Source organism: Hymenobacter cellulosivorans, assembly GCF_022919135.1.
GTDB classification, from domain to species: domain Bacteria; phylum Bacteroidota; class Bacteroidia; order Cytophagales; family Hymenobacteraceae; genus Hymenobacter; species Hymenobacter cellulosivorans.
In genome coordinates this window covers 5,922,744-5,979,383 of the sequence record NZ_CP095049.1, presented here as the reverse complement: position 1 = coordinate 5,979,383, position 56,640 = coordinate 5,922,744, and the positions used below count along the sequence as shown (strand labels likewise).

55 protein-coding genes and 1 tRNA gene (2 of these 56 running past the window's edge) are annotated in these 56,640 nt (G+C 57.8%); 33 read left to right on the top strand and 23 right to left on the bottom strand.

Annotated elements, in window-relative coordinates:
• The 8 genes from MUN80_RS25370 to MUN80_RS25335 form a co-directional block, all read right to left on the bottom strand.
• Nucleotides 1-123 carry the start of a hypothetical protein gene (locus tag MUN80_RS25370; protein ID WP_244717754.1) on the bottom strand. Its footprint begins 438 nt before the window's first position, so 123 of the gene's 561 nt are visible here — the first part of the coding sequence; it begins with the start codon at nt 121-123; its stop codon lies off the left edge, out of view.
• Nucleotides 124-318: 195 nt separating this feature from the next.
• The gene (locus MUN80_RS25365; protein ID WP_244717751.1) at nt 319-966 is read right to left on the bottom strand and encodes a hypothetical protein; all 648 of its coding nucleotides are present in this window, start codon (nt 964-966) and stop codon (nt 319-321) included.
• A gap of 184 nt (nt 967-1,150) precedes the next feature.
• Nucleotides 1,151-2,647 carry a P-loop NTPase fold protein gene (locus MUN80_RS25360; RefSeq protein WP_244717748.1) on the bottom strand — a complete coding sequence of 499 codons (1,497 nt, stop codon included), beginning with the start codon at nt 2,645-2,647 and terminating at the stop codon, nt 1,151-1,153.
• A gap of 38 nt (nt 2,648-2,685) precedes the next feature.
• Nucleotides 2,686-3,429, bottom strand: a complete 744-nt coding sequence (locus tag MUN80_RS25355) for an SH3 domain-containing protein (RefSeq protein WP_244717745.1) — start codon at nt 3,427-3,429, stop codon at nt 2,686-2,688.
• A gap of 68 nt (nt 3,430-3,497) precedes the next feature.
• Entirely contained in the window at nt 3,498-3,818 is a 321-nt protein-coding gene (locus tag MUN80_RS25350) for a hypothetical protein (protein WP_244717742.1), read from the bottom strand.
• A gap of 169 nt (nt 3,819-3,987) precedes the next feature.
• Nucleotides 3,988-7,461: a hypothetical protein gene (locus MUN80_RS25345; RefSeq protein WP_244717739.1), complete on the bottom strand. Its 3,474-nt coding sequence runs from the start codon at nt 7,459-7,461 to the stop codon at nt 3,988-3,990.
• A 38-nt stretch (nt 7,462-7,499) separates the two neighbouring features.
• Nucleotides 7,500-8,819, bottom strand: a complete 1,320-nt coding sequence (locus MUN80_RS25340; RefSeq protein ID WP_244717736.1) for a DNA/RNA non-specific endonuclease — start codon at nt 8,817-8,819, stop codon at nt 7,500-7,502.
• Between the two features lie 281 nt (nt 8,820-9,100).
• Nucleotides 9,101-9,268: a hypothetical protein gene (locus tag MUN80_RS25335; protein ID WP_244717734.1), complete on the bottom strand. Its 168-nt coding sequence runs from the start codon at nt 9,266-9,268 to the stop codon at nt 9,101-9,103.
• A 123-nt stretch (nt 9,269-9,391) separates the two neighbouring features.
• On the opposite strand from MUN80_RS25335, the gene MUN80_RS25330 reads away from it, so the two are divergent.
• The 13 genes from MUN80_RS25330 to MUN80_RS25270 all read left to right on the top strand — a co-directional run bounded on the left by MUN80_RS25330 (nt 9,392) and on the right by MUN80_RS25270 (nt 20,819).
• Nucleotides 9,392-10,699: a Clp protease ClpP gene (locus MUN80_RS25330; protein WP_244717732.1), complete on the top strand. Its 1,308-nt coding sequence runs from the start codon at nt 9,392-9,394 to the stop codon at nt 10,697-10,699.
• 67 nt (nt 10,700-10,766) lie between these two features.
• On the top strand, nt 10,767-11,867 hold the full coding sequence (locus MUN80_RS25325) for a hypothetical protein (protein WP_244717729.1): 1,101 nt from the start codon (nt 10,767-10,769) through the stop codon (nt 11,865-11,867).
• A gap of 78 nt (nt 11,868-11,945) precedes the next feature.
• Nucleotides 11,946-12,533: a hypothetical protein gene (locus tag MUN80_RS25320; protein ID WP_244717726.1), complete on the top strand. Its 588-nt coding sequence runs from the start codon at nt 11,946-11,948 to the stop codon at nt 12,531-12,533.
• A 3-nt stretch (nt 12,534-12,536) separates the two neighbouring features.
• Nucleotides 12,537-13,091 (top strand): hypothetical protein, encoded by a 555-nt coding sequence (locus MUN80_RS25315; protein WP_244717724.1) that lies wholly within the window; start codon nt 12,537-12,539, stop codon nt 13,089-13,091.
• A gap of 79 nt (nt 13,092-13,170) precedes the next feature.
• Nucleotides 13,171-14,619, top strand: coding sequence for a hypothetical protein (locus MUN80_RS25310; RefSeq protein WP_244717721.1), 1,449 nt, complete (start codon nt 13,171-13,173; stop codon nt 14,617-14,619).
• Nucleotides 14,616-15,176, top strand: coding sequence for a DUF6712 family protein (locus tag MUN80_RS25305; protein ID WP_244717718.1), 561 nt, complete (start codon nt 14,616-14,618; stop codon nt 15,174-15,176). Before MUN80_RS25310 ends, MUN80_RS25305 begins: the two co-directional genes overlap by 4 nt.
• Nucleotides 15,177-15,185: 9 nt before the next feature.
• Nucleotides 15,186-16,202 (top strand): hypothetical protein, encoded by a 1,017-nt coding sequence (locus MUN80_RS25300; RefSeq protein ID WP_244717715.1) that lies wholly within the window; start codon nt 15,186-15,188, stop codon nt 16,200-16,202.
• Between the two features lie 11 nt (nt 16,203-16,213).
• Nucleotides 16,214-18,313, top strand: a complete 2,100-nt coding sequence (locus tag MUN80_RS25295) for an SGNH/GDSL hydrolase family protein (protein WP_244717712.1) — start codon at nt 16,214-16,216, stop codon at nt 18,311-18,313.
• A 70-nt stretch (nt 18,314-18,383) separates the two neighbouring features.
• Nucleotides 18,384-19,001, top strand: a complete 618-nt coding sequence (locus MUN80_RS25290; protein ID WP_244717709.1) for a hypothetical protein — start codon at nt 18,384-18,386, stop codon at nt 18,999-19,001.
• Nucleotides 19,002-19,013: 12 nt separating this feature from the next.
• Entirely contained in the window at nt 19,014-19,571 is a 558-nt protein-coding gene (locus MUN80_RS25285) for a glycoside hydrolase family 19 protein (RefSeq protein ID WP_244717706.1), read from the top strand.
• A gap of 42 nt (nt 19,572-19,613) precedes the next feature.
• Entirely contained in the window at nt 19,614-19,802 is a 189-nt protein-coding gene (locus tag MUN80_RS25280) for a hypothetical protein (RefSeq protein ID WP_244717704.1), read from the top strand.
• A 2-nt stretch (nt 19,803-19,804) separates the two neighbouring features.
• Nucleotides 19,805-20,263 (top strand): hypothetical protein, encoded by a 459-nt coding sequence (locus tag MUN80_RS25275; RefSeq protein WP_244717701.1) that lies wholly within the window; start codon nt 19,805-19,807, stop codon nt 20,261-20,263.
• Nucleotides 20,264-20,267: 4 nt separating this feature from the next.
• Nucleotides 20,268-20,819: a hypothetical protein gene (locus MUN80_RS25270; RefSeq protein WP_244717698.1), complete on the top strand. Its 552-nt coding sequence runs from the start codon at nt 20,268-20,270 to the stop codon at nt 20,817-20,819.
• Nucleotides 20,820-20,930: 111 nt separating this feature from the next.
• Here the strand turns inward: MUN80_RS25270 and MUN80_RS25265 are convergent, their stop codons facing one another.
• Nucleotides 20,931-21,875, bottom strand: a complete 945-nt coding sequence (locus MUN80_RS25265; protein WP_244717695.1) for a hypothetical protein — start codon at nt 21,873-21,875, stop codon at nt 20,931-20,933.
• 153 nt (nt 21,876-22,028) lie between these two features.
• On the opposite strand from MUN80_RS25265, the gene MUN80_RS25260 reads away from it, so the two are divergent.
• Complete coding sequence (locus MUN80_RS25260) at nt 22,029-22,283, top strand: hypothetical protein (RefSeq protein WP_244717693.1); 255 nt, start codon at nt 22,029-22,031, stop codon at nt 22,281-22,283.
• A 29-nt stretch (nt 22,284-22,312) separates the two neighbouring features.
• Here the strand turns inward: MUN80_RS25260 and MUN80_RS25255 are convergent, their stop codons facing one another.
• Nucleotides 22,313-22,621, bottom strand: coding sequence for a hypothetical protein (locus MUN80_RS25255; RefSeq protein WP_244717690.1), 309 nt, complete (start codon nt 22,619-22,621; stop codon nt 22,313-22,315).
• A 579-nt stretch (nt 22,622-23,200) separates the two neighbouring features.
• Nucleotides 23,201-23,620: a BLUF domain-containing protein gene (locus MUN80_RS25250; RefSeq protein WP_244717687.1), complete on the bottom strand. Its 420-nt coding sequence runs from the start codon at nt 23,618-23,620 to the stop codon at nt 23,201-23,203.
• Nucleotides 23,621-24,014: 394 nt separating this feature from the next.
• Here MUN80_RS25250 and MUN80_RS25245 point away from each other — a divergent pair, with 394 nt between their 5' ends.
• The 3 genes from MUN80_RS25245 to MUN80_RS25235 all read left to right on the top strand — a co-directional run bounded on the left by MUN80_RS25245 (nt 24,015) and on the right by MUN80_RS25235 (nt 26,104).
• Nucleotides 24,015-24,230: a hypothetical protein gene (locus tag MUN80_RS25245; protein ID WP_244717685.1), complete on the top strand. Its 216-nt coding sequence runs from the start codon at nt 24,015-24,017 to the stop codon at nt 24,228-24,230.
• A 109-nt stretch (nt 24,231-24,339) separates the two neighbouring features.
• Nucleotides 24,340-24,807, top strand: a complete 468-nt coding sequence (gene umuD / locus MUN80_RS25240; RefSeq protein WP_244717682.1) for a translesion error-prone DNA polymerase V autoproteolytic subunit — start codon at nt 24,340-24,342, stop codon at nt 24,805-24,807.
• Complete coding sequence (locus MUN80_RS25235) at nt 24,791-26,104, top strand: Y-family DNA polymerase (protein WP_244717679.1); 1,314 nt, start codon at nt 24,791-24,793, stop codon at nt 26,102-26,104. The genes umuD and MUN80_RS25235 overlap by 17 nt, the downstream gene beginning before the upstream one ends.
• Nucleotides 26,105-26,222: 118 nt before the next feature.
• On the opposite strand, the gene MUN80_RS25230 is transcribed toward MUN80_RS25235, so the two are convergent.
• Together MUN80_RS25230 and MUN80_RS25225 are read right to left on the bottom strand one after the other, a co-directional pair.
• Nucleotides 26,223-26,296, bottom strand: a tRNA-Arg gene (locus MUN80_RS25230).
• A gap of 125 nt (nt 26,297-26,421) precedes the next feature.
• Nucleotides 26,422-27,129 (bottom strand): TVP38/TMEM64 family protein, encoded by a 708-nt coding sequence (locus MUN80_RS25225; protein ID WP_244717676.1) that lies wholly within the window; start codon nt 27,127-27,129, stop codon nt 26,422-26,424.
• Between the two features lie 215 nt (nt 27,130-27,344).
• Between MUN80_RS25225 and MUN80_RS25220 the strand changes: the two genes are divergently transcribed.
• The 3 genes from MUN80_RS25220 (at nt 27,345) to MUN80_RS25210 (ending at nt 30,429) form a co-directional block, all read left to right on the top strand.
• Entirely contained in the window at nt 27,345-28,484 is a 1,140-nt protein-coding gene (locus MUN80_RS25220; RefSeq protein ID WP_244717674.1) for a cystathionine gamma-synthase, read from the top strand.
• 192 nt (nt 28,485-28,676) lie between these two features.
• Complete coding sequence (locus MUN80_RS25215; RefSeq protein ID WP_244717671.1) at nt 28,677-29,369, top strand: SGNH/GDSL hydrolase family protein; 693 nt, start codon at nt 28,677-28,679, stop codon at nt 29,367-29,369.
• A 76-nt stretch (nt 29,370-29,445) separates the two neighbouring features.
• Nucleotides 29,446-30,429, top strand: coding sequence for an MBL fold metallo-hydrolase (locus MUN80_RS25210; protein ID WP_244717668.1), 984 nt, complete (start codon nt 29,446-29,448; stop codon nt 30,427-30,429).
• A gap of 149 nt (nt 30,430-30,578) precedes the next feature.
• Here the strand turns inward: MUN80_RS25210 and MUN80_RS25205 are convergent, their stop codons facing one another.
• Together MUN80_RS25205 and MUN80_RS25200 are read right to left on the bottom strand one after the other, a co-directional pair.
• Complete coding sequence (locus tag MUN80_RS25205; protein WP_244717665.1) at nt 30,579-32,132, bottom strand: putative Ig domain-containing protein; 1,554 nt, start codon at nt 32,130-32,132, stop codon at nt 30,579-30,581.
• A gap of 130 nt (nt 32,133-32,262) precedes the next feature.
• Entirely contained in the window at nt 32,263-33,279 is a 1,017-nt protein-coding gene (locus MUN80_RS25200) for an OmpA/MotB family protein (protein ID WP_244717663.1), read from the bottom strand.
• Between the two features lie 418 nt (nt 33,280-33,697).
• Here MUN80_RS25200 and accD point away from each other — a divergent pair, with 418 nt between their 5' ends.
• The 6 genes from accD (at nt 33,698) to MUN80_RS25170 (ending at nt 39,271) form a co-directional block, all read left to right on the top strand.
• On the top strand, nt 33,698-34,582 hold the full coding sequence (gene accD, locus MUN80_RS25195; RefSeq protein ID WP_244724964.1) for an acetyl-CoA carboxylase, carboxyltransferase subunit beta: 885 nt from the start codon (nt 33,698-33,700) through the stop codon (nt 34,580-34,582).
• A 223-nt stretch (nt 34,583-34,805) separates the two neighbouring features.
• A complete protein-coding gene (locus MUN80_RS25190) occupies nt 34,806-35,546 on the top strand; it encodes a YiaD family glycine zipper/OmpA-like lipoprotein (RefSeq protein WP_244717660.1) in 741 nt (246 codons plus the stop codon).
• A 461-nt stretch (nt 35,547-36,007) separates the two neighbouring features.
• The gene (locus tag MUN80_RS25185) at nt 36,008-36,718 is read left to right on the top strand and encodes a YiaD family glycine zipper/OmpA-like lipoprotein (RefSeq protein WP_244717657.1); all 711 of its coding nucleotides are present in this window, start codon (nt 36,008-36,010) and stop codon (nt 36,716-36,718) included.
• 143 nt (nt 36,719-36,861) lie between these two features.
• Nucleotides 36,862-37,620, top strand: a complete 759-nt coding sequence (locus tag MUN80_RS25180) for an endonuclease III domain-containing protein (protein ID WP_244717654.1) — start codon at nt 36,862-36,864, stop codon at nt 37,618-37,620.
• 66 nt (nt 37,621-37,686) lie between these two features.
• On the top strand, nt 37,687-38,670 hold the full coding sequence (locus tag MUN80_RS25175; protein ID WP_244717652.1) for a radical SAM protein: 984 nt from the start codon (nt 37,687-37,689) through the stop codon (nt 38,668-38,670).
• An 82-nt stretch (nt 38,671-38,752) separates the two neighbouring features.
• Entirely contained in the window at nt 38,753-39,271 is a 519-nt protein-coding gene (locus tag MUN80_RS25170) for a gamma carbonic anhydrase family protein (protein WP_244717649.1), read from the top strand.
• Between the two features lie 232 nt (nt 39,272-39,503).
• Here MUN80_RS25170 and MUN80_RS25165 read toward each other — a convergent pair whose 3' ends face one another.
• On the bottom strand, nt 39,504-40,835 hold the full coding sequence (locus tag MUN80_RS25165; protein WP_244717646.1) for a hemolysin family protein: 1,332 nt from the start codon (nt 40,833-40,835) through the stop codon (nt 39,504-39,506).
• A 226-nt stretch (nt 40,836-41,061) separates the two neighbouring features.
• Between MUN80_RS25165 and MUN80_RS25160 the strand changes: the two genes are divergently transcribed.
• From MUN80_RS25160 to MUN80_RS25145, 4 genes are all read left to right on the top strand, one after another.
• A complete protein-coding gene (locus MUN80_RS25160; RefSeq protein WP_244717643.1) occupies nt 41,062-43,275 on the top strand; it encodes a protein-disulfide reductase DsbD family protein in 2,214 nt (737 codons plus the stop codon).
• A gap of 688 nt (nt 43,276-43,963) precedes the next feature.
• Nucleotides 43,964-44,428, top strand: coding sequence for an Lrp/AsnC ligand binding domain-containing protein (locus MUN80_RS25155; RefSeq protein ID WP_100337573.1), 465 nt, complete (start codon nt 43,964-43,966; stop codon nt 44,426-44,428).
• A gap of 259 nt (nt 44,429-44,687) precedes the next feature.
• On the top strand, nt 44,688-45,311 hold the full coding sequence (locus MUN80_RS25150) for a toxin-antitoxin system YwqK family antitoxin (RefSeq protein WP_244717639.1): 624 nt from the start codon (nt 44,688-44,690) through the stop codon (nt 45,309-45,311).
• On the top strand, nt 45,311-45,646 hold the full coding sequence (locus MUN80_RS25145) for an energy transducer TonB (protein WP_244717636.1): 336 nt from the start codon (nt 45,311-45,313) through the stop codon (nt 45,644-45,646). The genes MUN80_RS25150 and MUN80_RS25145 overlap by 1 nt, the downstream gene beginning before the upstream one ends.
• 83 nt (nt 45,647-45,729) lie before the next feature.
• On the opposite strand, the gene trxA is transcribed toward MUN80_RS25145, so the two are convergent.
• The 4 genes from trxA to MUN80_RS25125 all read right to left on the bottom strand — a co-directional run bounded on the left by trxA (nt 45,730) and on the right by MUN80_RS25125 (nt 48,251).
• Nucleotides 45,730-46,059 carry a thioredoxin gene (trxA, locus tag MUN80_RS25140; RefSeq protein WP_100337575.1) on the bottom strand — a complete coding sequence of 110 codons (330 nt, stop codon included), beginning with the start codon at nt 46,057-46,059 and terminating at the stop codon, nt 45,730-45,732.
• Nucleotides 46,060-46,254: 195 nt separating this feature from the next.
• Nucleotides 46,255-46,641: a hypothetical protein gene (locus MUN80_RS25135; RefSeq protein WP_244717633.1), complete on the bottom strand. Its 387-nt coding sequence runs from the start codon at nt 46,639-46,641 to the stop codon at nt 46,255-46,257.
• 65 nt (nt 46,642-46,706) lie between these two features.
• Nucleotides 46,707-47,624: a TIGR01777 family oxidoreductase gene (locus tag MUN80_RS25130; protein WP_244717630.1), complete on the bottom strand. Its 918-nt coding sequence runs from the start codon at nt 47,622-47,624 to the stop codon at nt 46,707-46,709.
• A 105-nt stretch (nt 47,625-47,729) separates the two neighbouring features.
• Nucleotides 47,730-48,251, bottom strand: coding sequence for a GbsR/MarR family transcriptional regulator (locus MUN80_RS25125; protein ID WP_244717628.1), 522 nt, complete (start codon nt 48,249-48,251; stop codon nt 47,730-47,732).
• 319 nt (nt 48,252-48,570) lie between these two features.
• Between MUN80_RS25125 and MUN80_RS25120 the strand changes: the two genes are divergently transcribed.
• Nucleotides 48,571-49,044, top strand: coding sequence for a YsnF/AvaK domain-containing protein (locus MUN80_RS25120; protein ID WP_244717625.1), 474 nt, complete (start codon nt 48,571-48,573; stop codon nt 49,042-49,044).
• 47 nt (nt 49,045-49,091) lie between these two features.
• Nucleotides 49,092-49,970, top strand: coding sequence for a YsnF/AvaK domain-containing protein (locus tag MUN80_RS25115; RefSeq protein ID WP_244717622.1), 879 nt, complete (start codon nt 49,092-49,094; stop codon nt 49,968-49,970).
• Nucleotides 49,971-50,045: 75 nt separating this feature from the next.
• Here the strand turns inward: MUN80_RS25115 and dnaE are convergent, their stop codons facing one another.
• On the bottom strand, nt 50,046-53,762 hold the full coding sequence (gene dnaE / locus MUN80_RS25110; protein ID WP_244717620.1) for a DNA polymerase III subunit alpha: 3,717 nt from the start codon (nt 53,760-53,762) through the stop codon (nt 50,046-50,048).
• Between the two features lie 212 nt (nt 53,763-53,974).
• The gene (locus MUN80_RS25105) at nt 53,975-54,424 is read right to left on the bottom strand and encodes a hypothetical protein (RefSeq protein WP_244717617.1); all 450 of its coding nucleotides are present in this window, start codon (nt 54,422-54,424) and stop codon (nt 53,975-53,977) included.
• Between the two features lie 363 nt (nt 54,425-54,787).
• Here MUN80_RS25105 and MUN80_RS25100 point away from each other — a divergent pair, with 363 nt between their 5' ends.
• Nucleotides 54,788-55,900 carry a fatty acid desaturase family protein gene (locus MUN80_RS25100; protein WP_311136258.1) on the top strand — a complete coding sequence of 371 codons (1,113 nt, stop codon included), beginning with the start codon at nt 54,788-54,790 and terminating at the stop codon, nt 55,898-55,900.
• An 80-nt stretch (nt 55,901-55,980) separates the two neighbouring features.
• Here the strand turns inward: MUN80_RS25100 and MUN80_RS25095 are convergent, their stop codons facing one another.
• A protein-coding gene (locus MUN80_RS25095) for a LysM peptidoglycan-binding domain-containing protein (protein WP_244717614.1) crosses the window boundary here: on the bottom strand, nt 55,981-56,640 show its 3' portion. The gene runs 204 nt beyond the window's last position; the window shows 660 of its 864 coding nt (coding positions 205-864); its start codon lies off the right edge, out of view; its stop codon occupies nt 55,981-55,983.

Here is a 56,640-nt window from a genome sequence, read left to right as displayed (position 1 = left end):
GTAGCTCAACACATCGAAGTCTACCACATCAAGGTGATAGACACAGGATTGGTTTTGCACCCGGGTACGGTCAAACAGGTTGCGGCACGGGTCGTGTCGATGTAGCAGTAGGGGTTCTTCCATGAGTGGTAAGAGCAAGCTAGGCAGAGGAATACCAAGCTACAAAAAAAGCCCCTCACTAAGGAGGAGCTTATTAGATTTGCTCCCAGCCGGGGGCAAAAGGTGTGCACCCCGGCGAGGGCCAGGAACCCGCTACCAGTTGCTCAAAAGCCTCAGCCTAGATGTTGAGGCTTTTTGTGTTGAGCGTTTACAGCCTGCTCATATAGTCGTTTCCACCAGGACTACATAGAAAGGCTTGTAGCCGCCAAAGGCTCCAAAAAATGATCTGAAGCTTCCTTCGTACTGAAGCTTCCGGCGAAATTGACGAAGAGTTTCAACACACTCGCTCCATGGTCGAGGGGTGGCGCTCTGTATAACGCGCGTAAATAAGTCTTGGTCAGAAACAACTGAAGATCCTGTTCGCGTACTGGTTATGATAGACAAGCTTTTTACAGAAATACAATGAGTTATATCGTCGGGCGACTCCGCTAAATCAATATCAAACCACAGGCAAGGGGCTTTATCAGAAAGATCAAATAATGAGGATACAATTGGAGCTCCAGCAAAAACAGGAACACCTAGTTCGGCTCCTACAGTAGCTGCCTCAATCAGACTAGCATTTATTTTTACATATACTTCGTCAGAGCCCACAAACTCTACTTTTGGTCGGCGAGGGTAAATTGCCACTATCCTGGCATCTATGTCGGCGCCACTATCAACTCCAACCTTACTGCCTTCTCGGGTACCCCAGAAGAAAAAAGGCATTGCTTTTATGCCTTGATGAGACAATGCTTGTACCGCCGCTGGAGCTAAATAATATTCGGCAGTATGCTCATTGATAAAGCTTACGGGGTTACGCTTTGTCATTTGTTTTTGAGCGAAGATTAAGTGGGAAGATAATGAAGCTCGTTGTACCCTGGGAGGGGCTACTGGGCAACAAAAGTTTAGGAATAGGAAACAGCCCCGGCCGGATAAGACGTGGCTGTATGTTTTGAATATGAGATGTTGGCTTTTTTGACAACACATCACCAAAGATATAAACTGCAAACTTCTACCTGAGAATATTTTGCTGAAGTAATGAGTCTACAGTTAAATCGAGAAGAAATAAAAAGTCTAAACTTCCTTTTGTTCCAGGTTGTGTATGTGCAAAATAATATCTGTCATGAGAGTGTGAATTGGCAATTGTAATCGTGTATGGAATATGTATGCCTGAAGTGTGGTTATAGCCATATACTATTTCTGGATTATATAGAACACTAAACTGATGATTTGAATAATCTAATACAGGAAGTAGCATGCCTACTAGCCAGTTTGTTTGACGTGAATTGGCTGTTTGGTATTCAATACTCTTTTTGTATTTAACAGCAGTTTTTATTGCTTTCGATAAAGCAAAGCCACCACCAAGAATTCTGCTCAATATTTCAATAGTAACAAGAGCAGGCAAGTTACGGTAGGGTATATCTTCAGTGCCTGATTCAGGTGAGGATACTTTTAGTATTTTGGATGGAATGTAAAAATTATTAGCATAGCTTTCCTTAAGCCTGCGCATTTTTAACCCGCCTGACAGAATAAGCTCTTTAAATATTATGTGCAACAAACCCTGTTCGTTGTAATTACGGCCTTGTAAAATACGTTGTTGAAAATATGCTCCTGGGTCTTTTTCAAAATTAAATCCTGCGATAATATGATCAACATAATTACTTATCTCCGCTTCGTTATTAAAGAAAAATATTTCCTTGCTAAAAAACTTGTCAATATATCCTGTGAAGTCCGTATCGGTTCCATAGCGACTGTGAAATATATTCCGAATGTTATGTATATCACAAACAAAAATTACTCTGTCAAATCCGAACTTATTGCTTGAAATTTTGTGGTAATCAAGGTGAGCACTGAATATATTGAACAGTCTAAATATATGCTCTGGGTCAATTCTATCGAGGTCATCTATGATTAATACTTTGTACTTAGCTTTTTTTTCCTGTGCAAGCGTTGTTAAACTGTTTTCTAAGAAAGTAGTTATGTAGTCTGATTCTAAGTTATACATAGCTGCTATTTGCTCTCCGAAGTCAATGACTTTGGTTTCTTTAGCGGCGGCTGATTTCTGTTTGCTGATTCCGTCAGCAATAGTAACCCAAGATGTAAGCGCAGTCAGAACGACTGGTATTGATTCCATATCCTTATTAAGAAGTGGAATCAGAGGAAGAAAACTTTGTATAATGGAAGCAGCTCTGCTAGGTAATAAGGTTCCAAGTGCAACGTCCCAGCTAACAGGTTCCCCTTCTAAAGTCAGTCCGTGTTTGGAAGCTAACTCAAATAAAATATCGTATTTTATTAATTTAAAAATATCCTCATTCGACGATATAGAGTAATTGACTGGTGAAAGTTTTATTGCAAGGTAATCAGATTGCGAAGGAGTGAAAAAATTTTCTAAGAAATAGGTTTTCCCAATGCCGAACGCGCCTGAAAAGATAATGCGCTCGTTTTTGTCCTCTTTTAGGTGTTTTTCAAACAATTCATTTTGACCGGAAACAGATATATCAAGGGACATTTTCGTTCTATTGTGAGTGATTGATAATTGAGTAAATTTTACGGCTGCACAAGAAGCGTCTTGGCTACATATCCCACGTAGCCATCGACAAATACTTTACGGTATAAGCCATCCATCTCCTCCAGTACATATACTTGCGCTGTCCTGGGGCAAGCATAAATTTCGTTTGCCGTAATACTGGGTGCATCTCGCAAAGCCGGGCCAAAGGGGGCATCAAAGGATGTCTTGTACAGGTACTTGCCTACCGAGCTAAGTGACTGAGGCTTGGGTATAATGACTGGTTTCTTTTCTGGAGCCGGTTCCGCAGTATACTCGGGCAGAACGGCGTCAGCTCTGACAAGAAGATTCTTGGATATGTAGCCTACATGCCCATTCACCGAAACCTTGCAATAAATATCTCCTGCATCTTCCAGCACCTGCACCGTTGCTTGCCGAGGGCACGAGTAAATTTCGGCGGCACTCACATTTGGCGCAGCTCGAAGCGGTGGGGCAATACTGGAGTTTACCTTGTAGGTGCCTGAGCCTGAGTAAGGCGCTGTTTTTCCTCGTGTCGGCTGGATAGTATTGGGCGTTTCCCCTGTGGTGCCAGTCGTCGTAGTGATGCTGTTAGGGTTGTGGTTGCCAGGATAGCTGTAGTTATCAGTGACGGTGTGATTCGGCCGAGTTCTTTCGTGCGGCTTGACATACGTACCGTTGCTACGATAGTAGCCTCGCACATGCACCTGCGCTTGAGCAACTAGTACAGTAGGTAACAGGAGCAAGATGAGTAGAAGTCTTTTCATGCTCTTAAGCTACAAAAAAAGCCCCTCGTTGCGGAGGGGCTTTTTCATTGCTACGGGTAGTATACGACTTACACTTCCTCTACTTCGCCCTGCAGGGCAGCTAGGTAGCCATTCCAGTAATCATCCAATTGCGGGTCGTACAGCCGCACGCCGTCGTTGGGGTCACTGGTATACTGGTCGCATTTAGTTTGCGCAAACACAATCCGGCCGGGCAGCAAACGAGCCGGATTGCTGTTTTTCCACTGTTGGGCATCCTGTACCCCAGTGGCATAACTCTGGGCATCCCCGCCAACTATACAAGAAGGCGTCGGGGCACTAGCGTGGCTCGGCGAAGGGCTTGCGGCAACGACCACGGCCGCTAGGAATAGGAATCGGACAACGTTTTTCATAGCGTAGAAGGGGGAACGTGAGAGGGATGGTACAATAGTGACCAGAATACGAGCCACCGGCAAGGACGAATGGCAGCCTATTGTGACAGGACGACCATCCGTTCCTTCCCCAGCAAAAAGCCCCGACCTACGCAGGCCGGGGCTTTTTGTCCAAACGAAAAGTACCCCGTTACTCGACCTGCAGGCGGGTCGCACTCGTCCCACAGCGGATAAGATAGATGCCTGGCGTCAAGCCCTGCAGCGAGATGAGTTCCCGGGTGTTGACCGTGCGCAGCAGGCGACCGGTCAGGTCTAGCACCTGAGCCACGTCGGCAGTCGCCCCTTCCAGCCGCACCTGGTCCCGGGCCGGATTGGGCACGGCGCGCAAGGCTTGGGCCCCATTTGCCCCGGCCGAGACGGCCACCACCGGCGAGTAGATGGCCTGGCCGTCCTGATCCACCTGGCGCAGGCGGTAGTAGAGCCTCTGGCCGGGCCGCAGCACGTCGGCATCCGTGTAGGCGTAGCTGCTCGTCGTGGTCGTGGTGCCCCGCCCGGCCACCGTGGCCACGCGGGTGAAGGCCTGCCCGTCGCCCTGGGCCCGCTCGACTTCGAAGCGGTCATTGCGCAGCTCCTGGGCCGTAGTCCAGCGCAGCACGACGGCGCGCTGCTGCACCTGGCCCGTGAAGCGAACCAACTGCACGGGCAAGGGGGCGGGCAGCTGCTGGCGCACCACGCCAAAGGTGGTACCGACCCGCAGCCCATCCAGCAGCAGGGGCGAAGTGGAGTTGCCCTGGCGTAGGGCTACGGCCCCGATGTTGGCCGGGGCCGAGGTGGCAGCTTCCCTGCTGGTGGCGTTACTGTTTGTCGGCTCAGCAACCCCTGGGTTTACGTAGAGGCGCGTTTCCGTGCCGGTGCTGCCGAAGCTGTAGCGTACCACCAGCAGGTAGGGCGTGCCCAGTTCGTACTCGGTCGGGTCATAAACAGCCGTCGTGCCGCTGCCGCTCACGCCAAACTGAATCTTGTCCGTCGCCGCGACGGGCCGGACTAGCACCCGGGCCCGAAAGGTCGTGCTGATTGGATCGGGCCCCAAGTGGAAGAAGTAGTCACCGGCCGGTGAGCTGCTGACCTGCACCAGGAAAGCAGCATAGACCGGCGTGCCGGCTGCCACGGGGGCAAACGTGCGGTGCACGTCCTCGCCCGTGGCCGTCAGCGCCGCCGCGTTGCCGCCCGTCGCGTTGTAGTCCGCCCGGCTCAGGCCGGCCGAGCTCACCCGTACGGGGTTGGTGCCCGGCGCGCTCTGGGCATTCCAGCCGTGGTCGGTCAAGGGCTCGGCGGCCGCGTAGAGGAAGTTCTCCTCCAGCAGCAGCTGGGCCGGCTGCTCGGGCGTGGTCAGCGTGAGTTTGCCCGGGTCCTGGGTGCGGTAGTTTTCAGCGCCCGGCGTGTTGTCATCGTTGTAGTCGAAGACGGCGAAGGTATACTCCGTGTTGGGCTGCAGACCGGTTACCGTCACGCTGGTCGCTGGGCCGGCCGCCACGACGTAAATGCTCGGAGCGGGCTGGTCGCCCTGGCCTACAGTGGAGTTGCCCGCGTAGGTGGTGCCATCGGTGGGCCCAGCGAGCAAATCAGCGGCCTGCGTGGCCAGAAACAGGCGCTTGCTGCCCGTGCCCCCGCTGGCGGTAAGCAGCACCGAGGTCGGTGTCAGCTGGCTGGCCGTTAGCGTCGAGGACTGGGTAGGCTCGGCAGCTAGGGCTACGGAGGCCGTGGTAAAGGAAACTTCCTCGCCATAGCTGGTGCCGACTTCGTTGGTGGCGTAGGCCCGCACGTAGTAGCGCGTGTTGGGCTTTAGTCCCGTCAGCAGGCTGGTAAACGGGCCGCTGCCGGCACCGTCCACGGTCGGCTCGTTCGCCAGGGTCGGATTGGCCGTTAGGCTGTAGACGACGCCACGCTCGGTCACGGCCGAATTACCTTCGTCGCTGACCGTGCCGCCGGCCGTGGCCTGGGTGGCCGTAATGGCTGATACTGCACTGGTTTGCACGGTAGCCGGGAAGATCGGGGCTACACCGGTGCCTGATACCGCCACGGGCTCTTGCGTGGGCAGGTCGGCCGAGCTGACGGGCAGGGTCGCCGAGTACACCTGCGCCAGCGCTGGTACAAACCGGACGTCAATGGTCGTGCTGCTCAGCGTGCCGGCCTGCGGGGTCAGGGTAATGGCGCAGCAGGCGAAGGGAGCCGAGCCGGTGCGAATCTCAAACCCGGGCGCGGGCGTTACCGTCACCGGGGCCGTCAGGTTGGAACCGCTTACGACCACGGGCTGGGCGCTGGAAGCCGAGCCGACATAGACACTGCCAAAGTCGGGCACGGTCTGGGGCGTAATGGTCAGGACTGGCGCGGGGGCTGTGACCGTTATCCTGACGGGCGTGCTCGTTCCCTCTACGCTGCCGCAGGTGCTAGTGGCCCGGGCCACCAGGTAGTAGGTGCCGGCCCCCGCGAAATCACTTCCCTTGGGGGTGTAGCTGGCCGCAGTGGCCCCGCTCAGGGCTGTCGGAAAGGGACCGGTGCTGCTCGTGCCATAGAACCAGGCAAACGAGGAGGGCGCGGCGGCAGTCGCGGTCAGGGTCGTGCCCGTACCGGTCGTTGTAATACTCTGGGCGGCCGTGGAACTTAATGTCACTCCATTGGCAGTAGGCGGCGACGTCACGGTTAAGGCCGCCGGATTGGGCTGGCCGATGGTACCCGTAGCGGCGTGCACGACGCGGATGCGGTAGCTGGTGCCGGCCGCCGTGCCGGCCGGCAGGGTAGCCGCAATAGGGGAAGCCGAGCCGGTGCCGATCAGGCTCTGGGTCAGCTCGGCGGGGAACTGGCCGGCCGCATCCGAGAGCTGGGCGGCAAAGGTGCCGGTAAGACCCCCGGTGGCGGTGAAGGGCACGGCTACGGCCGCGCCGGCGGTGGCCGTGACGCAGAAGGGGCTGCCGGTGATGGTACCCGTGGTGATGGTGGGCGTAACCGGGCCGCCGGTCGTTGCCGTCACGGTCAGGTTATCCAGGCTGACTTTGGGCCGGGAGCCGCTGGGGTTCGTACCCCCGGCCGTAGGCTGAATGTAGAAGCGGATTTTGGCCGCCGCATTGTTGGTAAAGGCCGCTGGTAAGGCCAGGGCCGACAGTTGACCGGCGGAGGCGGTGTTGTTGGTCAGCACGACGCTCGAGCCGGGTAGGTCTACAAAGGCCCCGCCAGTGCCGGTGTTGGTCTGGAGCTTAAACGTGGACTGGCGGTTGCCGGTGGAGTTGTTGACGCTGGCCCAGTCCAGGGAAACCGTACCGGCGCTGGTGCCGGTAAAGTCCAGGTTGAGGTCGAAGGCCGCCGCATTGGCGTTGTCGCTCCCGGTCGCCAGCAGCACGATGGCTTGGGTACCGCGCTGCACGCCGCCGCTGGTACCCGTGCTAAAGACTGTGTTCTGGTTGGGCAGCGTCGGGCTGCCGGTGGCCACGCTGTAGGGGGCTGCGCCGGTGCCGGAGGCAAAGCCGTTGGCCCAGCTGCTGATTTGGCTGAAATTCTCGCTGTAGGTGCCGTTGCTCAGCGCGTAGGGCGTCTGGGCCCGGGCGCCCAGGCTGAGCAGAAGCAGCAGCAAGGCGGTGAGCAAACGGGTGCGGGTATAGGAAGGGTGCATCGGAGATACGAAAGAAGGAGCGTGGAGGAAGCAGCGGCCTAGTTGGTGGGACCCGAATCAATGGTGGCCTCGACCAGATCCTGTACCGCCGTGGGCAGGGAGGAGAGCAGATCCAGGCCCGTAGCCGTTTCAATGGCGTCTACGCTGGTCCGGTACTGGCCCCAGTTGCTGGTCAGGCCCTGTTGATTGGGCGTATCCACGGCGATGATGCGCGTGCCGCTGCCCACGCGGGAAACGTCGTTGTTGCCCATGGGCAGCACCACGATGACTTTCCAGACCCGGTTGGGTACCTGCACGCGGCCGTTGTCGATGGTTTCTTTGTAGCCGGCTGAGCCCGTGCCGCCCTTGCCGTAGCTGCCCATGATGATGTAGAGCTCATTGCCTTGGTCGACCAGGGTGCGGGCGTAGTTCTCCAAGGTGGCCCAGGTAATCTGGTTGTTGTTGGGTGCCTGCGGAATCATGTTGGTCATCAGGAACGTGGCCGAGTTGTCGGCCACCGAACTGGTACGGTCCGCGGAAGGGGTGTTGTGGCCCCGGTCAAAGCCCGAACCCGAGTAGCTGCCGCTGCCGACCTGGTACCAGCCAGCGGGCAGTTCCGTATCGTTGCGGAAGTTGTCCTGCCGAGGCGTTGAGCCCAGCCAGGCGGGGGCGAGGTACCAGCTCACCCAGTTGGGCTTGCCCTGGTCGCGGTGGTAGGAGAGGGCAAACTGGCGCTTGCGCATCAAATAGTTAAACGGCATGTTCACGTCCGTTGCCGCACCGCTGGGGTTGCCCATGGTCAGGTGGTCGTTGTCGCCGACGGTGGGCGGCGGCGTCACGGCGTAGGGCGTGACGACCACGTCGTCCAGGTTGAGTTGCGCGCCTGCGCCCGAGACTTTACGCAGCTCGAAGCGCACGGGCCCCGACACGTTGACGGCAAACGAGGCCGACTGCAGCGTAGCCGTGCTGGCAATAACGGTGGAACCGACTTTGACCCACTTGTTGCAGCTGCAGCTCTGGCTCTGGTAGTAGAGCTCAAAGCCGGAGCTGGCCTCGCTGCCGTAGAGCGCGTGCTGCACCGTGACGGTCGAGGCCCCCTCGGGCAGGAAGAAATCCATGGTGGCCTTGCCCATCTGCGTCAGGCGCAGGGCCTGCGTGCCGTTCTTGTGGTCCAGAACCGAGGAGCCCAGCAGGGCGTTGTCCAGGGTCCAGGTGCCCGTGCTCAAGAGCACGGCGCTCGCTGGGTAGGTGGGCTTGGTGCCCGTCTCGAAGGACTCGCGCGTCGTGGTCTGGGCCGTGCTGGTCAGCGACCCGGCCCAGAGCAGGGTGACCAGGGCGCTCAGCCAGAGGCGGCCGGTACGCCGGTAAGAGTGTTTCATTGCAACAGGAAAGGGGGATGGAGGTACGTGCGGGTAGGCCCCAATGGGCGCGCTGGCAAAATTAGAGGTGCTACGTTACTCTAATGTTACGCATTTGCAACCATTCTCCCCGGCTGCGGGCTCTTGGTTATATTATACTTTATATTTACTATATATAATAAGTGGCTTGGCCTGGCACAGACTGTGAGCCTGTCTGGTCAAGAATGCTACGACCAGTGAGTAGCCGGCGGTTGGCGGCCGCCTACTGCGCAGTGGCAGTGGCGTCCTGTACGTTTCCTGAGCTACTTCGGCGAGGAGCTGGCAGCCGGGGGGTAGTGCGGCACACGGACCAGGCGGCCTTCGGCCACATCGTTGAGAAAGGGAATCAGGAAGGCATTGAGCGAGACGCCCTCCTTGCGGGCCAGCTCCTTGAGCTTTTTGACCACGAGCGGTTTGGGAGATAATTCCATTGGCAACATCCAGTATGCCGGGATAGGGCCGGCATTCTACCGGGAAGTTACCGGCACAATTCGGTGGGAGCGGTAGGGCTTCCCCTCTTTTGTTGCACAGCACACAATCAGGGCTGTTGCACTATGGCTGAACTGCTCATTCCTATCCGCGAATACATCGGCAAATCCGAGTGGAATTGGGAAACCGGTGAGTTTGAGTGGGCCACCAATGCGGACGACGTGCGCATGGCCCTCGAGTGGGCCCAGTATGATGGAATGGAGGTGACCAGCATTTGCCTGGAAATCGGTACCTGCTTCGGAGGCTCCGTTACCCACGGCCTGGAAATCTACAACTACCTGAAGGGGCTCGGTCTGCCGATTCGCACCCGCATCCTGTCGCTGGCCGCCAGCATGGGCTCGGTGATTCCGCTGGTGGGCGACGTGGTGGAAATTGAGCAGACCGCCCAAGTACTCGTGCACGGCCCCAGTGGCTACGCCGGCGGCACCGTGCGAGAAGCTACCTCGGGCCTAAAGCAGCTCTCTGACCTGCACAACATCTTGCGCAATGTGTACGTGGCCCGCACGGGCCAGCCAGTAGCAGTCGTCGAGGAGTGGATGAGCAAAGACACTTGGTTCACCGCCGACGAGGCGCTGGCGCTGGGCCTGGTCACCACAGTACTACCGCTGGCTCCCAAAAATACGCCTGCTGCTACCACGGCGCAGGCCAGCGCCCGCCGCGCCAAGTTCGCGGACATCGTCGCCCGCGCCGATAAGCGCACCATTCGTGCCCTCACTAAGCCTACACCCAAGGCGGCTGCCAAACGGCCCGCCGCTAACGCTTCCCCTAAACCCATGACTAAAAACGTCATTCCGATTACCAAGGCAGTAGGCCAAAAGTCTTCTGCTCCCACTGCTGAGCAGCAAGCCAATGCCGCCGCTGTACTTGCTTTTGCCAAAAAGCTAGGTGTAAAGGCCACCATCGAAAGTGCTGGCGAAACCGCCGAGGTAACGGCCGAAGCTGTGGGTACCGTGCTGGCCGACGGGGCCGGCACGCTCTACACCGACGGCGTGCCGGCTCTCGACTCGGCCGTGTTCAACGACGAGGCCCTGACCGTGCCCACCGATGACGGCGAGTACGAGGCCGAGGATAGACGCGTGATTACCGTAGCCGGTGGCGTTGTAACGGACATCACCGAGGCCACGGCAGAAGACGAGACCGAAACTCCTGCGGCCAGCACCGAGACCCTGACCGCTGCCATCACGGCCGCCCTGGGCCCGCTGGTAACCCGGCTCGACGCCATGGAAGGCAAGGTAACGGCCTTTAGCAAGGTCGTGCCGCCCACGCCCAAGCCCCGCGCGCAGGTGGCCGGCAGTCCCCAGGGGGATGTCAAGAATCCGGCAAAACCCAAGGCCCGCGGCGTGCTCTCCGGCGCTACCGCGGCCAAAGACTAGCTGCCTTTTTCATAAGTAACCAGGTCGGCCCGCCGACTCATTTTCTCTACCACTCACGAAGACGACCATGCCGTTTTTTGAAAGACCCCTTATCGTTGGCGGCTCGGCAGCAACCCAGGGCCAGCCCGCTTCCCTGCTAATTTATCCTGCCGCCAAAGTGCCCTTCCTGCTTGAACTCGGTATCCTGGTCAAGGAAGGCGTCAAGCGGGGCGCTACCACCATTGGTATTCTGGCCAATGAGAAAGTAACGCGCCGGGACTCGGGGTGCGGTCCGTTCACGCCCACGGGTACGTTGCTCAAGATGGTGAAAAACCAGATTACCGTCGACCCGGTGGAAATCAAGCTCGAAGAATGCGCCAGCGACTACACCGAGTCGGTGCTGGAGGCCACGCTCAAAGCCGGCCATGCCGAGGACAACAACCTGGAGGGTACCGGTATTGAAGCCATCGTGCGCAAAGCCCTCAACGGCGAACAGCTCGACGCGGCCGATGCCGCCGCCCTGGACCTGGCCATCGAGCCCGTCATCGGCGGCGAAGTGTCGGGCGTGACCTACAAGGATGCGCTGCGCATCTGGATGCTCGGGGACCGAGCCTCGGACGACGTGAACTACAACCAGACCGACGGCATTCGCAAGAAGCTGCTGGCCAAAGGCATTGCCGGCACCGTCTACAAGGGCATGGCCATTCCCAGCCTGGCCGCCATGAAGGCCGACCCGACCCTGGTGCTGGCCGTGCTCGAAGACCTCTACGAAAACTGCGCCGACGAGCTGCAGGAGCAGGACGACGACCAGAAGGCGTTCTACGTCGACTCCATTTTCTACCGCTTCGTGCGCAAGGCCTACCGGGCCCTGGTAGCGGGCAACGCCACCGACGAAACCAAACTGAGCATCATCGCCGGCAGCAACGGCCAGCGCCTGACCTACGAGGGCATCGAGCTTATTGAGTTCAAGCCCTGGTACAAGTGGATGAAAGCGGACTTTGCGGCCCAGTCGCCCTTCGTAGCCATCTACACGGTGCGCGAAAACCTAGTGTTTGCCACTGACCTAGAGTCGGATATGGCCGAGGTCAAGTTCTGGTACGACATCAACACCGAGTTCAACCGCACCCGGGTCAAGTACCGGCTCGGGGCCGGCTTTGGCTTCGACGTGTTGACGGCCTTCAGCATCTAGGGCAGCCGGCTTCGGCGCCTTCGTCCACTCCGCCTCGGCTCCGCTGGCCGAGGCCCTTACCCCTTAGCAGCCCCCATCATGGCAGTCGACATCTGCAACCGCATTTCCAAGAACGTAGCCAGCAAGGCCTGCCCCAAGGCTGGCGGCATCAACCGCACGAGCTGGGTATTCCAACTCGACCAGTTCACCGGGGCCGAAACCCGTAACGGTACCACCGGGGCCCTGTCGGGCTTCACGCTCAAGACCGGCGAGAAAGGCATCAAGGCCGTGGGCCGGCCCAAAAAGGGCAATGGCACGCACAAGTCTACCACCAGCGAGAACGGCAGCACCGAGGTGGAGCAGACCCTGGTGCAGGAGTACAGCTACCAAGATCAGAACGGGCTGACGGCACTGGAGCAGTTTCTGGCGGCCGGCAGCAAGGTGGTGTTTCAGGAGCTGGCCTCGGGCGACATTCGGGTGTACTTCAAGGCCTTCGGCAACGAAACCAGCACCGGTGAAGACGGCACCGGTACCCTGCTGACTGACGACAACAACGTGATGAAAACCACGCTGACCGGCAAGGAACCCTCGTTCCCGATGTTCTTTCAGGCGCCCATCACGGGCAGCGAAACCCAGCTCGCCGCCTCCCGGGCCTATCTGGACGCCCTCGTCGAAGCCGACGTCTAAGCCGTGGCTGTCAACTACACCGCCGAGCTCCTGGGCCGGGTGCAGACCTGGCTCAACCACTCAGCCACCAAGCGCCGCACCCGGGAACAGACCCAGGAGCTGCATCAGCTCTATGAGCAGATCACCGGCCAGTCGGCCGCAGGCTGCACCAGTTGCAATTTTCAAGGCTACGTCGACCTGTTGCAGGCCCACGAGCGCCAATCCATCCGCTTTTTATTTCCTGAAACCGTGGAAAAGTCCATCTACACCATAGCCCCCGGCTACGAAAACGAGCAATTCGTGCACGAGTCCTACAACAAGGCCGTCACGGCCGAAAACCTGACGGATAAGGACGCTGAGTTCTTCATCAGTCAGGGCTTCCCGCATGCCTTCCTGAAGAACGGTAAGCCCCTGGAGGCCGAAGCTGCTGCCGAGGCGGCTCCCAAGCCGAAGAAAGCCGATTACCAGGCCCGCTATAAGGAGCTGCATGGGGTTGACGCCGACGAGAAGCTGACCATTGCCCAGCTGCAGGAGGCCATTGATGCCAAAGAAAAGGAGCAGGCCGAGTCCCGCGACTAAACCCGCCTGCCCCGTCCCTTGAAAAGCCCGCTGCTACCCAAAGTAGCGGGCTTTTTTCTTCTTTAATCCTTGCTATCTGATGGCTAAGCGCCGCCTTACTTCAACCGTTGCCCTGCTGCGCGTTGGTGCCCCGTCTTCGGTGCTGCATGCGCCGGCGGCGCCCACCGGCGGCACTCCGGAAAAGCTTAAACTAGTAGCGTGGGGCGCCGGCGACACCCTGCCCCAGGAATGCCTGCGCGTGGTCTACGACTCGGGCACGGCCGAGGCCTGCGCCACGCGCCTAGCGCAGTTCATCGGCGGCAAAGGCTTTGCCGCGGAGGCCACGGCCCGGATGCGGGCCAACGACGAGCAGACGCTCAACGACATTTTGGCCGAGGCCAAGCACTATGCGGCCCTAGGCCTGGGCGTGGCTTTGGTGATGCGCTTTACCTACGGCGGCCAGCGCGGGGACCTCTACGTAGAGCCCGCCGACTGTCTGCGCCGGGAAAAAGATGGGGGCGGGCGCTACATCATCAACTATGGCCGGGCCGAGGGCAAGAACGCTGCGGCTGACAACCGGGTGTATTTGCCCTATAACCCGCTGGCCAGCGAGGAAGAAATTGCCCAGCAGGTGTTGGCCGCCGTGCAGTCGGAGGGGGGGTACTGGGGCCACCTGCTGTTTTCCTTCGAAGCCCGTCCGGGCCGCACCCAGTACCCGGTACCGGGTTACTACGCCGGCAAAGAGGACCTGGAAACGGATGCCGCCCTGGCCAAATTTGACCGCAAGCAGGCCAAGAACGGGTTTTTTCCGGATGCCTGGTGGACACTCATCGGCAAGAAGTTCGACGACTACCCCGATCCGGACTTCGTGCCCGGCCCAGGCCAGACGTTGGACGATGCGCCCATGATCGAGTCCCCCGATTTGAAGGCCGCCAAGGCCACCATCAAGGCGCTGAAGGGCAGCGAAACGGAGGCCAGCGTGGGCGTATCCGTAGCCGAGACGAAAGAAGAGGTGCCCGTGCTGCAGTTCATCGACAAGGGCCCCAACTCCAAGGGCCTGACCGATATGCGGGGCCGCATCACCGGCTTCGTGTGCCGGCACATGGGCGTGCCGCCGGTGCTTATCGGTGTGGCCGAACCCGGCCTGCTGGGCAACAACCAGCAAATCGTCAACAGCATCAAGCTCTTCAACCTGACCGTGGAGCCGGCCCGCGCTACCATCACCAGCCCGCTGGCTTACTTCTATCCCGAGGTGACGGACTGGACGGTAAAGCCGCTCAACCCCGTGGAGTACATCGACCCAGTAGTGGCCGAGAAAATGACGGATGACGAAATCCGCTCCTTCGGTGGCTTGCCCAAACTCTCGGCACTGGAAGATACCCAGGCCCAGAAAACGCTCAAGGCGCTGAACGTGATGTCTCCGCTGCTAGCCACCAAAGCGGTCAGCGAAATGACCAGCGCCGAAATCCGTGCACTCATCAATCTGGAAGGCAGTAAGGCCGAGGCCTTGGCCGCCGAGGCATCCACCACGCCCCGTCCCAAGTCATGAGCCAGCTGCTAATCACCAAGTACGACCTGCCCGAGTTCTGGCCCGTCAGCACCAACATCAGTGACGAGCTGGTAAATCCCTACATCGGCAAGGCCCAGACTTTTGACGTGCGCCCGCTGCTCACGGCCCAGGAGTGGGCCGGGCTGGAGCGCAATCTGGGCAACGGCACCAGTGAGTTTCCCGGCATTGAGGTGGACCCGGCCGAGTTCCTGGCCGCGCCGCCGGCCACGAGCTGGGACGAGGATAAGCTGGCAGCGCTCTGGGCTGGCTTTATCCGGCCGCTACTGGCTACGGAAACCTTCCGCCGCATGATCCTCTGGCACGGCACCCACATCACCCAGAATGGAGTGGAAACACTGTCTGATGGCAGTAATCAGCCTATTTCCGCCGCCCGTCGTGCTGAGCTCAAGGCCGATGTAGAAGCCGAGCGCAACCTGTATATAGGTCGCCTGCAGGCCGCCTTGCGAGCCTTCCGCCCGGCCACAGCACCCACTATCTGCGGCGCCTCAGCCCGCCGTCGCCCCGGTCGGGGCGGCTTGAAAACCTTCGCCGTGTAACGCTGCCCCATGACCCGCGCGCAACTCAAACAACTAGCCCGAATCGTCATCAAGGTGGTGGCCGGTGGTCCTACGGACGTAACCCGGGGCCAGGAGCTGATTCGGCTCTTTGATGCCCTCATCGACTCGGCCGCACTCGGCACCGAAATTCCAACGATACCCAGCTCCTTTACGCCCATTACCGCCAACCAGTACGGCCAGCATCCGGCTTTCACCACGCAGGCCGGATTGAACGCGTACGTGCTGGGCATCATCACCACGGGCCTGTTCATTACCCAGCCAGCGGCACCTACGGGTGCGCTGGTGGATGATGTAGGCAATACCTTTTCCCACAACCTGGTGGGGGGCTTCGACAGCGCATCGGACTACGAATTGCGCACCGGATCCACGGCCGTCTACACGGTTCGGAATACGGCCTACGTGCAGAACGGGCGGGTGTACTATCCAGGCCTGAGCGCGGCGTATGCCATCGGCGAGGTCAGTGCCCGCGTGACGGCCAGCGGTGCACGTCCCGCCGGCGGGGCCGTCAGCAACGCGCAAGCCTTTACGGGCCCAGCCGCGCCCACGGTCTATACCTCGATGCCGCAGAGCTACACGGTGACCCAGGTCGATATCGACACCAAGTGCGGTGCCGGCACTACCTCCTTTCAGGCTATTACCCGGACCAACAACACGGCCACCGGTGATACGCAGCCCAACGCGAATGCTGCAGGCCTGGCGGCTGCTAAAGACGAGGCCTTGGCGGCCATCGTGTGCACGGTGCCGCCACCTAACTACAACACGGAGGTAAATGACAGCATCCGGGAAGCGGCGGGCATCGCTTTCTCGCCGGGTTCTAGCACTGTTCGGGCGCTATTCAATGCTATCCCAGGTGCCAATGCGGCACCCATCAGTATGGTCGTCACGCTTGGCGGTGGCCCCGCCTCCTACTTCGACATGCCTGGGGAGTATGCCGGCCAGGGCCTTTCCTTCTTCGGCGCCGACGGCCAGCGCTACGAAACCACCTTCATCAACGGAAGCCGCTAACGGTTCTTAGTATGCCACAGATTACTCGACAGCACACCTTTGTCCGCTTCAATGGCGGCGGCAACCTCAACATTTCCGGCCTGTCTTGGCTGGCCGGAAATGTGCTGCGCATTTGGGCACCGAGCAATAGCACCGGTGCCAGCATGCAATCCTTTGGCGTAGCCAGCAACGGGGGAACCTTAGCTCAGTTCGTTCCTGGCTCTGGCTACTGGATTCATTCCAGTTCATCGACACCCAACTACACGATTCCAGCAACCTTTGAAATCATCTTCGGCGTTGCTACCGCGCCGGAAAACACGCTGCCTGTGGCCAACGCTGGGGCCGATACTACGCTCACGCTGCCCTCCAATTCGGTCGTATTGCAGGGCTCTGGCTCCGACGCAGAAGGGTCTGTAACTTATGCCTGGAAGCAGATAACGGGCCCAAACACGGCCACTGGCGTTCCCAGCGCTGTAGCCCAGCCGGTTGTGTCTAACTTGGTAGCCGGAGTCTATCAGTTCCGCCTGACGGTAACAGACACGGCTGGTGCTACCAAAACCGACGATGTGTTGGTGACGGTGAATGCCGCGCCGGCTCCAGTGCTGGCCCTTAATACGGCCACGCCCACCAGCGGCCAGCAGGCCCGACGGGTCGTATTTCAGGGGAGCAACTTTGGCGCTACCCAGAATACAAGTACACTGAAAATTGGTGCGGTCAATTTTGATGTGCTGACCTGGAGCAACACAGCCATCACTGCGGCCGTGCCCGTTGGAGCGCCAAGCGGGGCAGGCACGGCCAGCCTGACCATAGGCGGCACAACGGTAACCAAGCCCTTCACCGTGCTGGCGTTGACCTCGGCCTACACGGGTGATAAAAACCTGCTGGCATTCCTCAGCGGCGACAGCCAAACGGCCGAGTATGGGCTCAACGCGGGCGAGGGCTACGCGGGACAGATGAACGCTACATGGGACGCCCTGGACACGTCCATGAGCGTGTCGCCCACAACAGGCCCGGCTGGTACGGCCATCAGCGGGGCTACCACCACGCAGATCCGGAATTTCTTTGCACAACGGGTTCTTTCCCCAATGCAGCAGGCGGTAGCCAGTGGTGAGTATGATGGTTGTTTGTACGGGGTTTTACTAGGAGTCAATAACCTGACCTTCGCCCTTGTTAACGGCGTAACGCTGGATGATGCTCTGGCTACGGCCAAGACCGACATCGAATACATGGTTCGGCAGGCGCTGGCCTTGCCCGAGTGCGGCGGCGCGGTGCTGATTACGCAAACCAATACGGCCAGCGTAGCCGAGGGCTCCAGTACCCCGATTCTGCCCTACGTCCAGCAGCTCCAGCAGTGGGCTGTTGCCCTGGGCCCCTCCTTGGAAGCCGAGTTGGGTAAGCCGGTGCGGGTAGCGCAAAGCCACCTGATTCCCGAACTCACGGAGCCGGCCACTGACCGGTTCTATTTCCAGGATGAGGTACACCCTGCTCGCCGGGGGCAGGTGCTGATGGCAGCCACCGTCCGGCCCGTGCTGGAGCAGATTGCGCAGCAGGTGTACGCTGTAGCCCCGCCGGTCTTTGAGTTTACGTTCACGAACCCTATTAATGCCACCTTTCCTTCGCCTACCGAAGTAATCATTGATGATGAATCGGTGTACTACGGCAGCGGCGCGGTGAGCAATAAGGCTATCGGCCCAGCGAATGATGGCTCCTTGCTGCGCGGGGGCGTGGAAGCGGTATACAACGAGGCCGACAAAGGGTTCCAGTTTGGTATGAATGATTTGCCCGTCCCGCGCACTCGGACCGGTCCCTCCACTAGCGCCAATATCAAGTTTGGTTTTTATCCATTGGATGCTACAGAAACCGGCTTTGTGCAAATCTGGCGGGGGTTGAGTGGAGGCACAAAATTCCCTATCACCAACGGGCAGAAAATGCGGATTCAAATGGAGCGGGCCCAGGCGTCTGACCCGTTCGATGTGGTGTGGTACATCAACGAAATAGAGGTGTTCCGTCAAGTAGCCCCAACCTTGGGGGCCGCCTATTACTTCGATGTGTCGTTGCCTGGGGGCAGCGTTATTTCCGCCGTGCGTGGAGCTAAACTCTTTGCTGACAACTATGTGGATTTGCCAGCCTAAATCCGCTGCTGCAAGTGACCCGATAACGCTGCAGTCGGACAACTATCTGTAGGCTTCTGCTATACTTCCCGTGAAGTTTCTCCTCCACACCCTTTCCGAGCTCTACAAGCTCCTCGGCTTCCGGGGCGTGCGGGACTTCGCGGCCTCAGCGCTGGGCCTGAAAACCTATACGCTGCCCGTGTTTGGCATTCAGGTCAGCGGCACGCTGCTGGCTGCTATCGTCGCCTTCTGCGCCAAATGGATCTGGAACCCACCCTTGGCCCTGCTGGTGCTCACCGCCCTGGAAGTAGCCAATACAGTGTACGGCATCAAGGTCGCGCGACAGGTGAAGAAAGAGCCCGTTACCTGGGCCAAGTTCGAGCGCATCTTCGGCAAGCTCATGGCTATGCTGCTGGTGCTGACCGTGGTGCGCAACACCATCAACAGCTACCCCTATTACGACATGCTGGCCGACCTGATTTTCGGCTGGTTCTTTTCCACCAAGCTGCGCAAGGTCGTCAGCAAGATGGTGGCCCTGAAAGTGGCCGAGGGTGGGCTGCCCAAAATTATACAAGCCTTCGTGCAGTCCATCATCAACAGCAAGTACGGCCCCGCTCTGGTCGACGTGGCCCAAGGGGTGACGCCCGCGGCCGAGCAGCCAACTCCCGAAACCCCAACCGAGCCGGCGCCCGTGGTGCCGGCCCCCTAACCGTACCCAAGTATGCAGCTCACTAAACAACTCCTGATGGCGGCCGTGACCGGCTGCACGGCAGCTGAGGCCGACAAGTTTCTCAAACCCCTCAACGACACGCTGGTCCGCTATAATATCAGCACGGCGCTGCGCATTGCTCACTTCCTGGCGCAGATCGGCCACGAGTCGGTGGGCCTGGATGCCGTGCGCGAGTACGCTTCCGGAGCCGCCTACGAAGGGCGCAAGGACCTGGGCAACGTCATGCCCGGCGACGGGGTGCGCTTCCGGGGCCGGGGCCTGATCCAGATTACCGGCCGGGCCAATTACTACGCCCTGAGCCAGGCCTTCGGCGTGGACTTCGTGGCCAACCCCGTGCTGCTCGAGCAGCCCCTGTACGCGGCGCTGTCGGCCGGCTGGTACTGGAAAGGCCGGGGGCTGAATGAACTGGCCGACGGCAACTTCTTTCTGACCATCACCAAGCGCATCAACGGCGGCACCAACGGCCTGGCCGACCGGGAGCGGCGCTTCCTGGTAGCGGCCAAAGCCCTGGGCGTGCCTGGCGGCGTGGTGCCCAAGGTGGCCGCTTAAGCATTTCACTAGTCCACCATTTCACCTTCTCACTTCCTTTCTATGAAACTGCCAATCCCTGCTTTCGCCTATCCCATCATCCTGCTCTGGGTAATTGCCATCGTCGTGTCGCTGACGCATTACCACCCGGGCTTTCTGACCTACCGCCAGTTCACCGGTGGGCTCTTCTTCGGTGCCGCTGCGGCCTCGGTGTTCATCCTGATACGGGGCATTCGAGCCCAACGGAAGTAGCTATGCTCTGGCTACTCTACAATCTGTTCGCCGCCGTGGACGGGCTCTGTGATGCACTGTTTTACGGGATGCTGGGCGCTGATTCCTTCAAGTGGAACGAGCACCAGCCGCTGGTGACCCGGCGCGTGCTGGCCGTGCTAGCCGCCCTCGGGGCCGCCGTCGATGCGGTGCTGGTGGGCGTGGGTGCCGTCGAGGGCTGGCCCGTGTGGCTCATCTGGCTGCTGTGGGAAGTTGTTGCCGCCGCCCTGAGCTTTTCGCTCTTCCACAACGAGGCCTACAACTTCGGTCGGGTCTGGATTCGGGAGCAGACCCTTGCCAAGGCCTGGGCCGTGTTCGAATTCAACTACCAATCCGACAGCACGTCGGCCCGCTTCGATTTCGACGGTACCCAGCGCTGGGTAATGGCTGGCGCGGCTGTAGCCTGGTTGGTCGTGGGCCTTGTCTTACTCGCTAAACTGTAATCTGATGCGCTACTTTCTATTCCTCGCGTTGGCCCTGGCCAGCTGCGTCGCCTCCCGTCATGCTGAGCCTAGTGACTTGCTGAGCATGCTTGCTCCCTCGATGCAAGGAGGGGTGGCCCCCGATGCTCTGCCGGACTCATTACCGAAGCAAGATCCTTTGTCTGCTCCGGATGACAAGCCTGGCTTCTTCAAGCGAGCCGCTACCAGAGTCGGGGCCGCCTTCAGCAGCTCGGGCAAAATCAAGAACAGCACCATCAACATCCAACTGGGCAACGGCAACACGGCGGCCACGGCCACCAAGCCGGGCACCATGGCTACTGGGTCTGGGGCCAGCGCTACCGACGCCACTAAGGCAGAGGCACCGGTGCAGGTGGGCCAGCAGAACCAGGCCACCGACAACACGAAGGCCGGCCAGCGGGGTGGTGCTGCGGCTACGGGAGAGGGCAGTACCGTAACAGCGCCAGCATCGAGCACTTGGTGGAAGTGGCTCCTGGGTGGGGTGGTGCTGGGCTACTTGGGGCCGAAGCTGCTCAAGCTAGGGGGCCGGTTTGTTTAGCCGGCACTAGCATAATGTATAAGAACAACGCCTGTGTATTCAGTAAGTTGCGAATAAAAAAAGCCTTAGGCTGAATGCCTAAGGCTTTTATAAATCGAATAACGACTCGTTTTACTGAGCCATATGCAATTGCCCGAAACTGTCGATAAGGAAGAATTTTCCATTGAAACTGCTGCCTATTCTAGTGGCTTGGCCCCCTTCCCAGGTCCAGGTATAGGACTCCAGAGGCGATGAGTACGGGCGCTTGTATACTTCGTATCCACCGGGTAAGGGTGCACTCCCAGTGCCTAAAACAGCAACGTCATCGACAGTGCAGGCAATATCCCCAGCGCTGGCTTCTACCGGTACAAAGCCGCCGCTACTGCCAGGTGCAGGGCCAACCCAAACTTGTTGGTTGCTTGTCGTAACCCAGGGGCGGCCATCTCTATCTACCGCCAGTTCTATACCAGCGGCACCAGGTACAACCTCTACTGCTTGCCCCGTGTCCCAACGGTATCGGTAAATAGGGTGACCACCGTTGACAGTGGCAGCACCTAAAAAATAAACATAGACGCTCGCTGTATTGCCATAAGCTACCGCAACGTCTACAGCAGGATGGTTTATCTTGCGCCAGCCTGGGCTGTTCCCGCTTGACACCCAAAGCTCGTTTTGATCAGTTACAACATAGCGGAAACCAACAGTACCATTATATTCGTAACCGGCAGCTATTTTAACTGCTCCGCCTCCATTCGGGCCACTAATCCGAGTCCACGTACCTACAGTATTTGCGTCACCAGGAGTTCCTCTTGGCTGAAACACGTAGATTGGATGCCCTCCTGGTACCTGCGAGGCCCCTAAGGCTTCAGGCTTTTCCCATTTTTTGCGCACTGCTCCATTATAATACTCAACGGATGTGACTTCAACTAACGGCTCTGGCACAGGGAATGAGATAAACGTCAAGTCAGAAGAACTCTGCGCCTTCAGCACGGGTGGCGGTGCTAGCTCGGGAGTTTCACAACCTGCAACTACTGCAGAAGCCATCACAGCAGCAAATAATCGGTAACAAGTGTATTTCATACAAGAGATATAAGATGAAAGAGTTGGAGCAATGTACAGCTTGTATTCAATATATTATATTATATTATTACTAAGCCCTATCCGTCATTCGAGGTATTTTCCCCTATGTTAGGTTGTTGTAGTGTAGGCAGAAATATTAACCGACTTACACTTATGCCCATCACCCACTACGCCTTCCGCGCCCTACCTTTCCCCGAGCAGCTGGCCGCCATCTGGGCCGAGGGCACCTTCCTGGCCACGCGCTGGGAGGAAGAGGACGCGGTGAACCTCTACCACCTGGGCACCTTCTTCTGCGAGGTCTACTACGACCCCGACACCAACGAACTGCTGCGCACGCGCACGTTCACCAGTCGAACGTGCCTGGAGGACTATGCGGCGTACATCAAGCTGGATGACTTGGAGACATGAAAAGTCCCGGCTGTCTGCTCTGCCTCCTGTTACGCGGTAACCAGCGTCGTTCGTAGCAAGGCCAAGAGCTTCTGTTGCATCGCCTTGACGGGCAAGACATGGCTTTGCGTAAGCAGCGCTTCTAAGGCCTCAATCGTCAGGGGCAGTTGGTGGTGCTGGGCAGCGCTTAACCAAATCTGGCCGGTGCTACCGAGCAAGTGGAGCTGACGCAGGTCCTGCAGGGCCGCCAGGCCGTGTTCTCGCAACAGGCCGCCCGTATACGGGTTCGGGGAGTCCGTATCCTGTTGAAGAATGGTATAGAGATGCTTGTTGAGGCCAGCAAGCGTGGAGATGGGCATATAAACGCAGTAAGTAGATAGCCGCAAGAGCTGATTCGGAAGTAGGTGGATTCTGGGCCTGGTGCTCTAGAATCCGTTACGGATGGTGCCGAGGACACCCCGCTTTGCCCCGTTCCCCAGGTATCGTATAGGCATGATTAAAGCATACTTCCGCCTCCAGTAGTAAGCGCGTACAGTTATAAGCACCTGCGTGGGCTGCAACGAGTCGTTGGCAGCAGTGTGCGAATTGTAGCTTTCGGCTAGGCAAAAGCGGCGAGGCAGCGTGCTGTTCTTGGACCAACGTGCACAGGACCTGAGCAATACAATCTGTATCCTGTTGCTGGAAGGCAGCGTGCAACCGAGCGAGTGTCATGGCTGGGCAGATAAGGTGGGGGCCCTACCTACGCAGCATATTTTAAAATGGATTTTAATCGTGCGTAAAACTATTTTTACCGAGCATAAACACATTTACAACGGATAAAATGCAGTAAAATAAGTAACTACAGACCGCTTACAGCCGTTTTCACTGTGGTATCAATCGGTACCGCATGCCTCTAGATAAAAGGCCCGGCCCACTGGGTCGGGCCTTTTAGCCTAGTGTTAGCCCACGCCAAAGGCGCGCAACAAGGCCTGAATATGGTGCTCGTTCACATCCGGGGCTACGGGCCGACTTGGCTCTACCGTCAGCACCGGCTCAATAGCTGGCAGCGCCACTTGCCCAAAGCCCATAGTCCAGTCGGCAAAGCGCCGCTCGGGTTCGGGTCCTTCGCCGATGGTTACAATCTGGTGATGGCGTCGGTCTTGTTGGATACGCGCATAGAGCGTCCGCACTTCCTGCTGAGGTCCTTCCAGAACCTGCACAAAATAGCCCTCACTGTAGAGCAAAAGCCCCGTAATCTGGTGCTTGGCGTTATAGTCATGGCTCCAGTCGAGCAGCTGCTGTAACTGCGCTTCCGGCATGGGGGCGGTTGCCTGGCTGCGGTAGAGCAGCTGATAGATGCTCGTGTCGAGCAGGTGCAATACCTGTTCTAGTGTTAGTAGGCCTTTCTGATATTGCTCTAATAAATACCGTTCATAGCGGCGCGGAGCTAGTGGCGTATTAGCCGTCATCGCTACTGCCCAGGCGACGGCACGTTGGCGTTGAGGGTTATTATATTCGGAACATAAGGGCATATACAGGCTATACGCAGTCAATAGGGGCTAGATACACCTGTTCTGGATTAATAAATACTGGTTTGCCAGGGGGCCTTTCTGTCGGAGCAACGTAAGCTGGGAAGGAAAAGCGCCAGCACACGTCGGTGCTTTTTTCGTTTCTTGTCTGTATGCTTACTCCCCACCAAAATCGCGACGAGTGGGCCGGCGTGCTGGGCCTGGCCGGTATGCTGCTCACGATGCTGCTTTACCACCTCTGCCAATGATTATCCTCTACAACGACGGCAAGGGCAAGCCCAACTCCTACGAGGCCCGCTTCGATGTGAGCCCCGAACATGAGCTCTCCTCGACGGTGGAGCACCTCTACGGCTTTGGGGCCGACGCCCAGGGTGCCATTGCGAATTTACGGCTACGAGTAGCTGAGCGCATTGCGCTCCTACAGGCGCTCGACTACAGCGAATTTCGAGAGAGTAGGTAGTCTATAAATTGAAATGTAGAAACATTGCTATAACTAATTTTAGTAGCTGCTTTATGCTAATTTAATTAGCAATCCGTATCATTGCGACAAACCCTGTTGTGTTGTTGCTATGAGCCGAGTTGTTGTCCTCAATGTTTTGCGGAAGCCCTTGCTGCTTCCTTTCTTTCAATCCCGGGTCCCAGCCGGCTTTCCGTCGCCTGCCGAGGACCACATGGGGGTGAAGCTGGACCTGAATGCCTTGCTGCTTTCTCACCCCCACGCCACGTACCTAGTGATGGTGGAGGGGCACAGTATGACTGGCGGCCGCTCTGGCATTCAGGACGGCGCCTTGCTGGCCGTCGACTGCCGGCTTAAACCGCGCCATGACGACATTATCATTGCCGTTGTGGAGGGCCAGCATACGGTTAAGCGTCTCATTCAGCGCGGCCAGGACTGGTGGCTGGTACCGGATAATCCACTGTACCCATCCATTCCGCTCACTGGGGAGCCTGACCTCTACGACTGCTGGGGCGTCGTCACCCACGTTGTCACGGAAACCCGCCCAGGAAGACTTTCGCGCTATGTTCGCGTTAGTTGATTGCAACAACTTCTACGTTTCGTGTGAGCGGACTTTTCAGCCGCACCTGGAGGGGAAGCCCGTCGTGGTGCTTTCCAACAATGACGGGTGCGTTGTTTCGCGCTCAGCGGAGGCCAAGGCCCTAGGCATCCCGATGGGGGAGCCCTACTTCAAAGCCAAGCCCGTGCTGGACCAGCACGGCGGCCATGTGCTGTCGAGCAACTACGCGCTCTACGGGGATATTTCCCGTCGCGTGATGGGTCATTTAGCCGACGTGGCGCCCGGCGTTGAAATCTACTCGATTGACGAGGCCTTCCTCGACGTAGCCGGCATGGAGCGCTGGCTCGGAGGGCTCGATGCCTACGCCCGGCGGATACGCGCTGAGATTCGGCAGTATACCCACATCCCGACTTGCATTGGCATTGCCCCCACCAAGACCCTAGCCAAGCTGGCTAACCGCGTGGCCAAGAAGCGCCCGGAGCTGGAGGGGGTGCTGTATCTGGACACGGAAGAGCGGCGGCTCTGGGCTCTGGAGCAAGTGGCTGTCGAGGATGTCTGGGGCATCGGCCATCAGTATGCACAGAAGCTGCATTCCTATGGCGTGAGCACGGCCGCGCTGCTGGCCCGGGTCAAGGAGCCCTGGGCTCGCAAGCACCTGGGCGGGGTCGTCGGTGCCCGGCTGGTGCGCGAGCTGCAGGGCTACCCGTGCCTGACGATGGCCCCGAGCGAGGACGGAACCCTATCGCGGCAGAGCATTGCCTGCACGCGCACCTTTGGTAAAACGCTTACAGCCTACCAGGACGTGCTGGGTGCGGTAGCTGCCTTCACCACGCGCGCGGCCGAGAAGCTGCGCCGCCAGGGCTCGGCCGTGAACATGCTCACGGTCTTTATCAGCAAGAACCGCTTTGGCACCGAGCCGCCACCTTACACGTATTCCAGCACGCTGCACCTGCCAGTGCTCACCAGCGACACGGCCGAGTTGATCCGCTACGCCCGCACGCTGCTTAAGCGCCTCTGGCTGCCTGGCACCCACTACAAGAAGGCAGGGGTGGTGTTCGATGGGCTGGAGGCGGCCGGCCAGCAGCAACTCAGCTTGTTTGAGGCCACGGCACAGACCGAGCAGCGCGTACGGCTCATGGCGGAGCTGGACAAACTCAACTCGCGCTACGGCAGCGGCACGGTCGGCTTTGCGGTATCGTTAGCTGGTAGTGCTGGTAAAGAAGGGGAGTGGACAGGTAAGAGGCAACTACGGACGCCGGCCTATACCACCCGCATGGAGGAATTATGGCGCATCAAGATGGATGGGGCTTGCCTCTAAGCGGCCGCTTGGGCGAGAGCGGGGCGACATATACTGGCCGTTGGTCGCACACTGTTTCGCACACCGAAAACAAAAAACCCTCTTTGCGAGCTGCAAAGAGGGTTTTTCTGGTATCCTGTGGTCGTATAAGGAGTCGAACCTTAAACCTTCTGATTCGTAGTCAGATGCTCTATCCAATTGAGCTATACAACCATTTACCGTTTTGGTGCTGCAAAGATAAGAGCAAAAATTCGGCTCAAGCAAATAGGAGGTGAAAATTCTTCTGAAAAAAGACCCTAAGAAAGCACAAATCGTTGAAAACCAGTTTTAAATTTTTGCTATCCAGCGCTGCTGCGGCTCAGGGCCCGCTTTAGAGCTCGGTTGAAAACGTAGTAGAGGCCGAAAAGCGAAATAATAATCAGGCCGATGAGCAGCAGCTTGCCCGCCGTGCCAGTGTCAGGGTTATTAACAAGGGCAACTACATCCTGAGCTTTGGTGCCGAGCCAGTAGAAAAACAGACTTCGAGGTAGCATCCCTACCACGCTGCCAAGCAGAAACCGGCGCCGGTCGATGCGCATCACGGCCAGTACGAAGGTCATTAGGGCGAAGGGCAGCACCGGCGAAATGCGGGTGAGGATGATGAGCTGCAGGCTTTCATTTTTCAGCTCCCGCATCACGGCGTCGGCTTTGGGAAAGTGGTGCAGAAACGTGGTCATCTTGCCGTGGTCGAGGCGGGAAGCCACTTCGTAGCCGACCAGCGCCGCCAACGCGTAGGCAATGACCATACCCGGCAGGCCCGCCCAGTCGAAGTAAAAACCCGTGACTAGGGCCACGAACGTAGTGGGAGTAAGGGCAAAGGCCATCGTGACGCCGATAACCACAAAATACAGCAGCACCTGGCCCAGCGACAGATGCTGCAGCAAATCCTGGTACTGGTAGAGCAGAAAGGTGAGCGAGGCACTGCCCACAACGGGCATGGCCACCAGCATGCCCATGGAGAGCAGGGTGGAGGCATTTTTTTGGAGGAGCTCTTTGAAAAAAGCCATAAGCAGCGGCAAAAGCAGTCGGGAGGGGGGCGGAACAAGCCAGGTCGAAGGTAGAACGAAAGTACTCGACAGAAGGCTGCCCAGTGCCAAATCCTGTTGGTGCTGGCGCAGCGGCAGCTGTCACCAGGAAACTTTTCTGCCGGCTACCTTCTTACCTTTGGCGCCCTAAGCTCCGAGCTACGCGTCTTCCTTGTTGATTCCGTAATACCTCACCCATGAAATTCGGTACCAAAGCCATCCATGCCGGCGTGCATCCTGACCCCACCACCGGGGCTATTATGACGCCCATCTACCAGACCTCGACCTACGTGCAGCGCTCCCCCGGCGACCACAAAGGCTACGAATACTCGCGCACCCATAACCCCACCCGCACCCAGTTGCAGGACGCGCTGGCCGCCCTCGACAACGGCAAGCACGGCCTGGCCTTTGCCTCGGGTATGGCCGCCACCGACTGCGTTATCAAGCTGCTGCAGCCCGGCGACGAGGTGATTTCGACCAACGACCTCTACGGCGGCTCTTACCGCATCTTCACCAAAGTATACGAGCCCCTGGGCATCAAATTCCACTTTGTGCCCATGCATGATATGGAAGCCGTGCGGGCCAAGGTAACCGAGCGTACCAAGCTGATTTGGGTCGAAACACCCACCAACCCGCTGCTCAACGTCATTGATATTGCTGCCGCCGCTCAAGTGGCCAAGGAGGCCGGCGCCCTGTTGGTCGTCGACAACACCTTCTCGACGCCGTACCTTCAAACTCCGCTGGAGCTGGGTGCCGACATCGTGGTGTACTCCCTGACTAAATACATGGCTGGCCATTCTGATACCGTGATGGGCGCCATCGTACTCAACGACGACCAAGTGCATGAGCGCCTGAGCTTCTACCAGAACGCCTGCGGCGGCACGCCTGGCCCCCAGGACTGCTTCCTGGTGCTGCGCGGCCTCAAAACCCTGCACATCCGGATGCAGCGCCACTGCGAAAACGGCCGCGCTGTGGCCGAATACCTCAAGGCCCACCCCAAGGTGGAGAAAGTGTTCTGGCCCGGCTTTACTGACCACCCTAACCACGAAGTAGCCGCCCGGCAGATGAACGACTTCGGGGGCATGATTTCTTTCGTGCTGCAGGGCGACCGGAAAGAGGACGCCGTGGCCGTACTGGAGAAATTCCAGCTGTTTTCGTTGGCCGAAAGCCTCGGTGGGGTGGAAAGCCTCTCGGGCCACCCCGCCACCATGACCCACGCCAGCATTCCGGCCGAAGCCCGCAAGGCCGCCGGCCTCTCCGACTCCCTGATTCGCCTCAGCGTGGGCATCGAGGACGTGGAAGATTTGATTGAGGACCTCAAGCAGGCCATCGGCTAAACGCGGGGTACGCTGTTGTTCAACCTGACGTAGGCTCCGCCTATGTTTTATGGGAAGCTGGATGAAATTCATCCGGCTTCCCATAATTTTTATCCGGGCTCCTGTGAATTTTATGCGGTGGCACGGCTGAGAGCTGGGGCCAATCTGCGGGCCGGCTGCGGCCGTATATGGGGGAGGTTCTTTCTGTTACTTATGCGTCTGCTGCTTTTTCTGTGCCTTTTCATCGGCTTTGGTTGTACCCAGGATGAAGCTGAGCGGCCGATGCCCAGCAGCAGCCCGGGCACGGATATTCCCGCCTCCGGCAGTACATATCTGGCCCTGGGCGACTCGTATACCATCGGGCAGGGAGTGGCTGAAGCCGACCGGTGGAGCAGGCAGCTGGCCCAGGCCGCCGGCTTGGCTTCGCCCGTCATTATTGCCCGCACCGGCTGGACCACTTCCGAGCTGCAACGGGCTATTGAGGCGGCCAATATTCAGAAAACCTACGACCTGGTGTCCTTGATGATTGGGGTGAACAACCAATTTCGGGGGCAGCCCCAGGCCACGTACCGCACCGAGTTTCGGCAATTGCTGGGCACGGCCACCGGGCTTGCTGGCAACCGACCGGGGCGGGTCTTTGTGCTGTCGATTCCGGACTGGGGCCGTTCCCCCTTTGGCCAGTCCTACGATCAGGCCCAGATCAGTCGGGAAATCGACCAGTTCAACGCCGTAGCGCGCGACGAGTGCCAGCAGGCCGGAGTCGTGTTCGTTGACGTGACTTCCGCCACCCGAGCTGCCGCGGGCGATGCCACCCAATTTGCTCCCGACGGCCTCCACTACTCAGGCCGGCAGATGCAGCTCTGGGTGCAGCAGGCCCTGCCAGTGGTACGAACGGCGCTGAAATAAAGTGGGGTGAGTAAAGTATCCGGCCCAGCCGCTCGTCTAAGGCAGCAGTATTCGGATTCTTCTTATCTCTTCCCGCATGAAAACCGCCTCGCAGTTTACCGGCAAAAAGTACCTGAATTCTATTCCCACGGGCATGTCGATGGACTACGGCCGGATGATGAGCCGCTGGCTGCGTGGCACGGAGGAGCGGGAGCCCAAAAAGCCGCTGGGGCCGTTTCGGGCCGACGTGGCGGCGCTGGCCGAGCCCGTGCCCGCCACCGCTCTGCGCGTGACGTGGTTTGGCCATTCCTCGACGCTGGTCGAGCTGGACGGCAAGCGGATTCTGACCGACCCGGTGTGGCGGCTGCGGGCTTCGCCGCTGAGTATGGCCGGGCCTAAACGCTTTTTCTCGCCCCCGCTTCAACTGGCCGAATTACCCCTGCTCGACGCCGTCGTGTTATCCCACGACCATTACGACCACCTCGACAAAGACGCCATTCGGGAGTTGGGGCGCACGGGTGTGCCCTTCTTTTGCCCGCTCGGCGTGGGTGGGCACCTGCGCCGCTGGGGCGTGCCGACCGGCCAGATAACCGAGCTGGACTGGTGGCAGGAGGCAACGCTGGGCTCCACGCACACACTGGTGGCTACGCCGGCCCGGCACTTTTCAGGTCGCCGCCTCACCCGCGACAATACGCTCTGGGCCTCTTGGTGCTTGCTGGGCCCCACGCACCGCGCCTTTTTCGGCGGCGACTCCGGCCCATACGAAGCCGGGTTCCGGGAAATCGGGGCGGCCTACGGACCATTTGATCTGGTGATGCTGGAAGTCGGGGCTTACGACGAGCTGTGGGCCGATATTCACATGGGCCCCGACCACGCCCTGGCGGCGCACCGGGCTCTGGGTGGTGGGGCGTTTTTGCCGTTGCACTGGGCCACGTTCAACCTGGCTTTCCATGCCTGGACCGAGCCCGCCGAGCGCCTGGTGGCCGCCGCTGGCCCCGAGGTACCACTGTTGCTGCCCGCGCCCGGCCAGCGGGTGGAAGTAGCGGCCGGGCCGTTACCGGGGCAGTGGTGGCGGCACTAGGGTGGTTTCCTGCCTGAATTAAATTCGGGAAGCGGAACCGCTGCCCGTGCATAGCTTGAGAAACTGGGTTAACGGCAACCCCTCTACCATACAAAAGGGCGGATTTCCTTACGTAGGAAACCCGCCCTCCTTGCTGATTGAACAATGTATTACTGAGCAGCCGAGCGTAACAGACGCGCTACTTGCCGACCGTCGATGCTGCGAGCAAAATATAGACCGGCCGGCACCGTCGCCGTTGGCTGCCATACCACTAGGCCGTCGGGGCGGCTGGTCAGGTGGGCTACTTCGCGGCCCAACTCATCGGTAACGACGACGGCCTGCGTGCGGCGGGCTTCCAGCTGAAACTGCACTTGGTCGTGGAAAGGTAGGGGGAAGGCCGTCAGAATATGGGGTTGAGCAGCTTTAGCAGCCAACGTTGGCGACCCGACTAAGAAGGTAATGGTCCGGACTTCGGTGCCATTAAGGGGGCAGCCATTATCGGCTACGGTGACATTGAAGGAGTAGCGGCCGGCCTTTAGGGTAGCCGGTACCTCCCAGGTGAGAAGACCCTGAGTTGCTCCTGTCGTTTGAAAAGAAGCGCCCGGAACTACCGAGGCCGCATCACTGCTGAAGCGCACGGTTTGGCCCGCGTCGGGGTCGGTAGCGTTGAGCGTAACCGAAACCGTCTGGCCCGCTGCTACGCGAATGGGCTGATCGAGGGCCTGGGCGGATTGGCCGTTGCCAACCCGCAAGCCACTCACACGCGGATTGCGGTTGCCACTACCCACAAATACGGAGTATATTACGTCCCGCGTCACACTGCCAATCTTGACCCAGCTGCCGTTTAACTTTCGGAACTCATTTACGCGGACGGCCACCACATAAGGCCCAACCTTGCTGATAACCGGAAAAGCCTCTAGCTCTCCGGTAGCCGCGTTAAGTTGGAAAAAGGGCGTTGCCACACCATTCCCAATTTGGAAGGAGAATAGTGGGTTTTCAGGCGAATACGTCCGGGCGGGGTAGTTTACCGTCTGACCACTAACCGGGTCCTGCAATACCCCCGCTTCGTAACTGGTGTAAGGGATGGGAAAGCCGCAGAAGGTTTGCTGGCCGTTGCCAGCCTGGGGCTGCACGGATTGGTAAGCTAAAGAGTCGCCATCCACATCAAAGGCCGTAAAGCTGTAGCGGTGCGGCTGGCTGGCACATAGGTAAGGCAGAGTAAAGGACGTAAACTTAGGGGAGTTGTTAACGAGCTGGGAAGTGTTATCCAGGAAGGATTCTATATGAAAACCCCTATCTTCGGAACGCTCAATATTGCGCATACCAAATGAGCGGTTCTCTTCATTCAAGCTCAGCGTCCAGACGCCCGGGGGCAATTGCACAGTGCCTTCAAAAACGGTTATCAGGTAGCTAAAGTCGCCCGTGCAGCCCAGCGGGGAAGTAGTAATTCGGGAAATGCGCGTTAACTCTGTCGAGAAACGCTCAGCATTTATTGAACAATTACCCTTGGTCACCGTCAGCGTAGGACGCGTAGACTCAATGTTGGTCTGGAGGTACTCCTGATACAACCGGGCCGTCACCTTGTATTCATTCGGGCGGGCAAGGTTGCCAGTGTATTCATACAGCAACTCGCCACCCAGAATATGGCTGGCATAAGTTGTGGCCGTATTGCTAAGCCAGATTATAGCAATAAGCAAAAGCGAGAGTGGGAATCTTGGACGCATAAAGGTGGGTAATAGTGAAACTATAGAAAGAAATGGGCGACAAAAAGAAAGCAGCCCGAAGGCTGCTTTGGTAAAAAATATACCCTGAAAGTACTATATATCCAGCTTGGAAGCAACCCTTGTAAATAGCTTATTTACCGGAAGTTGCCGAAGTCGAGTTCGAGTCCAGAATCTTGAGCAGCTCATTGAGCTTGGGCGTCAGGATAATTTCGGTGCGGCGGTTCAGGGCTTTGTTGCCCGGCGAGTCGTTTTGGACTACCGGAATGTATTGGCTGCGGCCTGAGGCCGTAATCCGCTGGGGCTCCACGCCGCCGCTCGTAATGAGGCGGGCAATTTCGGTGGCCCGCAGCACGCTCAAATCCCAGTTGTCCTGCATGGCGGCCGTGGGCCGATTGAAGGGTACGTTGTCGGTGTGGCCTTCCACCACCACGTTCACATCGGGCTGGGTTTTGAGCACCGCCGCCAGCTGCTTCAGGGCCTCCTGGCCCTTGGGGTCCACTTTAGTCGAGCCCGTCTTGAACAGCAGCTGCTCCGACAGGGACACGTACACCTTGCCGTCCTTCATTTTTACTTGCAGATCGGTACCCTGGAAGCCGCGTAGGGCGTTGCTCACGCTGGCCCGCAGGTCATTCACGGCTTTGTCCTTATCGGCCAGAGCCTGGGTCAGCTCGGCCAGCTTGGCTTCGCGCACCTTCAGGTCAACATTCAGCTTGTCGATATCGGCTTTACTGCGGCGCAGGTTGGTATCCAGCTCGCCCAGCTCAGCCTCGCGGCGGGCTAGGTCCTTGGCTACTTTGTTGTAGTCGGCCGACTTATCGGCCATGGCCCGGTCGCTGTTTTTGAGTAGTTTGTCGTAGCTGTCGGTGAGTTGGGTGTAGAGCGAGCGGGTGCGGCGCAGGGCATTGCCAGTCTGGGCCGAATCCTCCGTGAGGCGCTTGTTGGCCAGGCGCATTTCGGTGAGCTCATCGGTGGTTTTTTTCAGCTCGGCCACAGCCTGCCGCTGCTGGCGCTCGGCTTCGGCCTTGCCCTGCTCAGTGGCTTGCTGCCGGGCGCGCAGGTCGTCGTATTTTTTGGACGCCACGCAGCCCGGCAGCGTCGTGCCCGCCAGCACAGCCAGGCCCAGCAGGAAAGAAGAAGTTTTTTTCACGCAGGTATTATCTTAAATAAGCACAAACAGGGTCTGCTTTCGTAGTCAATCAGCATCCCCGCGGCAAGGTAGCGAGGCTCGGCCGGATCTGCCAGTCACAGCCCGCCACCGTCGGTTTTTCGACCTATATTTGGTTAGGTTTTCGTATTTCTCTTTCCTAAGTACCCCTATGGCCGCTTCTCTTGCTCCAGGCGCCGAAACCCAGGCGCTGCTCCATGCCATTCAGGACACTTGCCTCGACCAAACGATTACGCTTGCGTAAAAGCCCGGAAGCCCGCCGCCCGGCACATAGCAATGTAATCGGGCGGCTGCCTTACCTTTGCCAACCACACACTCGCTGAAAGTACCCCCTGTATTGGCCATAGGCCGTTACTTGTCGTACTTTGCAGCTTCCCACTATCTAAGAATGACTTCCGCAATGTCTTGGTTTAAGCGCGTAGAGAAAGGCATCGTCACCCCGACGGAGCAGAAGAAGGAGACGCCCGACGGTCTGTGGTATAAGTGCCCCGAGTGCAAAACGGTGGCTACCATGGCCGAGCACAAACGGCTGCTCTATACCTGCGCCAAATGCAACCACCACGACCGGGTCGACTCGGCCGAGTACTTTGAAATTCTGTTCGACCACAACCAGTTTACCGAGCTGGATGCGAACCTGACTTCCGGCGACCCGCTCCATTTCGTCGATACCAAAGCGTATCCGCAGCGCGTGGCGGCCACTCAGAAGAGCACTGGCCTGAAAGATGCCGTGCGCACCGCCCATGGCCGCCTCAATGGCCTGGAACTGGTAGTAGCCTGCATGGACTTCAAATTTATCGGTGGCTCCATGGGCTCGGTGGTAGGTGAGAAAATTGCCCGCGCCATCGATTATGCCCGCCAACACCGCATTCCGTTCCTGATGATTTCCAAATCGGGTGGGGCGCGCATGATGGAGGCTGGCTACTCGCTGATGCAGATGGCCAAAACCTCCGCTAAGCTGGCGCTGCTGTCGGAGGCTGGCATTCCCTACATTTCCATGCTCACTGACCCTACCACGGGCGGCGTTACGGCTTCCTTCGCCATGCTCGGCGACTTCAACATTGCCGAGCCCGGGGCCCTGATCGGCTTTGCTGGTCCCCGGGTTATCAAGGAAACCATCGGCAAGGACCTGCCCAAGGATTTTCAGAGCTCCGAATTTGTGCTGGAGCACGGCTTCCTCGATTTTATCGTTGACCGCAAAGACCTTAAGCAGCGCCTCACCGATTTGCTCACCATGTTGCGGCCTGCGGAAGTCACTGTGCCTCAGCCCCAACCTACGTTAGGCTAGCACCGGTGGCATTTTCGGCAAGCTTTTTGGAAAAAGCCCGTTTAACGTACAACAGGTGCGTTGAGCGGGCTTTCTTCTTGCTCTCGGCGAAAAAAATAAACAGTTGTTCAGCTTCGTATAGGCTGCTGTCTATATTTGGCGAACATTTTGCCAATAAGTCAAGTAAGCACATCCGGATTGCTAAGTAAACCCGCTCTTTTTTCCTTCCACCAATTCTCTTCTGATGAAATCTCCTAAATCCCTTCTGGCTCTGTTCATGGCCCTGACCATGTTCCTCGGCTCCTGCGCCTCATCGCAGCCCGCCAGCCAGCCCGACCTTTCTACGAACAACGGCACGGGCGCCCGTAAAACTGGTATGAGCAAAACGGCCAAAGGTGGCCTGATTGGTGCCGGTGCCGGTGCTGCTGCCGGTGCCGTACTGGGCCGCGTAATCGGTGGTAAAAATGGTACTGCTGCTGGGGCTATCATTGGTGCTGCTGTCGGTGGTACCGGCGGTGCTCTGATTGGCCGCAAAATGGACAAGCAGGCCGAAGAACTGCAGCGCGACATGAAAAACGCCCGCGTTGAGCGGGTAGGCGAGGGTATCAAAATTACCTTCGACTCGGGCATCCTGTTCGATACCAACAAGTCTGACCTGCGGGCCGCTTCGCAAAGCGAAATCACCAAAATGGCTGAAGTGCTGAAGAAGTATCCCGACACCAACGTTATTGTAGAAGGCCACACCGACAATTCTGGTTCGGATGCCATCAACCAGCCGCTGTCGGAGCGCCGGGCTCAGGCTGTAGCCAACTACACCATTGGCCAAGGGGTTGATGCTTCCCGCGTTCAGACGAAAGGATATGGCTCGTCGCAGCCCGTAGCCGACAATACCACGGCCGAAGGCAAGCAGGCTAACCGCCGCGTAGAGGTAGCCATTTTCGCCAACGAGAAAATGAAGAAGGCTGCCGAAAACGGCACCCTGTAAGCTGATAAGTAAAGCTTCGAGATAAAAAGGCCGCACCACTCTGGTGCGGCCTTTTTTAATTTCTTTTTTTAGACGGTAACCAGCCCATAATGCTTTGCTTGTTGAGTAAGATAAATTCAGACTAATTAGTTTGAATCAGTAAGGAGTTGTAGAAAATAGATTTATGTTAAAATAAATAATTGTAGGCTAGGAATAAAAGAGTGGGTTTAAATAAGCTGCAGCTTGCAATAACTTCTCATTGTTTGGCGTTATGCAAAACAATTTAGCTTCTCTAAAAGCCTCTTAGTAGGCTCTAATAGCAGTTTTTAAACTTTTTTTCGGCTCGTGCCACAGTTTGGCAAGGGGATTGCAAAATGCTTAACAGCAAACGATCAAGCTCGCTGGTAAAAGCGGGTGTTCGTTTTTCAAAAGAAAAACCTCTGCATATTTACATCACACCAAAAACACAAACTCCTTACAAGATGAAAACCCTTCGTTCGTATATCGCATTCATGATGGCAGTGTTGCTGCTGGGCACCAACTATGCCCAGGCTCAGACGACGACTCCCACGGAGAAAAAGCCTTGGAGCAAAACGGCTAAAGGCGCTATTATCGGTGGTTTGGGTGGTGCCGCTGGTGGTGCCGTACTGGGCCGTGTAATTGGTGGTAAGTCGGGTACGGCCAAAGGCGCAATTATCGGTGCTGCCGTGGGTGGTGGTGCTGGTGCCCTGATCGGTCGTCGCATGGACAAGCAGGCTGCTGAGCTGAAGCGTGAGATGGCTGGTGCCCGGGTAGAGCGGGTTGGTGAAGGCATCAAAATTACCTTCGATTCGGGCCTGCTGTTCGCCAAGAACTCGGCTGCTCTGACCTCGACGGCCCAGGAGAACATTGCTGAGTTGGCTAAGACCCTCATCAAGTACAATGACACGAACGTAATCGTGGAAGGCCACACCGACACTAGCGGTTCGGATGCCGTCAACGATCCTCTGTCGCAGCGCCGGGCTCAGGCTGTAGCTAACTACGCTCAGCAGCAAGGGGTAGATGCTTCGCGCTTCACGGTAACGGGTTACGGCTCGAAGCAGCCGGTAGCCGACAACTCGACCGAAGCTGGCCGGATTGCTAACCGCCGCGTGGAAGTTGCCATCTTCGCTAACGAAAAGCTGAAGAAGGCTGCCGAAAAAGGCACTATCTAAGCACTTACGCTGTCAAATTTGAAAAGGCGGTGCCCTCGGGTGCCGCCTTTTTTTGTGCCCGAAACCGAACTGTAACTGCCGGTAAAACCATCTATGGACCCTTGCAGGGCAACCCCGTCGGAGCTGGAGCGGTACAACCAGACATGACTGATGCCTATTCGCTGCCCGCCGCCGACAAGACTTGGCAGGACCACGTGATTTTAAATGAGTTTTTCGGGCCTCTGGACCCTAAGCCACGTCGCACGCCCATGCGGGAGCTAATCAGCACGCTGCTTTCGCACCGCACGACCCACCACGACGAGGAACTGGCCTACGACCGGATGCTGGAGGCTTTTGGGGATTGGGAAGGTGTGCTGGCCGTGCCCACGGTCGACTTAGCGCATGCCATTCGTACCACCCGCTGGCCCGACACGCAAGCTCCCCGCATCCAGGAGATTCTGCGCCGCATCAAGGAGGAGCAGGGCAGTTTTACGCTCGATTTCCTGGCCGAGTGGCCGGTCGAGAAGGGATTGGAATGGCTAACCAATATGCCAGGTATTGGGTTAAAGACTGCCTCGTTGGTATTACTCTTCAACTACCAGAAGCCGGTGCTGCCCGTCGATACGCACGTGCACCGGGTAGCCCAGCGCGTGGGCATGATCGGGCCGAAAGTATCAGTGGAAAAAGCGCATCAGGTGCTTTTGGCGCAGCTGCCCAAGGATGCCTTAGTGCTGCTCAACTTTCATAAGCACAACTATTGGCACGGGCAGCACATCTGCTTTTTTACCAAACCCGACTGCCCTAATTGCCCGTTGAAAGGCTTCTGCAACTACTACCTGGAGCACTACGGACCCGCCACGCCCGAAGCCCTAGCGGCCACTCCCAAACAATGGGACCTAGGCCGCGGTATTCTGCAGCACTAAAGCTAATAGCGGTGCGGAGCCGGTTCGGCGCTTTCTCCTCTAACTCCTGCGTACCTTTAGGCCATTATGCGGATTGTTCGTCACCCGGTGCTTTGCAATTACTACGTCACGTACCGGTGCAACGCCCGGTGCTCGTTTTGTGATATCTGGGAGAAACCCTCGCCTTATATTCAACTCGCCGACGTAGAGCAGAACCTACGGGACCTGAAGCGCCTGGGCGTGAGTGTGGTCGACTTTACTGGCGGTGAGCCGCTGCTGCATCGTCAGATTCACGAGTTTGTGGGCCTGGCCCACGACATGGGCTTTATTACTACGCTCACCACCAACTGCCTGCTCTACCCCAAGTACGCCGAAAAATTGAAGGGTAAGGTAGATATGCTGCATTTTTCCCTCGACGCCTCCGAGAAGGAAGTGCACGACAAAGGCCGGGGCGTGGCTTGCTACGACTTCGTGCTGGAAAGTATCCGCGTAGCCAAAGAGCTGGGGGAGCGGCCCGATATTCTGTTTACCGTGTTCCGCGAGAACCTGCACGACCTGGAAGCCGTGTACCGCGACATTGCCCAACCCAATGGCCTGATGCTCATTATCAATCCCGCTTTTGAATACAATAGCGTGGAAACCGGAGAGCAGCTGACCACGGCCGAGCTGGATTACCTGTCTGCGTTTGGCAAAAAACGCGGCGTGTACCTGAACGAGGCTTTTATCCAGCTGCGCAAAGACGGCGGCAACCACGTGGCCGCGCCCGTGTGTAAGGCCGCTAGCACCACGCTGGTCATTTCGCCCAGCAACGAACTGGTTGTGCCCTGCTACCATTTAGGTGAACAGAAATTTCCCATCCAGGGCCAGCTCTACGACCTGTACCAGTCGCCGGAAGTAGGGCGGATGGTGGCTCTGGAAGGCCGGTTGCCCCAGTGTGAGGGCTGCACTATTAACTGCTATATGCAGCCCAGCTTTGCGGTGGAAATCAACAAATACTTCTGGCAGGCCTTGCCCAGCACCCTGAAGTACAACGTGCAGAAAGGCACCTGGCGGCGGATGCTGGCTCGCTAGGCAGAGAAATAGTGAGTTTTTTATTCTTGCGACTCTGGTTGTCCCGTTAGAACAGCAACTCACCATTTCACTAGTTCACCCTATGCCAGCTTTGATTCTGCCGGTTCACGGTATTCTCCCGACCCTGGGTACCAACTGCTTTGTGGCCGATAATGCTACCATTATCGGCGACGTGCTGCTGGGCGCTGACTGCACCGTGTGGTTTAACGCTGTTATTCGCGGCGACGTGAACAGCATCCGCATTGGCGACAAAACCAACATCCAGGACGGGGCCGTGCTGCACTGCACCTACCAGAAAGCCGCTACCACTGTGGGCTCCCGCGTCAGTATCGGGCACAAAGCCATTGTGCATGGCTGCACCATCCATGACGACGTGCTGATCGGAATGGGGGCTATTGTGATGGACCAGGCCGTGGTAGGGCAGGGGTGCATCATTGCCGCCGGGGCCGTGGTGCTGGAAAATACCCAGTGTGAGCCGGGCTACTTATACGCCGGAATTCCGGCCCGTAAAATCAAGCCGGTAACGGACGAGCAGCGCGCCAACCTGAGCCGCACTGCTGATAACTACGTGCTCTACGCCAGCTGGCTTAAACCGGAGTAGCCAACCAGCTTCTGCGCGGGTTGTGCAGGCCCGTATTAGCCTATTGATGATTTCGTAGCCTTTGAAGACTTCCTGAGAGAAGTCTTCAAAGGCGTTTGGATTGCTATCGATATCGGTATGCTTCTGGTTGTATTGCAGGTAGTGGCCGAGAGCTAGCCGTTTCTGAAACGCTCTATTACCAAAAAAGCCCATTCTCGGCCGAGAATGGGCTTTTTTGATAGGCTTCCGCTGATTACATATTCAGACCTTCTCCGGCTTCCAGCTCCCGTTCCTCGGTGGCCGTTACGCGGAGCTGCACTAGCTCCACGGCGCGGCGGGAGCGTTGTAGCACCCGGAACTCGTAGTTGTCGAGCACGGCCACGTCGCCTACTTCCGGGATGTTGCCGTAGATGACGTTCAGCAGGCCGCCCACGGTTTCGTAATCGTCGCCTTCGGGCAAGGGGTAAGGCAGGTATTCGTTGGCGTCAGAAATCGGGGTGGAGGTGTTGACGCGGTAGTCGGTTTCCGAAATCTTCTCGACCACCGGTACTTCGTTGTCATACTCATCCTGGATTTCGCCCACGAGCTCCTCCATGATATCCTCAATGGTCACGATGCCCGACACGCCGCCAAACTCGTCCGAAACGATGGCCATGTGAGTATGCTTGCGCTGAAACTGGCGCAGCAGGCGGTTAATCTTCTTGGTTTCGGGTACGAAGTACGCCGGCCGCATAATTTTGGACAGCACAATGGGCTCGTGGCGACGCACGATGGGCAGCAGATCCTTCACGTAAAGCACACCCACGATGTTGTCGATATTGTCTTCGAACACCGGAATCCGGGAGTAGCCTTCGTTGTACACGATTTCCAGAATGTTGTCTTGGGGCGTGGCCACGTCGATGGCCGAGAGCTTGGTGCGGGGCACCATGATCTGCTTTACCATCCGGTCGTTGAACTGAAACACGTTCTCAATCAGCTCGTGCTCCGACTCCTGGATTTCCCCGCTCTGCTTGCTTTGATCCAACAGCAGGCGCAGCTCTTCGGAAGTATGTACTTCTGTGCCGTGCGTGGCGTTGCCCCCAAACAAGCCGGCCACGATGTTTGACAGCCGGTCCAGAACCCAGATGAGAGGGAAGGTAACGAACGCAAAGGCACGCAGGGGCACGGCAATAGCCATGGAAGTGGTTTCGGGCTTCTGGATAGCCAGGACCTTGGGCGCTTGCTCGCCGAGTACGATATGGAGTACCGTAATCAGGGTGAACGACGTGAACAGGGCAATTTTATGCACGGCCGCATCGGACAGGGTAATGCCGAGCTGGTGAATAATAGCCAGTACGACCTCGGCCACGACGCTTTCCCCAATCCAGCCCAGAGCCAGCGACGCCAGGGTGATACCCAGCTGAGTGGCCGACAGGTAGTAGTTCAGGTCGTGGAGCATGCTCTCTACCAGCTTTGCCAGCCGGTTGCCACCCTGCGCTTTTATCTCGATCTGAGAGAGGCGGACTTTGACGAAGGCGAATTCAGCAGCCACGAAAAAGCCGTTGATCAACACCAACAGAATAGTCAGTAATATTTTTAATCCCATATGTGCGGGAGCGAGGCTCGACCGGCCTCACTTCCTTTGTAAAGCAAAAGTACGAGATTCTATCTACGCGGTTCCGGCTCAGTTGATATCCGGGGCTGATTGCGGTCGGCTGGAACGCTGAGTGAGCGGTGGGCAATGAGCCAGACGCAGCCTTAATAACAAGATTGTGACACTTCCTGCCGTACTTTGTTTGTTCCCAACGTTGTCGTTGTTCTAACTCTGCTTCATGCTTTTTAATAAAAAAATACTGCTACCCCTGTGGTTTCTGCTGCTCCTTATCGGCAATGCCACTGCCCAGGTGCTCACGCCCGCCAAGCTCAGCGTTACTACCAGCCAGGCCACGGCCAAGGCAGGAGAGGAACTTGACCTGATTGTCAATGCCCGCATTGATAACACTTGGCATCTCTATGCCACTGATTTTGACCCCGACCTGGGGCCCACGGTATTTACCTTCGCCTTTGCTCAAAGCCCGGCTTACGAGCTGGTGGGCAAGCCTAAATCGGTAGGGGCCAAAAAGAAGTTCGACGACGTGTTCAAAGGTGACGTCACGTACTTCGAGAAAACCGGTCAGATCCGGCAGCGCATCCGGGTTTTGCAGCCCGGTCCGCTCACCATTAAGGCCGATGTGGAATACCAAAGCTGCACCGACGTGGACGGCCGCTGTATTCCCGGCAACGAAACCCTGAGCTTTGGCCCCATCGAGGTGAGTGGCCCGGCCGTAGCCGCTGCTGCTCCTGCTGCTACTTCCCCAGCTGCGGTGGCCACGCCAGCGGCTACTGCCCCCGCCACAACTCCTGCGTCCACTGCCCCGAGCGTAACGCGCCCCACCGATTCGGCCGCCGTAGCCGCCGCGCCAGCCCCGACCACTACTCCAGACGCTTCTGCCGCCGTAGCGCCGGCCGCGCCAGAGGCCGCCGTTGGGGCTGCTACCGTGGTGGCCGCAGGCTCCAATACGCCCGCCGGCACGGGCCTGAGTTTGTGGAAGTACCTGTTGCTGGCCTTCGGAGCGGGCCTGGTGGCCGTGCTTATGCCCTGTGTGTATCCCATGCTGCCCATGACGGTTTCGTATTTTACCAACAAGAGCAGCCGGGGTGAGGCCACTAGCAAGGCTCTGGTGTACGGATTGTCGATTATCAGCATCTATACCGGCGTGGGCGTAGTGCTGAGCCTGCTTTTCGGCGCCGATGCCGCCAACGTTATCAGCTCCCACTGGCTGCCCAACCTACTTTCGTTCGTGATTTTTCTGCTGTTTGGTATGTCCTTCCTTGGCATGTTCGAAATCAATGCGCCCAGCAGCCTAGTCAACAAAGTAGACGCCAAGGCCGACCAGGGCGGCTGGTCGGGTCTGTTCTTTATGGCTGCTACGTTGGTACTTGTGTCGTTTTCCTGTACCGTGCCCATCGTCGGCTCGGTGGCCATAGCGGCGGCCAATGGCGAGCTGCTGCGGCCCACGCTAGGCATGCTGGCCTTTTCCACGGCTTTTGCCCTGCCTTTCGTGCTGTTTGCCCTGTTTCCGACTTGGCTGAAATCCATGCCCCGTTCAGGCGGCTGGCTCAACACGCTTAAAGTTGTTTTGGGCTTCGTGGAGCTGGCCATGGCCTTCAAGTTCCTCAGCTCCGCCGACCTGTCTTACCACTGGGGCCTGCTGCCGCGGCCGGTTTTCCTGGCCATCTGGATTGTGCTGGCGGGCTTGCTGGGTATGTATCTGCTGGGTAAAATCCGCCTGCCCCACGACAGCGACAATCCGCGCGTGAGCGTGCCCCACCTGTTGCTGGGCGCCGTGGCCTTGTCGTTCATGCTCTACATGGTGCCTGGCTTGTTTGGCGCCCCACTCAATGCCCTATCGGCTCTGGCCCCACCGCCCGCCCGCCAGGATTTTGCCTGGTTCAATACCGGTACTGCTCCGGCCTCGGCTACGGCCAGCACGCTCTGCACCTCGCCCCGGTACGCCGACGCCCTGGAGCTGCCCCATAACCTGTCGGGCTATTTCACGCTGCAGGAGGCTTTGGCCTGCGCTAAAGAACAAAACAAACCCATCTTCGTTGACTTTACCGGTCACAACTGCGGCAACTGCCGGGTAATGGAGGCCGGCGTCTGGAGCGACCCGCGGGTGCTGCAGCGCCTGCGCGAAGACTACATCATCGTGGCCCTGTACGCCGACGACAAAACCGAGCTGCCCGCCGACCAGTGGTATACCTCGAAGCGTGACCAGCGGGTAAAAAAGACGCTCGGCGAGCAAAACCTGGACTTCCAGATCAGTCGTTTTAACATGAATGCCCAGCCGTATTACACCCTGCTCAGCCCCAGCAGCACGCTCGAAAATCCGGTGGTGCTGACTCCGGCCGTAACCTATGAGTCGGATGTCACTAAGTTTATCCAGTTCTTGGATGCTGGCAAAGCGCAGCACCAGCGGCAAAGCGCGCCGGTAGCGCGCCGGTAAGCTAAGGGCCAAAAAAGTCGCCGGGCCGCTGAGTAAGTCAATGCTTATTCAGCGGCCCGGCGACTTTTTTGCTTTTTGTGGCTGTCCCTGCGCAACCTTTTGCTACAAATTGTACTCCCTTATAGCTAAAGGCCGATGTAGCCTAGCGTAAAACTGTTTTTTTCCTCGAATGGCTCCTGCTGTAACCGTCCTGGAATATCACTCGGCTCTGCGGCGCCATTTACAGGGCGGCTTTCTAGTTCTTCTGTTTTTTGATTTCCTTTGCACCCGGTTGGACGAAAGAAGCAAAGAATCGACGGCTTCGTTAGCAGATTGTTACTATAAAAAAAGGCTGCACCCACCCAGATGCAGCCTCTTGAATAAGAACGTACCCACCCAGATACGTCCTGTTTTTTCCCTCCTCACATTATCCAACTAATCAGCTGTAGAAGAAGGGTTCGAACCTCCACGGTGTAGTTAGCCGGCCGCCGGACCAGTTTCTCCCAAATCACCACCCCCGAGAGAGGAGGGCATGTCTGCCAGTTTCATCATCCTACAGGAAGGGTCCAATACCGTTTGTGTTGGATTATGACAAATTTAGGATTTCAATTAAATAAATAAAATAATCGCAGACATATGGTGTGAAATTTACATACTTTTTAGTATCACTGAATAAGATTTGCAAATCAGGCAATCAACCTGCTGAAAAATGGCCCGCAATTACGAACTTGACGACACCGACCGCAAAATACTGGCCCTCTTAATTGAGGATGCCAAGATTCCGTACACCGAAATTGCCCGCAAGGTGCATGTCTCGGGGGGCACAGTGCACGTCCGCATGGCCCGTTTAGAGGAATTGGGCATTGTGAAAGGTGCCACCCTCAAAATTGATTATCAGAAGCTGGGCTACGGTGTGAGTGCCTTCCTGGGAATTTATCTGCTTAAGAGCTCAGTATACGCCAGCGTCGTGGAGCAACTGCGCGAAATCCCAGAAGTAGTGAGCATTCATTTCACTACCGGAGCCTACGGCGTATTTGCCCGCCTCGTGTGCCGCGACACCCAGCACCTGCGCGACGTACTCCACGACCGGGTGCAGCTCATTGAAGGCATTGAGCGGACGGAAACGCTCATTTCGCTGGAGGAAACCATGAACCGGGCCATTCAGCTCCAGTAGCTTTTCGCGGTTGCCCATTATTCTGACAAGGGCCAGCTTCCTGCTTCACGGCAGCCGAAGCTGGCCCTTTTATGCATGCGTCCCTAGCAAAGTACTTGTAGATTCCTGTATTATTCCTGGAAACGCACGGTCTAAATTTTGAGCGGGAAGTGTAGTGAACAAGCTGTGAATGCCGTAGATTTAGAGTCTGGTATCCCGCTACTTGGCTAGTATCAAGTAAGTAAGTATCTTTCCTTGGCTGGTATTTATCTGCAACTTCATGAAAGCGCTTCTCATTGCATTTTTGGCGACGGCAGCCCTGGGGCCGGCGGCTCGTGCGCAAAGCCTGCCCGCAGTATATCTGAATGCCCATGACGAGGAAACCGTACCCGATAGTGCCACCCATTACCGCGTTGTGGACCGCAAAAAAGGGGAAGGCGGCTACGCCATGCGCGACTATGCCTTGAACGGTACCTTATTATTGCGCGGTACTCTTACGGGCCTGGAGCCAGCCGTGCGCAACGGCTTGTTTACCTGGTATCATCCCAATGGCAACAAGTCGGCGCAGGTGCACTACCACAATGATGAGGCCGATGGTGTGTACGTGTCGTGGTATGAAGATGGCAAGGTGAGTCAGCGTGGGGAGTACGCCGATGGTATGCGCACGGGCAAGTGGCTTAGCGTGCACCGCAACGGACAGAAACGCTCGGAGGGCACCTATGTATCCAGCCGGCCGCATGGCGAGTGGCGCTACTACTACGACACGGGCCAACTCAGCGCCATCGAGCGGCTCGAAAACGGGCGCAGCACCAATCTGAAGTTTTTCAACCTGGAGGGCGAGCTGTATGCCGGCGTGCCGCGGCGCCGACAGGCCGCCGAGTTTCCGGGGGGCAGGCAGCGCTGATGCAGTATTTGGCCCGCAACACGATTTATTCGAAAGCTGCCCGGCGCAAGAATATTACGGGCAAAGTGTACGTGTCCTACACGGTGGGTGAAGACGGCCGGGTAAGCCAAGTGCGCGTGGTACGGGGACTAGCACCCGAAGTCGATATTGAAGCCCGCCGGGTAGTGGCTGCTTTGCCCGCCTTCAAGCCCGGGCGCGAGTACAACGTGCCCACGGCCATGACCTACACGCTACCCATCATGTTTGCCCCCAACTTCAAGCTGTTTGGCGGCGTGAAAGCCACCCAGACTCCGCCCACCGAGGCCCGCGCCAGCAACCCTGACGAGAGCTACTGACGTTGCTTAATAGGCCCAAAAAAGCCCTGCCGCTCATCAGAGCGGCAGGGCTTTTTTAGTATGTAGTAGGCCGCTAACGGGGGTTAGACGGTTACCTGGGCATCAAGTTTCTGGGCCAACACGTGCTTGGGCACGGCGCCTACTTGCTTGTCCACGATCTGGCCATTCTTGAACACGAGCAGCGTCGGAATGCTGCGGATGCCGAATTTGGCCGAGGTCTGGGGGTTGGAGTCTACGTCAACTTTGCCGATAATGGCTTTGCCTTCGTATTCACCGGCCAGCTCTTCAACTACCGGGCCCACCATGCGGCACGGACCGCACCACTCGGCCCAGAAATCCACGAGCACGGGTTTATCGGAGTTGATGATTTGGTCGAAGTTAGCATCGGTAATCTCGATGGCTTTATGTCCCATGACAATAGGGGGTTTGTGGTGACAATGAAACTGCTCCTTACGAAACTTGGGGCTGCAAGGTAGCAGATTGGGAGTTCAACAAGACTTGAGCCGGAAAGTTTCATCCGGCCAGCTTGTCATATCCTGCCCAAACCCGGCCATAATTGCTTTCCCCGGGCTGGGCTCCGCGTAAGCCCAACCCGGGGAAAGTCGCCTTTAAAGCTTCTTATCGACCACGAACTCATAGGTGCGGGCATATTCCTGGGCCCGGTGGCGTAGTTTATAGAACACGTACAGATTAAAGAAGTGCATGGCACCCAAAATCAGGATGATGGTGCCAATCTTGATGCTCAGCGTCTCGACGCTGGCTTGGTAGCTGGAAATTTCATCGGTACTGCGTAGCGTCAGAGTGGCATACCCGATGTTGATGAGGTAGAACCCCGTGAGCAGGAGCTTATTGACGGAATCCGCCAGGTGCTCATTGCCGTGGAAAATATCGACCAGAAACGTGCGGCCATTCGTGAAGAGCGTGCGGGCTACCCACACCGTGAGCAGAACCGTGACGGGCAGATACACCCCGTAAACAAGCAAGTGGTAGTTCATGACGGTAAGCGGTTAAAAGTGAAAAAGACGAATAAGAAGCGCGGAAATAGAATCTAAAAGTGAGGCTAGGGGAGCTGGGGTACCAGGTCGGCCAGGGCCTGGTCGCAGGTCGGGAACTGGAACCGAAAACCGGCCTGCTCGAGCCGCTCGGGTATTACCTTGCGGCTTTTCAGAATCAGCTCGGTTTCGGTCCGGAGCAAAAAGGCCCCAATTTCGAGCAGCCACCGCGGCTGGGGAAGGTGGAAGCGGGGCTGGTAGTAATGGTCGAGCAGGCCGTTGAACTCCCGGTTGATGAGCGGCTGCGGGGCGCAAAGGTTAAAGGCGCCATCCAGGTCGGGACGGGCCAGCAAAAATTCCACCGCCCGGCAAAAATCCAGCACGTGCAGCCAGCTTATCCACTGCTGGCCTGTGCCCTGGGGCGTACCCAGCCCCAAGCGGGCCAGGCGCGCCACAACCGGCAAGGCGCCACCATCGGCGCCCAGCACGATGGCCGTGCGCAAGGCCAGCCGGCGGGTGCGGGGCGTGGCCGCCAACCAGAATTCGGCTTCCCAGCGCTGGGCCACCATTTCGGAAAAGTTGCGCCCAATCACGCCGGCGGCTTCGGTGTTGGCGGGCTCATTGGCCGGAGTGTCAGTGTAAATGGTGGCTGTGGACAGGTTCAGCCAAACGGGTGGGGGAGACTGGCAGGCGGCAATGGCCTGACCCAGCACCCGGGTGCTTTCAGTGCGGCTGCGGGTAATAGCGTACCGGTTGGCGGCCGTGTAGCGGCAGTCGACGGTGCGGCCTGCCAGATTCAGCACCACGGCCGCGCCTTCTAACTCCGCTGCCCACCCGCCCAGCGTCCGGCCATTCCACGCAACCTGACCGGCAACGGGTCGGCGACTCAACACAATAACCTGATAGCCCAGCAGGGTGAAGTAGCGGGTCAGGTGTTTGCCGAGAAATCCGGTGCCCCCGGCAAGTATCATTTTGGGCCGTTCCATACTGCAAAAGCGTTGAGTGGAAGAAGAAAGGCTGGGCTATTAAGCGCGTATTTGTTATTAAACTTTCAGTAAAAATTGAAAGCAATAAGTAAAAAAATATGCCCGTTACGGGCCAGGCCGCATAAGCTTCATAAAGGTGCTCAGGAACCAGTTTTCGTCAGCCTTGATAAGCGTAGCCGCGGCGCGGTCAGCAAACTCGGCGAAGTTTTGGATGCTGCCAATCATCTGGGTGAAGGCTTCCGTTTCTTCGGGTGTGGCCGTAGCGGAGGGCTCTACCTGCCGGATTTCACCGAGCACGCGCACAATAGGCTCCAACTCCCGGCGGCGGCGCTCCTTTAGAATAAGGGTGGCCACGCGGTGGATGTCCTTTTCGGCCGAAAAAAATTCGCGCCGCTCTCCGGGCCGCAGCTCTTTGCGCACGATGCCCCAGTCCATGAGGGCGCGCACGTTCATGTTCACGTTGCCCCGCGAAATCTGAAGCTGCTCCATAATATCCTCGGTGCTCAAGGCTCCTAGCGACACCAGCAACAGGGCGTGTACCTGCGCCATCGTGCGGCTTACGCCCCAGGCCGAGCCCAGGGTGCCCCAGCCTTCGATGAATCTGCGTTTGGCTTCGTCGAGTTGCATGGCTCAAATGTAAGAGAGTATTTTAAACTTTCAATAATTATTGAAATTAAATTTTTGTGAGTCCTCCAACTACTGGTATTTTGAATAGGCAATAAAAAATCATGTTTTAATTCAATATTATAGACGTGGCTATTGTCCAATTCTGCTGCTGAGTTGATAGGGAGGCTTATTATCGGCTGACTGGAAGTCAAGGCTATGTATTAAAATATAACCATGTATCAATCAGGGCTTTTATAGTGCTAAAACTCTTGTTGAGGTAAGGAGAAGCCTTAGCTGAGCAGTGGGAACCATCGAAAAAAGGGTAGCGTAAGACTGCCCCATGGAACCTAACCGCCCCTCTATCACTCCTTCTGAGACGCTCCGTCCGGCCACTGCAGCTACTGGGCAGCCCCTGGTTATTCCGGTCATCGAAGAACAGGCCGTTATCAATCGGGAAGTGGTGGAAAGTGGGCGGGTACGCTTGGCCAAAACGGTCCACGAGCGGGAAGAAATGCTCGAAATTCCGTTGCAGCACGAAGAAGTGCTGGTCGAGCGGGTGCCCGTTAACCAGTTTGTAGCCGATGGAGCCGCGACTCCCGGACTGCGCTACGATGGCGACACTACCATCATTCCGGTGCTGCGCGAGGTAGTCGTGACGCGCCTGCTGGTAGTAGAAGAAATTCGGGTAACCAAACGCACCCAGACCACCACGCTGACGCAGCCTATTACGCTGCGACACGAAGAAATCCGTGTCGACCGGAGTTCAGGCACTGAGGCAACATCTGCGGCCCCAGGAGGGCCGCCAACCCAGTAAAACCCACCTATTGATACTTCCCATTTCCCAACCCTAATTCTTTCACCATGAACCAGACCGTAGTAGGAATCTTCGATAACATTCAGACCGCTCAGCAGGCTTCGCGCCAACTTATTGCCGCCGGTTTTACCCAGGAAAACGTTGATATTTCTTCCGGCGGTGCCGCTACCAGCGGTAGCACGGCCACTGCCAATAGCAGCAACTATCAGAATACCAGCGGTACCGCTACCGAAGCCGTAGGCGACGCCGCTGGCCGCACCGGTGATGGTATCAGCAACTTCTTTAGCAATTTGTTTGGGGGCGACGACACCGAAGATGCGCGCCGTTACTCACACGTTGCTCGCCAGGGCCACTCAATCCTGACGGTACATTGCCAGTCGGCAGAGCATGCTCGCCAGGCTGCCGAAATCCTGGACAACGCCGGCGCCGTCGATGTGGATGAGCGCGCCGCCCAGACGGGCTACGCCGGAGCGAACAACTACCAGGCGGGTGCCGCTGCCACGGGCCAGGAAGGCTTGTCGGCGCAAGTAATTGAAGAGAACCTGCAGGTAGGTAAGCGGGTAGAGCAAACGGGTGGTGCCCGTCTGCGCAGCCGCATTGTAGAGCGCCCGGTAGAAGCCAGTGTACGTTTGCGCGAAGAGCACGTGAGCGTAGAGCGTCATGCCGTTAACCGTCCGGCCACGGAAGCCGACTTTAACGCCTTTAAGGAAGGTGAAATCGAAATTACGGAAAGTGCCGAGCGCGCCGTAGTAGGCAAAGAAGCCCGCGTCGTGGAAGAAGTAACGCTGGGTAAAGAAGTAACTGAGCGCGAAGAAACCATCCGCGACACGGTGCGCAAAACCGAAGTCGATGTGGAGCGCATCAACGATGCCTCGACCCAGCGCACTGGCTACTCCACCGATGACGATGCGCGCCGCAATTCCTAACTGGTAAGTAGTTGAACAGTGGAAACAAAAAAGGGAGCCAGATTCTGGCTCCCTTTTTTGTGCGGATATATCAACTCAGATCAGCTGGCAGGCCTCAATTTCCATAGCCCGCATCTTGCGGATAAACTCCTTGGGCTCGATGCGGTAACGCCGCGAGTAGGTGTCGACGGTGAGGTGCTCGTGGGGCTCGGCAAACTTGATTTCCAGTTTTTTCGAGCCCGCGCACCCTTCTACAGCCTCCATAAACCGGTCCATGAAGGGCTCGGTAATGGTGCGTAGGTCGAGCTGGACCCGCACGCCGTTGGCTAGCTTTTCGGCCACGTTGAACAGGGGCTCCATAGTCAGAATCTTGAACTCGAACTGGTCGGAGTCGCGGAAGCGCTGGGCGTACTTGCCGCGGATGTACATGGGCGGCACCTGCTCCTTGTCGTAGTTGCGAGGGTTAATCAGGGCCGAGAAACGGCTGTAGTCGTCGCGGAACAAGGCCAGGTTCAAGGACGACTCGTAATCTTCCACGCTGAATGAGACGAAGGGCTGCCCGGTCTTGGTGGTTTTGAACATGACGTTCGAAATCAGCCCGGCTACCGTCACCTCGCGGTTTTTGTAGTTCTCCACCTTGTCTAGACCGCAGGTGCAGTAGGAGTCGATTTCCAGCTTGAAATCGTCCAGCGGGTGGCCCGAGAGGTAGAAGCCTACCACTTCCTTTTCGCGGCGCAGCTGCTCGGTAGCGGGCCAGGGCTCCATGTCGGCCACCTTGGGCAGGGGCATGGCCACGGCTCCGAAGGCCCCGCCGCCAAACAAGCTTTGCTGGGCCGAGTCCTGGTCGGCCTGGTACTGCTGGCCCATGCGCACAGCCTTGTCAATGAGGTTCTGGTCGCCCGAGGGAGCTTCTACAAACTGCCGGCGGTGGTAGCGCTCAAACGAGTCGAAGGCCCCCGACAGGGCCAGGCTTTCGAAGGTCTTCTTGTTGACGGCCCGCAAGTTGACGCGCTTGGAGAAGTCGAAAATATCGGTGAACGGGCCCTTTTTAGCCCGCTCGGCCACGATGTTCTCAATAGCGGCCTCGCCAGCACCTTTCACGGCGGCCATCCCGAAGCGGATCTGGCCCTTTTCGTTTACGTTGAACTTGAGGATGGATTCGTTCACGTCGGGCCCGAGTACGGCCACGCCCTGGCGGCGGGCTTCCTCAATAAAGAAGGTCACTTTCTTGATGTCCGACATGTTGTTGGTCAGCACGGCGGCCATGTACTCGGCGGGGTAGTTGGCCTTGAGGTAGCCGGTCTGGTAAGCCACCACCGAGTAGGCAGCCGAGTGAGAGCGGTTGAAGCCGTAGGCCGCAAACTTCTCCATCACGTCGAACACCTCGTTGGCCTTCTTTTCCTTGATGCCGTGCAGCTCGGCCGCGCCCTTGCAGAATTTCTCCCGCTCCTGGGCCATCTTCTTCATGTCTTTCTTACCCATGGCCCGGCGCAGCAAGTCGGCACCACCGAGGGAGTAGCCGGCCAGAATCTGGGCGGCCTGCATGATCTGCTCCTGGTACACCATGATGCCCTGGGAGTAGTTCAGAATGGGCTCCAGCAGCTCGTGCGGGTATTCCACTTCCTCGCGGCCGTGCTTGCGGTTGATGAAGTTCGGAATGAACTGCATCGGACCCGGGCGGTATAAGGCGTTCATGGCAATCAGGTCCTCGATGTTGGTCGGCTTGAGGTCCTTGAGGTACATGCGCATGCCCTCGGATTCAAACTGGAACGTGCCGATGGTGTCGCCGCGCTGGTAGAGCTCGTAGGTTTTGGGGTCGTCGAGCGGGATGTCGTCGATGTTGATATCGACGCCGTGATTCTTCTTAATGAGCTCCAGGGCATCGACGATGATGGTCAGGGTTTTCAGGCCCAGAAAGTCCATCTTCAGCATCCCGGCACTCTCAATCACCTTGCCGTCGAACTGGGTCACGAGCAGGTCCGAGTCCTTGGAGGTGGACACCGGAATGTACTTGGTGATGTCGTCGGGGGCGATGATGACGCCGGCCGCGTGAATACCGGTGTTGCGGACCGAGCCTTCGAGCTTTTCAGCCAGGCGCAGAATCTGTCCGCGCAGGTTGTCGGGCGCGTCGTCGCGCCGGATCATGTCCAGCTCCTGGTTTTCAGCAAAGGCCCCGGCCAGCGTGGTGCCGGGCTTTTCGGGTACCATTTTGGCCAACTCGTTGGTCAGCGGTAGGGGCAGCTCCATAGCCCGGGCCACGTCCTTGATGCTGGACTTGGCGGCCATGGTACCGAAGGTGATAATCTGGGCTACCTGCGTCTTGCCGTACTTATCCACCACATAGTCGATGACGCGCTGGCGGTTCACGTCGTCGAAGTCGATATCAATATCGGGCATGGACACGCGCTCCGGGTTGAGGAAACGCTCGAACAGCAACGAGTACTTAATCGGGTCGATGTTGGTGATACCCACGCAGTAGGCCACGGCCGAACCGGCAGCCGAGCCCCGACCCGGCCCTACGGCCACGCCCACACTGCGGCCGTGGTTGATGAAGTCCTGGGTGATAAGGAAATAGCCGGCAAAACCCATCGTCTCGATGATGCGCAGCTCGTAGTCCAGGCGCTCCTCAATTTCGGGCGTGCGCTCGGAATAGCGGGGCGGTTTGGTCATCGTCACGATGCCTTTGCCCGCACTCGGCCCGAAAGCCCCCACGTAGGTCAGCTCGCGCAGAAACTCGTCGGCGTTGGCAAAGGGCGCGGGAATGGGGAAGTTGGGCAGCAGAATGTCGCGCTGCAGCTTGGGCGGCGTGATTTTATCAACGATTTCGTTGGTGTTGTCCACACTTTCCGGCACGTCGCTGAACAACTGGTTCATCTGCTCCTGGCTCTTGAAGAAGAACTGGTCGTTGGGGAAGCCAAAGCGGGAGCGGGGGCGGGGCATCTGCGCTTCCTCGTCGATGCGCATGAGCTGGCGGCGCACCGAGTCGTCGGAGCTGGCCAGGGGGCGCAGGTTGTCGAGATGGTCGTAGAGGACCTGTTTTTCGCCCGAAATCAGGCGAAAGTACTTGGTCTGGAAGTCGCCGACCGGAATGCTGTACTCTTCCCCGGTGTTCACGCACAGGAGCAAATCGTGGGGCGCGAAGTCCTCTTGGTTGACGTAGTGCGAGTCGTTGGTGCAGATGACCTTGACGTTGTACTTCTGGGCCCAGCGCAGCAGCACCTGATTGAGGTCTTCCTGGCTTTTACCGGTGTTGTCGATGTTCTCGATGCCGTGGCGCTGGATTTCGATGTAGTAGTCGTCGCCAAACACGTCGAGCCACCACTTGAGCTGCTTCTCGGCTTCCTCCTCGGTTTTCCAGAGCAGGGCCTGCGGGATTTCGGCACCGATGCAGCAGGAGGTGGCAATCAGACCCTCGTGGTACTGGAGCAGCAGTTCCTTGTCGATGCGCGGGTACTTGGAGTACACACCCTCGATGAAGCTCATGGAGCAGAGCTTGGCCAGGTTCTGATAGCCGGCCTGGTCCTTGGCCAGCAAGAGCTGGTGGTGGCGCACGTCCCGCTCGCCTTTTTCCCGGCTGAAGCTCTTCTTGTGCCGGTCTTCCACCAGGTAAAACTCGCAGCCGACGATGGGCTTCACGTTGTACTTATTGGCTTCGGCCACGAAGTTGAACGCGCCAAACATATTGCCGTGGTCGGTGAGAGCCACGGCGGGCATGCCGTCGGCCTGGGCCTTTTTCATCAGGGCGCTGATGCTAGCCTGGCCGTCGAGCAGGGAATATTGGGTGTGGCAGTGCAGGTGGGAGAATACGGGCATCTTCCGGGGAATTCTGAGTGTTGAATTCTGAATGGTGAATGAAAAGTCAATCTTTCAGCCTCCACCGTTCAGAATTTAATAAGAGTAAAGTTACCCATGAATCAGCGGCCGGGAAAGGTTGCGCTTGAAGGGATTTTGGCGTATCGAGCAAGCAAAACAAAAAAGGACGGCCTGGTATGCCGTCCTGGGAAAGGTGGAAACCGTGGCCTAGATTACTGCTCGGTAGGCGGGGCCACAGGCTGTAGGTTCGGGAGCTGGGCTGCCTCAAAACGCTTGAAAGCCTGATCCAGGGCCAGGTTCTGCTGACGACGAGCGGCCATTTTGGTAGCGTTGCTACTGCTGAGTAACGCTTGCTGCTCCTGCATCCAGGCCGCAGTAGGCTTAAGCCCACTGCGACCGGCAGGTTGAGCTTCGGCTATCAGAGCTTTACGGCGGGCCGTAAACTCGGTCATCAGGTTGCTCAATAGGGAAATTGCCCGTCCGTCGCTAGGGGCAAAGTACACCTCGCGCAGGCGCTGCTGCAGGTCGGCGTAGTACTGACTAATACGGCTTTCTAAGCTCGTAGCAGCCATTCCGGCAGAGTGGGCAGTGGCAGCCGTTTGCGCAATGCTTCTTTCCTGAATGCCTAACAGCAGGGCCGCAGCCAACAAGATTCTTTTCATACTGAGTCTGAAGAAAAAGAAAACCGACCAGGCCCGACCACGTCAACGCCAAAGCTGCCATCGTAACGGTTCTGCTGCCCAGTTAGTGCCTTTCCAATAGATTCAGCGGCCCGCCGGTAGTTAGGCTACCGGGCCCGAGTTCGATTTTGGCCGGCTCCTGAACCCAGCGAAACCAGACCCGCTGGGGCCCAGCCATGAGAATCTGGTTATCTTGCTCCCAGCATTGGACTTATTCTACCTACTGGGCCGTTATACTCCCAACTAGTATTTACGGCTGCTATTCCGCCGCTCTAATTCGTGCGCTTTTTAGGTCGTGACCCTTGAGTCGCGGCGCATATTTATTTCCGGGTTTCTATTTAGTCGTTGTCTCCATTCCCGGCCGAGCGTTTCGGCCAGTATCTGCGCATGAAGTATTTGGTTGCTCTCACCGACCCGGTCTACGACCCGGCGGCCCCCATTTCCCGGCTCGACGCTTGGTTGTTGCAGTTTCTGCAGGATAAGCGGGACTTGCCTTTTGTGTACCTCATTCTGGAAATATCCGTGACGCTGCTCCCGCTGGTAGGGCTGTTGTTTGTGCCCGGGTTGCCCGCCGCATGGTGGTGGGCAGTGTTTGCCGTGTACCTGGGGCTGACGACTTTCTACTTCAAAGGGCCGTTTGGGCTGATGCTGCACTGCACCAGTCACCGCATTTTGTTTAAGAAGAAGTACGCCCGGCTCAACCATTACATTCCGTGGGTAATTGGGCCGCTGTTTGGGCAAACGCCCGAAACCTACCTCACCCACCACCTGGGAATGCACCATCCCGAAAACAACCTGCCTGACGACGAAAGCTCCACCATGTATTATCAGCGCGACTCGGTAGCCAGCTTTGGCCGCTATCTAGCCGATTTTTTTCTGCTGGGCATTCCGAAGCTGGTGCTCTACCTGGGGCGGACCAGCAAGCCCAAGCTGCGGTTTCGGCTGCTGCGCGGCGAAGTAATTTACCTGCTGACTTGTCTGGTGCTGGCCTTTGTGAACCTGCCCGCCACGCTGGCCGTGCTGATATTGCCCGTCATCGTGACGCGGGCCGTAATGATGCTCGGCAACTGGAGCCAGCACGCCTTTATTGATGCGGCTACTCCCGATAATTGCTACACCAACAGCGTGACCTGCATCAACACCAAGTACAACCACAAGTGCTGGAACGACGGTTACCACATCAGTCACCACCTCAAGCCCGCCCTGCACTGGACGGAGCACCCGGCCCACTTCCGCCAGAACCTCGACCAGTACACCCAGAACCAGGCCGTGGTCTTCGACGGAATCCACTTCCTGCACATCTTCGCTTACCTCATGACCCGCCGCTACGACTTGCTGGCCCGGCATTTTGTAAACCTGGGAGAGCAATACCAGTCGGAAGCCGAAGTGGTAGCGTTTCTTAAGTCGCGCACCCGCCGCATTCCTCGCCTCGCGCCGCTGGTGGCCGTGGCGGCTTAAGATTCCCCAGCCTAGAACAAACACCAAAAAAGGGACGCTACTATAGCGTCCCTTTTTTAGTGGGTTAAGTTGGTCTGACGTTACTTGGCTGGGCTCAGCACCAGAACCTCTCCAATTTTCACGCCGCCGGTGGGTTTGTTGTTCCATTCCTGCAGCTGGGCCGGCGTAACACCGTACTGCCGGGAAATGCTGAACAGCGTTTCGCCCTTCTGCACCGTGTGGCGGGCCGGAGCGACGGCACTGGCCGGGGCAGCCGGAGCTGCCGCTGCCGGAGTTGCTTTGGCCGCTTGAACTGCAACTGGCGCCGCCACTTTAGCAGGTGCTGGGGTAGTTAGCGGGGCTACTTTGAAACCCGTAGCCGGCTTGGCTCCTACGCTCTTTGATGCGGCCAGGGAATTGGCGGGGGCCGTTTTAGCGGGTTTCGTAGGCTTGGAGGGCGGGGGCGCAATAGTACCCATGGGCTCGGGAGCCGGGGCCGTGGCTACTGCGGGTGCGGGACGAGAAGCACCCACAAAGCCCGAGGCCCGCAGCCGTTCGGTGGCCGCCTTCAGGTCGGGATTTTTGGCGGCGCGGGCGTCGAAGTTGCGAAACTGCGGGCTGCGCATCAGGGTTTGGAGCTCAATCTGCCAGGGTTGCTGGCGCAGGCGCTGGGCCAGCACTTGCTGCTGCTCGCGCGGCAGGCTGGCCGTGTAGTGGCTCAAACGCTGGTTGAGGGTCGGAATTTCCTGCAGCGCGGTTTC

Coding starts and splice junctions, on each gene's coding strand:
- MUN80_RS25365 (WP_244717751.1), bottom strand. CDS start 966: ATGACAAAGCGTAACCCCGTAAGCTTTATCAATGAGCATACTGCCGAA.
- MUN80_RS25360 (WP_244717748.1), bottom strand. CDS start 2,647: ATGTCCCTTGATATATCTGTTTCCGGTCAAAATGAATTGTTTGAAAAA.
- MUN80_RS25355 (WP_244717745.1), bottom strand. CDS start 3,429: ATGAAAAGACTTCTACTCATCTTGCTCCTGTTACCTACTGTACTAGTT.
- MUN80_RS25350 (WP_244717742.1), bottom strand. CDS start 3,818: ATGAAAAACGTTGTCCGATTCCTATTCCTAGCGGCCGTGGTCGTTGCC.
- MUN80_RS25345 (WP_244717739.1), bottom strand. CDS start 7,461: ATGCACCCTTCCTATACCCGCACCCGTTTGCTCACCGCCTTGCTGCTG.
- MUN80_RS25340 (WP_244717736.1), bottom strand. CDS start 8,819: ATGAAACACTCTTACCGGCGTACCGGCCGCCTCTGGCTGAGCGCCCTG.
- MUN80_RS25335 (WP_244717734.1), bottom strand. CDS start 9,268: ATGGAATTATCTCCCAAACCGCTCGTGGTCAAAAAGCTCAAGGAGCTG.
- MUN80_RS25330 (WP_244717732.1), top strand. CDS start 9,392: ATGGCTGAACTGCTCATTCCTATCCGCGAATACATCGGCAAATCCGAG.
- MUN80_RS25325 (WP_244717729.1), top strand. CDS start 10,767: ATGCCGTTTTTTGAAAGACCCCTTATCGTTGGCGGCTCGGCAGCAACC.
- MUN80_RS25320 (WP_244717726.1), top strand. CDS start 11,946: ATGGCAGTCGACATCTGCAACCGCATTTCCAAGAACGTAGCCAGCAAG.
- MUN80_RS25310 (WP_244717721.1), top strand. CDS start 13,171: ATGGCTAAGCGCCGCCTTACTTCAACCGTTGCCCTGCTGCGCGTTGGT.
- MUN80_RS25305 (WP_244717718.1), top strand. CDS start 14,616: ATGAGCCAGCTGCTAATCACCAAGTACGACCTGCCCGAGTTCTGGCCC.
- MUN80_RS25300 (WP_244717715.1), top strand. CDS start 15,186: ATGACCCGCGCGCAACTCAAACAACTAGCCCGAATCGTCATCAAGGTG.
- MUN80_RS25295 (WP_244717712.1), top strand. CDS start 16,214: ATGCCACAGATTACTCGACAGCACACCTTTGTCCGCTTCAATGGCGGC.
- MUN80_RS25285 (WP_244717706.1), top strand. CDS start 19,014: ATGCAGCTCACTAAACAACTCCTGATGGCGGCCGTGACCGGCTGCACG.
- MUN80_RS25280 (WP_244717704.1), top strand. CDS start 19,614: ATGAAACTGCCAATCCCTGCTTTCGCCTATCCCATCATCCTGCTCTGG.
- MUN80_RS25275 (WP_244717701.1), top strand. CDS start 19,805: ATGCTCTGGCTACTCTACAATCTGTTCGCCGCCGTGGACGGGCTCTGT.
- MUN80_RS25270 (WP_244717698.1), top strand. CDS start 20,268: ATGCGCTACTTTCTATTCCTCGCGTTGGCCCTGGCCAGCTGCGTCGCC.
- MUN80_RS25265 (WP_244717695.1), bottom strand. CDS start 21,875: ATGAAATACACTTGTTACCGATTATTTGCTGCTGTGATGGCTTCTGCA.
- MUN80_RS25260 (WP_244717693.1), top strand. CDS start 22,029: ATGCCCATCACCCACTACGCCTTCCGCGCCCTACCTTTCCCCGAGCAG.
- MUN80_RS25255 (WP_244717690.1), bottom strand. CDS start 22,621: ATGCCCATCTCCACGCTTGCTGGCCTCAACAAGCATCTCTATACCATT.
- MUN80_RS25245 (WP_244717685.1), top strand. CDS start 24,015: ATGATTATCCTCTACAACGACGGCAAGGGCAAGCCCAACTCCTACGAG.
- umuD (WP_244717682.1), top strand. CDS start 24,340: ATGAGCCGAGTTGTTGTCCTCAATGTTTTGCGGAAGCCCTTGCTGCTT.
- MUN80_RS25235 (WP_244717679.1), top strand. CDS start 24,791: ATGTTCGCGTTAGTTGATTGCAACAACTTCTACGTTTCGTGTGAGCGG.
- MUN80_RS25225 (WP_244717676.1), bottom strand. CDS start 27,129: ATGGCTTTTTTCAAAGAGCTCCTCCAAAAAAATGCCTCCACCCTGCTC.
- MUN80_RS25220 (WP_244717674.1), top strand. CDS start 27,345: ATGAAATTCGGTACCAAAGCCATCCATGCCGGCGTGCATCCTGACCCC.
- MUN80_RS25215 (WP_244717671.1), top strand. CDS start 28,677: ATGCGTCTGCTGCTTTTTCTGTGCCTTTTCATCGGCTTTGGTTGTACC.
- MUN80_RS25210 (WP_244717668.1), top strand. CDS start 29,446: ATGAAAACCGCCTCGCAGTTTACCGGCAAAAAGTACCTGAATTCTATT.
- MUN80_RS25205 (WP_244717665.1), bottom strand. CDS start 32,132: ATGCGTCCAAGATTCCCACTCTCGCTTTTGCTTATTGCTATAATCTGG.
- accD (WP_244724964.1), top strand. CDS start 33,698: ATGTCTTGGTTTAAGCGCGTAGAGAAAGGCATCGTCACCCCGACGGAG.
- MUN80_RS25190 (WP_244717660.1), top strand. CDS start 34,806: ATGAAATCTCCTAAATCCCTTCTGGCTCTGTTCATGGCCCTGACCATG.
- MUN80_RS25185 (WP_244717657.1), top strand. CDS start 36,008: ATGAAAACCCTTCGTTCGTATATCGCATTCATGATGGCAGTGTTGCTG.
- MUN80_RS25180 (WP_244717654.1), top strand. CDS start 36,862: ATGACTGATGCCTATTCGCTGCCCGCCGCCGACAAGACTTGGCAGGAC.
- MUN80_RS25175 (WP_244717652.1), top strand. CDS start 37,687: ATGCGGATTGTTCGTCACCCGGTGCTTTGCAATTACTACGTCACGTAC.
- MUN80_RS25170 (WP_244717649.1), top strand. CDS start 38,753: ATGCCAGCTTTGATTCTGCCGGTTCACGGTATTCTCCCGACCCTGGGT.
- MUN80_RS25165 (WP_244717646.1), bottom strand. CDS start 40,835: ATGGGATTAAAAATATTACTGACTATTCTGTTGGTGTTGATCAACGGC.
- MUN80_RS25160 (WP_244717643.1), top strand. CDS start 41,062: ATGCTTTTTAATAAAAAAATACTGCTACCCCTGTGGTTTCTGCTGCTC.
- MUN80_RS25155 (WP_100337573.1), top strand. CDS start 43,964: ATGGCCCGCAATTACGAACTTGACGACACCGACCGCAAAATACTGGCC.
- MUN80_RS25150 (WP_244717639.1), top strand. CDS start 44,688: ATGAAAGCGCTTCTCATTGCATTTTTGGCGACGGCAGCCCTGGGGCCG.
- MUN80_RS25145 (WP_244717636.1), top strand. CDS start 45,311: ATGCAGTATTTGGCCCGCAACACGATTTATTCGAAAGCTGCCCGGCGC.
- trxA (WP_100337575.1), bottom strand. CDS start 46,059: ATGGGACATAAAGCCATCGAGATTACCGATGCTAACTTCGACCAAATC.
- MUN80_RS25135 (WP_244717633.1), bottom strand. CDS start 46,641: ATGAACTACCACTTGCTTGTTTACGGGGTGTATCTGCCCGTCACGGTT.
- MUN80_RS25130 (WP_244717630.1), bottom strand. CDS start 47,624: ATGGAACGGCCCAAAATGATACTTGCCGGGGGCACCGGATTTCTCGGC.
- MUN80_RS25125 (WP_244717628.1), bottom strand. CDS start 48,251: ATGCAACTCGACGAAGCCAAACGCAGATTCATCGAAGGCTGGGGCACC.
- MUN80_RS25120 (WP_244717625.1), top strand. CDS start 48,571: ATGGAACCTAACCGCCCCTCTATCACTCCTTCTGAGACGCTCCGTCCG.
- MUN80_RS25115 (WP_244717622.1), top strand. CDS start 49,092: ATGAACCAGACCGTAGTAGGAATCTTCGATAACATTCAGACCGCTCAG.
- dnaE (WP_244717620.1), bottom strand. CDS start 53,762: ATGCCCGTATTCTCCCACCTGCACTGCCACACCCAATATTCCCTGCTC.
- MUN80_RS25105 (WP_244717617.1), bottom strand. CDS start 54,424: ATGAAAAGAATCTTGTTGGCTGCGGCCCTGCTGTTAGGCATTCAGGAA.